58 protein-coding genes and 1 pseudogene (2 of these 59 only partly in view) are annotated in these 55,079 nt (G+C 56.6%); 28 read left to right on the top strand and 31 right to left on the bottom strand.

From position 1 onward, the window contains the following. The 6 genes from hemA to GHN86_RS08190 form a co-directional block, all read left to right on the top strand. Positions 1-761, top strand: partial view of a glutamyl-tRNA reductase gene (hemA, locus tag GHN86_RS08215; protein ID WP_153378482.1) — the 3' portion only. It extends 523 nt beyond the left edge of the window; only the last 761 of its 1,284 coding nucleotides appear in the window; the start codon falls outside the window, past its left edge; the stop codon is at positions 759-761. Between the two features lie 2 nt (positions 762-763). Then, entirely contained in the window at positions 764-1,846 is a 1,083-nt protein-coding gene (gene prfA, locus GHN86_RS08210; protein ID WP_153378483.1) for a peptide chain release factor 1, read from the top strand. Continuing rightward, positions 1,847-2,677, top strand: coding sequence for a peptide chain release factor N(5)-glutamine methyltransferase (prmC, locus tag GHN86_RS08205; RefSeq protein WP_153378484.1), 831 nt, complete (start codon positions 1,847-1,849; stop codon positions 2,675-2,677). It begins immediately after the preceding gene. Continuing rightward, positions 2,671-3,420 carry a molybdopterin-synthase adenylyltransferase MoeB gene (locus tag GHN86_RS08200; protein WP_323369961.1) on the top strand — a complete coding sequence of 250 codons (750 nt, stop codon included), beginning with the start codon at positions 2,671-2,673 and terminating at the stop codon, positions 3,418-3,420. Before prmC ends, GHN86_RS08200 begins: the two co-directional genes overlap by 7 nt. Next, positions 3,413-4,204, top strand: a complete 792-nt coding sequence (murI, locus tag GHN86_RS08195) for a glutamate racemase (protein WP_153378485.1) — start codon at positions 3,413-3,415, stop codon at positions 4,202-4,204. The genes GHN86_RS08200 and murI overlap by 8 nt, the downstream gene beginning before the upstream one ends. A gap of 115 nt (positions 4,205-4,319) precedes the next feature. Further along, positions 4,320-4,838, top strand: a complete 519-nt coding sequence (locus GHN86_RS08190; RefSeq protein WP_153378486.1) for an acyloxyacyl hydrolase — start codon at positions 4,320-4,322, stop codon at positions 4,836-4,838. Here the strand turns inward: GHN86_RS08190 and GHN86_RS08185 are convergent. The 12 genes and pseudogenes from GHN86_RS08185 to GHN86_RS08130 form a co-directional block, all read right to left on the bottom strand. Further along, entirely contained in the window at positions 4,835-5,140 is a 306-nt protein-coding gene (locus tag GHN86_RS08185) for a YkgJ family cysteine cluster protein (RefSeq protein WP_153386388.1), read from the bottom strand. The genes GHN86_RS08190 and GHN86_RS08185 overlap by 4 nt on opposite strands. 76 nt (positions 5,141-5,216) lie before the next feature. After that, the gene (locus GHN86_RS08180) at positions 5,217-6,380 is read right to left on the bottom strand and encodes an MFS transporter (RefSeq protein WP_153386386.1); all 1,164 of its coding nucleotides are present in this window, start codon (positions 6,378-6,380) and stop codon (positions 5,217-5,219) included. Positions 6,381-6,485: 105 nt separating this feature from the next. Next, complete coding sequence (locus GHN86_RS08175) at positions 6,486-7,007, bottom strand: DUF2878 domain-containing protein (protein WP_153386384.1); 522 nt, start codon at positions 7,005-7,007, stop codon at positions 6,486-6,488. Further along, positions 7,000-8,271, bottom strand: coding sequence for an SAM-dependent methyltransferase (locus GHN86_RS08170; RefSeq protein WP_153386382.1), 1,272 nt, complete (start codon positions 8,269-8,271; stop codon positions 7,000-7,002). Before GHN86_RS08170 ends, GHN86_RS08175 begins: the two co-directional genes overlap by 8 nt. Continuing rightward, positions 8,258-9,058 carry a DUF1365 domain-containing protein gene (locus GHN86_RS08165; RefSeq protein WP_153378491.1) on the bottom strand — a complete coding sequence of 267 codons (801 nt, stop codon included), beginning with the start codon at positions 9,056-9,058 and terminating at the stop codon, positions 8,258-8,260. Before GHN86_RS08165 ends, GHN86_RS08170 begins: the two co-directional genes overlap by 14 nt. Continuing rightward, on the bottom strand, positions 9,055-10,302 hold the full coding sequence (locus GHN86_RS08160; RefSeq protein WP_153378492.1) for an NAD(P)/FAD-dependent oxidoreductase: 1,248 nt from the start codon (positions 10,300-10,302) through the stop codon (positions 9,055-9,057). Before GHN86_RS08160 ends, GHN86_RS08165 begins: the two co-directional genes overlap by 4 nt. Then, a complete protein-coding gene (locus tag GHN86_RS08155) occupies positions 10,299-11,069 on the bottom strand; it encodes an SDR family NAD(P)-dependent oxidoreductase (RefSeq protein WP_153378493.1) in 771 nt (256 codons plus the stop codon). Before GHN86_RS08155 ends, GHN86_RS08160 begins: the two co-directional genes overlap by 4 nt. After that, a complete protein-coding gene (gene phrB, locus GHN86_RS08150; RefSeq protein WP_153386380.1) occupies positions 11,062-12,507 on the bottom strand; it encodes a deoxyribodipyrimidine photo-lyase in 1,446 nt (481 codons plus the stop codon). Before phrB ends, GHN86_RS08155 begins: the two co-directional genes overlap by 8 nt. Positions 12,508-12,520: 13 nt before the next feature. Then, a pseudogene (locus GHN86_RS08145) lies at positions 12,521-13,455 on the bottom strand (MerR family transcriptional regulator). A 2-nt stretch (positions 13,456-13,457) separates the two neighbouring features. Then, on the bottom strand, positions 13,458-14,426 hold the full coding sequence (locus tag GHN86_RS08140) for a YbgA family protein (protein ID WP_153386378.1): 969 nt from the start codon (positions 14,424-14,426) through the stop codon (positions 13,458-13,460). Positions 14,427-14,565: 139 nt separating this feature from the next. Then, positions 14,566-14,781 (bottom strand): TIGR02450 family Trp-rich protein, encoded by a 216-nt coding sequence (locus GHN86_RS08135; RefSeq protein WP_153386375.1) that lies wholly within the window; start codon positions 14,779-14,781, stop codon positions 14,566-14,568. Next, positions 14,778-15,767 carry an NAD(P)/FAD-dependent oxidoreductase gene (locus GHN86_RS08130; RefSeq protein ID WP_153386373.1) on the bottom strand — a complete coding sequence of 330 codons (990 nt, stop codon included), beginning with the start codon at positions 15,765-15,767 and terminating at the stop codon, positions 14,778-14,780. The genes GHN86_RS08135 and GHN86_RS08130 overlap by 4 nt, the downstream gene beginning before the upstream one ends. Positions 15,768-15,959: 192 nt before the next feature. Here GHN86_RS08130 and GHN86_RS08125 point away from each other — a divergent pair, with 192 nt between their 5' ends. Further along, complete coding sequence (locus GHN86_RS08125) at positions 15,960-16,862, top strand: TIGR01777 family oxidoreductase (protein WP_153386371.1); 903 nt, start codon at positions 15,960-15,962, stop codon at positions 16,860-16,862. Between the two features lie 13 nt (positions 16,863-16,875). Next, complete coding sequence (gene hemH, locus GHN86_RS08120; RefSeq protein WP_153386369.1) at positions 16,876-17,901, top strand: ferrochelatase; 1,026 nt, start codon at positions 16,876-16,878, stop codon at positions 17,899-17,901. Between the two features lie 131 nt (positions 17,902-18,032). On the opposite strand, the gene GHN86_RS08115 is transcribed toward hemH, so the two are convergent. Both GHN86_RS08115 and upp read right to left on the bottom strand, forming a co-directional pair. Next, positions 18,033-19,307: a uracil-xanthine permease family protein gene (locus GHN86_RS08115; protein ID WP_153378501.1), complete on the bottom strand. Its 1,275-nt coding sequence runs from the start codon at positions 19,305-19,307 to the stop codon at positions 18,033-18,035. Position 19,308: 1 nt separating this feature from the next. Further along, the gene (upp, locus tag GHN86_RS08110) at positions 19,309-19,947 is read right to left on the bottom strand and encodes a uracil phosphoribosyltransferase (protein ID WP_153378502.1); all 639 of its coding nucleotides are present in this window, start codon (positions 19,945-19,947) and stop codon (positions 19,309-19,311) included. 164 nt (positions 19,948-20,111) lie between these two features. Between upp and GHN86_RS08105 the strand changes: the two genes are divergently transcribed. After that, positions 20,112-20,669 (top strand): hypoxanthine-guanine phosphoribosyltransferase, encoded by a 558-nt coding sequence (locus GHN86_RS08105; protein WP_153378503.1) that lies wholly within the window; start codon positions 20,112-20,114, stop codon positions 20,667-20,669. A gap of 66 nt (positions 20,670-20,735) precedes the next feature. Then, positions 20,736-21,677, top strand: coding sequence for an AEC family transporter (locus GHN86_RS08100; RefSeq protein WP_153378505.1), 942 nt, complete (start codon positions 20,736-20,738; stop codon positions 21,675-21,677). Between the two features lie 2 nt (positions 21,678-21,679). Here the strand turns inward: GHN86_RS08100 and GHN86_RS08095 are convergent, their stop codons facing one another. The 6 genes from GHN86_RS08095 to gatC all read right to left on the bottom strand — a co-directional run bounded on the left by GHN86_RS08095 (position 21,680) and on the right by gatC (position 28,140). Next, complete coding sequence (locus tag GHN86_RS08095; RefSeq protein WP_228385403.1) at positions 21,680-23,152, bottom strand: PhoPQ-activated pathogenicity-related family protein; 1,473 nt, start codon at positions 23,150-23,152, stop codon at positions 21,680-21,682. Positions 23,153-23,290: 138 nt separating this feature from the next. Continuing rightward, a complete protein-coding gene (locus GHN86_RS08090; RefSeq protein ID WP_153386424.1) occupies positions 23,291-24,331 on the bottom strand; it encodes a calcium/sodium antiporter in 1,041 nt (346 codons plus the stop codon). A 47-nt stretch (positions 24,332-24,378) separates the two neighbouring features. Continuing rightward, positions 24,379-24,750: a septal ring lytic transglycosylase RlpA family protein gene (locus tag GHN86_RS08085; RefSeq protein WP_153386366.1), complete on the bottom strand. Its 372-nt coding sequence runs from the start codon at positions 24,748-24,750 to the stop codon at positions 24,379-24,381. A gap of 179 nt (positions 24,751-24,929) precedes the next feature. Further along, positions 24,930-26,375: an Asp-tRNA(Asn)/Glu-tRNA(Gln) amidotransferase subunit GatB gene (gatB, locus tag GHN86_RS08080; RefSeq protein ID WP_153386364.1), complete on the bottom strand. Its 1,446-nt coding sequence runs from the start codon at positions 26,373-26,375 to the stop codon at positions 24,930-24,932. 10 nt (positions 26,376-26,385) lie between these two features. Beyond that, on the bottom strand, positions 26,386-27,837 hold the full coding sequence (gatA, locus tag GHN86_RS08075) for an Asp-tRNA(Asn)/Glu-tRNA(Gln) amidotransferase subunit GatA (protein WP_153386362.1): 1,452 nt from the start codon (positions 27,835-27,837) through the stop codon (positions 26,386-26,388). Positions 27,838-27,852: 15 nt separating this feature from the next. Next, positions 27,853-28,140, bottom strand: coding sequence for an Asp-tRNA(Asn)/Glu-tRNA(Gln) amidotransferase subunit GatC (gatC, locus tag GHN86_RS08070; protein ID WP_153378510.1), 288 nt, complete (start codon positions 28,138-28,140; stop codon positions 27,853-27,855). 210 nt (positions 28,141-28,350) lie between these two features. Between gatC and mreB the strand changes: the two genes are divergently transcribed. The 8 genes from mreB (at position 28,351) to tldD (ending at position 39,591) form a co-directional block, all read left to right on the top strand. After that, positions 28,351-29,388, top strand: a complete 1,038-nt coding sequence (gene mreB / locus GHN86_RS08065) for a rod shape-determining protein MreB (protein ID WP_002555108.1) — start codon at positions 28,351-28,353, stop codon at positions 29,386-29,388. Positions 29,389-29,532: 144 nt separating this feature from the next. Continuing rightward, positions 29,533-30,627, top strand: coding sequence for a rod shape-determining protein MreC (mreC, locus tag GHN86_RS08060; RefSeq protein WP_323369262.1), 1,095 nt, complete (start codon positions 29,533-29,535; stop codon positions 30,625-30,627). Continuing rightward, positions 30,627-31,115 carry a rod shape-determining protein MreD gene (gene mreD / locus GHN86_RS08055; protein ID WP_153378512.1) on the top strand — a complete coding sequence of 163 codons (489 nt, stop codon included), beginning with the start codon at positions 30,627-30,629 and terminating at the stop codon, positions 31,113-31,115. The genes mreC and mreD overlap by 1 nt, the downstream gene beginning before the upstream one ends. Positions 31,116-31,167: 52 nt before the next feature. Continuing rightward, on the top strand, positions 31,168-31,773 hold the full coding sequence (locus GHN86_RS08050) for a Maf family protein (protein WP_153378513.1): 606 nt from the start codon (positions 31,168-31,170) through the stop codon (positions 31,771-31,773). A 56-nt stretch (positions 31,774-31,829) separates the two neighbouring features. Further along, a complete protein-coding gene (gene rng, locus GHN86_RS08045; RefSeq protein WP_153378514.1) occupies positions 31,830-33,287 on the top strand; it encodes a ribonuclease G in 1,458 nt (485 codons plus the stop codon). Between the two features lie 77 nt (positions 33,288-33,364). Then, positions 33,365-37,177 (top strand): YhdP family protein, encoded by a 3,813-nt coding sequence (locus tag GHN86_RS08040; RefSeq protein WP_153386361.1) that lies wholly within the window; start codon positions 33,365-33,367, stop codon positions 37,175-37,177. Between the two features lie 61 nt (positions 37,178-37,238). Beyond that, entirely contained in the window at positions 37,239-38,087 is an 849-nt protein-coding gene (locus GHN86_RS08035; protein WP_153378516.1) for a carbon-nitrogen hydrolase family protein, read from the top strand. A 61-nt stretch (positions 38,088-38,148) separates the two neighbouring features. Continuing rightward, a complete protein-coding gene (tldD, locus tag GHN86_RS08030; protein ID WP_153378517.1) occupies positions 38,149-39,591 on the top strand; it encodes a metalloprotease TldD in 1,443 nt (480 codons plus the stop codon). A gap of 44 nt (positions 39,592-39,635) precedes the next feature. Here the strand turns inward: tldD and yjgA are convergent, their stop codons facing one another. Next, positions 39,636-40,157, bottom strand: a complete 522-nt coding sequence (yjgA, locus tag GHN86_RS08025) for a ribosome biogenesis factor YjgA (protein WP_122786385.1) — start codon at positions 40,155-40,157, stop codon at positions 39,636-39,638. A gap of 107 nt (positions 40,158-40,264) precedes the next feature. Between yjgA and pmbA the strand changes: the two genes are divergently transcribed. From pmbA to GHN86_RS07995, 6 genes are all read left to right on the top strand, one after another. Further along, on the top strand, positions 40,265-41,611 hold the full coding sequence (pmbA, locus tag GHN86_RS08020; protein WP_153386359.1) for a metalloprotease PmbA: 1,347 nt from the start codon (positions 40,265-40,267) through the stop codon (positions 41,609-41,611). Positions 41,612-41,769: 158 nt separating this feature from the next. Continuing rightward, on the top strand, positions 41,770-42,165 hold the full coding sequence (locus GHN86_RS08015) for a FagA protein (protein ID WP_153378519.1): 396 nt from the start codon (positions 41,770-41,772) through the stop codon (positions 42,163-42,165). Then, positions 42,158-43,534 (top strand): class II fumarate hydratase, encoded by a 1,377-nt coding sequence (locus GHN86_RS08010; protein WP_153386357.1) that lies wholly within the window; start codon positions 42,158-42,160, stop codon positions 43,532-43,534. The genes GHN86_RS08015 and GHN86_RS08010 overlap by 8 nt, the downstream gene beginning before the upstream one ends. 29 nt (positions 43,535-43,563) lie before the next feature. After that, entirely contained in the window at positions 43,564-44,013 is a 450-nt protein-coding gene (locus tag GHN86_RS08005) for a hypothetical protein (protein ID WP_153378521.1), read from the top strand. Position 44,014: 1 nt separating this feature from the next. After that, the gene (locus GHN86_RS08000; RefSeq protein ID WP_153386355.1) at positions 44,015-44,626 is read left to right on the top strand and encodes a superoxide dismutase; all 612 of its coding nucleotides are present in this window, start codon (positions 44,015-44,017) and stop codon (positions 44,624-44,626) included. A gap of 22 nt (positions 44,627-44,648) precedes the next feature. Beyond that, entirely contained in the window at positions 44,649-45,542 is an 894-nt protein-coding gene (locus tag GHN86_RS07995; protein WP_153378525.1) for a ZIP family metal transporter, read from the top strand. Between the two features lie 7 nt (positions 45,543-45,549). Here the strand turns inward: GHN86_RS07995 and GHN86_RS07990 are convergent, their stop codons facing one another. The 10 genes from GHN86_RS07990 to GHN86_RS07945 all read right to left on the bottom strand — a co-directional run bounded on the left by GHN86_RS07990 (position 45,550) and on the right by GHN86_RS07945 (position 52,638). Next, on the bottom strand, positions 45,550-45,822 hold the full coding sequence (locus tag GHN86_RS07990; protein WP_153378527.1) for an HPr family phosphocarrier protein: 273 nt from the start codon (positions 45,820-45,822) through the stop codon (positions 45,550-45,552). A 16-nt stretch (positions 45,823-45,838) separates the two neighbouring features. After that, positions 45,839-46,696, bottom strand: a complete 858-nt coding sequence (rapZ, locus tag GHN86_RS07985; protein WP_122786394.1) for an RNase adapter RapZ — start codon at positions 46,694-46,696, stop codon at positions 45,839-45,841. Positions 46,697-46,698: 2 nt separating this feature from the next. Then, the gene (gene ptsN, locus GHN86_RS07980) at positions 46,699-47,163 is read right to left on the bottom strand and encodes a PTS IIA-like nitrogen regulatory protein PtsN (RefSeq protein ID WP_153378529.1); all 465 of its coding nucleotides are present in this window, start codon (positions 47,161-47,163) and stop codon (positions 46,699-46,701) included. Between the two features lie 12 nt (positions 47,164-47,175). Beyond that, positions 47,176-47,490, bottom strand: a complete 315-nt coding sequence (gene hpf, locus GHN86_RS07975; protein WP_153378531.1) for a ribosome hibernation-promoting factor, HPF/YfiA family — start codon at positions 47,488-47,490, stop codon at positions 47,176-47,178. A 76-nt stretch (positions 47,491-47,566) separates the two neighbouring features. After that, positions 47,567-49,060, bottom strand: a complete 1,494-nt coding sequence (locus tag GHN86_RS07970; RefSeq protein ID WP_153386353.1) for an RNA polymerase factor sigma-54 — start codon at positions 49,058-49,060, stop codon at positions 47,567-47,569. Between the two features lie 241 nt (positions 49,061-49,301). Further along, complete coding sequence (gene lptB / locus GHN86_RS07965) at positions 49,302-50,027, bottom strand: LPS export ABC transporter ATP-binding protein (protein WP_153378535.1); 726 nt, start codon at positions 50,025-50,027, stop codon at positions 49,302-49,304. After that, on the bottom strand, positions 50,027-50,572 hold the full coding sequence (gene lptA / locus GHN86_RS07960) for a lipopolysaccharide transport periplasmic protein LptA (RefSeq protein WP_153378536.1): 546 nt from the start codon (positions 50,570-50,572) through the stop codon (positions 50,027-50,029). Before lptA ends, lptB begins: the two co-directional genes overlap by 1 nt. Beyond that, on the bottom strand, positions 50,559-51,131 hold the full coding sequence (gene lptC, locus GHN86_RS07955; protein WP_153378538.1) for an LPS export ABC transporter periplasmic protein LptC: 573 nt from the start codon (positions 51,129-51,131) through the stop codon (positions 50,559-50,561). Before lptC ends, lptA begins: the two co-directional genes overlap by 14 nt. Before the next feature lie 8 nt (positions 51,132-51,139). Then, positions 51,140-51,664, bottom strand: coding sequence for a KdsC family phosphatase (locus GHN86_RS07950; RefSeq protein WP_153378539.1), 525 nt, complete (start codon positions 51,662-51,664; stop codon positions 51,140-51,142). Continuing rightward, positions 51,664-52,638: a KpsF/GutQ family sugar-phosphate isomerase gene (locus GHN86_RS07945; protein WP_122786402.1), complete on the bottom strand. Its 975-nt coding sequence runs from the start codon at positions 52,636-52,638 to the stop codon at positions 51,664-51,666. Before GHN86_RS07945 ends, GHN86_RS07950 begins: the two co-directional genes overlap by 1 nt. Before the next feature lie 295 nt (positions 52,639-52,933). Between GHN86_RS07945 and GHN86_RS07940 the strand changes: the two genes are divergently transcribed. The 4 genes in view from GHN86_RS07940 to GHN86_RS07925 are tightly spaced (at most 11 nt apart) and all read left to right on the top strand, a layout consistent with a single transcriptional unit that may run on beyond the window. Next, entirely contained in the window at positions 52,934-53,743 is an 810-nt protein-coding gene (locus GHN86_RS07940; protein ID WP_153386351.1) for an ATP-binding cassette domain-containing protein, read from the top strand. Continuing rightward, positions 53,743-54,540, top strand: a complete 798-nt coding sequence (gene mlaE / locus GHN86_RS07935) for a lipid asymmetry maintenance ABC transporter permease subunit MlaE (RefSeq protein ID WP_122786404.1) — start codon at positions 53,743-53,745, stop codon at positions 54,538-54,540. Before GHN86_RS07940 ends, mlaE begins: the two co-directional genes overlap by 1 nt. Beyond that, the gene (mlaD, locus tag GHN86_RS07930) at positions 54,540-55,007 is read left to right on the top strand and encodes an outer membrane lipid asymmetry maintenance protein MlaD (protein WP_153378541.1); all 468 of its coding nucleotides are present in this window, start codon (positions 54,540-54,542) and stop codon (positions 55,005-55,007) included. Before mlaE ends, mlaD begins: the two co-directional genes overlap by 1 nt. Positions 55,008-55,018: 11 nt before the next feature. Further along, positions 55,019-55,079: the beginning of an MlaC/ttg2D family ABC transporter substrate-binding protein gene (locus tag GHN86_RS07925; protein WP_153378542.1), read on the top strand. Its footprint extends 587 nt past the window's final position; only the first 61 of its 648 coding nucleotides appear in the window; the start codon lies at positions 55,019-55,021; the stop codon falls past the right edge of the window.

Raw genomic sequence — 55,079 nt, 5'->3', positions numbered from 1 at the left:
TCAGCGATTTGCAGCGCAGTCAGGCGCTGCTGATCGGTGCGGGTGAGACCATCACCCTGGTCGCTCGCCATCTACATGATCTGGGTGTTAAACGTATTGTGGTGGCTAACCGAACCCTGGAGCGCGCGAGCATTCTGGCTGAAGAGTTCGGCGCCCACGCGGTGCTGTTGTCCGATATTCCTCAAGAGTTGGTGCACAGCGATATTGTGATCAGCTCCACGGCCAGCCAACTGCCGATTCTGGGCAAGGGCGCGGTTGAAAGCGCCCTCAAGTTGCGCAAGCACAAACCTATTTTTATGGTCGATATTGCCGTTCCACGGGATATCGAACCGGAAGTCGGCGAGCTGGACGACGTTTACCTTTATACCGTCGATGATTTACATGAGGTTGTCGCCGAAAACCTCAAAAGTCGTCAGGGCGCGGCCCAGGCGGCGGAAGAACTGGTCAGCATGGGCGCTGACGACTTTATGGTGCGCTTGCGTGAACTGGCGGCGGTGGATGTGCTCAAGGCCTATCGTCAGCAAAGCGAGCGCCTGCGTGATGAAGAGTTGCAAAAGGCCCAACGGCTGCTCGCCAACGGTGCCAACCCGGAAGACGTGCTGGCCCAACTGGCACGTGGCCTGACCAATAAATTACTGCACGCTCCCAGCGTGCAGTTGAAAAAGCTTTCCGCCGAAGGCCGCCTCGATGCGCTGGCCATGGCCCAAGAACTTTTTGCCCTCGGTGAGGGCTCATCGGATAGCTCTGCGGATAAAAAATAGTAATGAAAGCGTCACTGCTTAATAAACTGGACATCCTCCAGGACCGTTTTGAAGAACTGACCGCGTTGCTTGGCGATGGTGAAGTCATTTCGGATCAGACCAAATTTCGCGCCTATTCCAAGGAATACGCCGAAGTTGAGCCTATTGCTGCGACCTATTCGTTGTGGCTCAAGGTGCAGGCAGACCTTGAAGGTGCGCAGGCCTTGCTCAAGGATAACGACCCTGACATGCGGGAAATGGCCGTTGAGGAAGTGCGCGAAGCCAAAGAACGGCTGGTCGAGCTGGAAAAAGACCTGCAGCGCATGTTGCTGCCAAAAGACCCGAATGACGGTCGCAACGTGTTCCTCGAAATCCGCGCGGGCACCGGCGGTGATGAGGCGGCAATTTTTGCCGGTGACCTGTTTCGCATGTATTCGCGCTACGCGGAGCGTCGTGGCTGGAGACTCGAAATACTGTCGGAAAACCCGGGTGAACATGGTGGCTATAAAGAAGTCATTGCTCGGGTCGAAGGTGAGAATGTATACGGCAAGTTGAAATTCGAATCCGGTGTGCACCGCGTGCAGCGTGTACCCGCGACCGAATCCCAGGGCCGTATTCACACGTCAGCCTGCACCGTGGCCGTGCTGCCTGAGCCGGACGAGCAAGAGGTCATCGAGATCAACCCGTCGGACTTGCGCGTCGACACCTATCGCTCCTCGGGCGCAGGCGGTCAGCACGTTAACAAGACCGACTCGGCGATCCGTATTACTCACTTGCCTTCAGGCATTGTGGTCGAGTGTCAGGAAGAGCGTTCCCAACATAAAAACCGGGCGCGGGCGATGTCCTGGCTTTCGGCTAAATTGAACGATCAACAAACCAGCGCCGCGGCCAGTGCCATTGCCAGCGAGCGTAAGTTGCTGGTGGGCTCAGGCGACCGCTCCGAGCGCATCCGCACATACAACTTTGCACAAGGACGCGTGACAGATCATCGAGTCAACCTGACCTTGTATTCTCTGGATGACGTTCTGGCTGGCGGTGTAGAGGCCGTTATTGAGCCATTACTCGCGGAATTCCAGGCGGACCAACTGACAGCGCTGGGTGAATAAATGACCATTATTGCCAGTTTGTTACGTGCCGCAGAGCTGCCGGACTCGCCGACAGCCCGTCTTGATGCGGAGCTGTTGCTGGCGGCTGCATTGGGCAAGTCGCGCAGTTATCTGCACACATGGCCGGAAAAAATTGTCAGCAGCGAAGCGGCGTTGACCTTTGCCGAGTACCTGATGCGTCGGCGTGCGGGTGAGCCGGTGGCCTACATTCTAGGGCAGCAGGGTTTCTGGAACCTTGATCTGGAAGTGGCACCGCACACGCTGATCCCGCGCCCGGACACTGAGTTATTGGTTGAAACGGCATTGGCGCTTTTGCCTGCGACCCCGGCTCGCGTGCTGGATCTGGGCACCGGCAGTGGCGCCATCGCCCTGGCGCTGGCCAGTGAACGTCCGGCCTGGAAGGTCACAGCGGTTGATCGCGTGCTCGAAGCCGTGGCGCTGGCCGAACGCAATCGTCAGCGCTTGCAGCTCGAAAACGTCAGTGTATTCACCAGCCACTGGTTCAGCGCGCTGGCCGATCAACGTTTTGATTTAATCATCAGCAACCCGCCTTATATAGCCGCAGGCGATGTTCATCTGGCCGAGGGCGATGTGCGCTTCGAGCCTGAAAGCGCGTTGGTGGCCGGTGCCGATGGCCTTGACGACCTGCGCGAAATCGTTGCGCAAGCCCCGCATCACCTCAATGCAGGTGGCTGGTTGATGCTTGAGCACGGCTACGATCAAGCGCCAGCCGTGCGAGATTTGTTGCTCACGGCAGGCTTTGAACAGATCGAAAGTCGCAAGGACTTGGGCGCCCATGAGCGCATCACCTTGGGCCGCCTACCGTGCTGAGTGATCAGGAGCTGTTGCGCTATAGCCGACAGATCCTGTTGCAACAGGTCGATATCGACGGTCAGCTCAAGCTGAAAAACAGCCGCGTGTTGATCGTCGGTGTGGGTGGGCTGGGTTCGCCAGTGGCCCTTTATCTGGCGGCGGCGGGAGTGGGTGAACTGCATCTGGCTGACTTCGACCGCGTTGACCTGACCAACCTGCAACGCCAGGTTATTCATGACACCGCCAGTGTCGGTGAAAGCAAAGTCGATTCGGCGTTGCGCCGTCTCAACGCAATCAATCCTGAAATCAAATTGGTCGCCCATCGCTCGGCGCTGGACGCTGATTCATTGGCGGACGCCGTGGCCGCTGTTGATCTGGTGCTCGATTGCTGTGACAACTTCAGTACCCGCGAGGCGGTCAACGTCGCCTGTGTGGCTGCCCGCAAGCCGCTGGTCAGCGGTGCCGCAATCCGCCTGGAAGGGCAGTTGTCGGTGTTTGACTCCCGTCAGGCGACCAGCCCTTGCTACCACTGTTTATACGGGCATGGCAGCGAAGAAGAATTGACCTGTAGCGAAGCCGGGGTCATTGGTCCGCTGGTTGGGCTGGTGGGCAGTTTGCAAGCCCTCGAAGCCCTTAAAGTACTGGCTGGTTTTGGCGAGCCATTAGTGGGCCGCCTGTTGCTGATTGATGCCCTGAGCACGCGTTTTCGCGAGTTGCGGGTCAAGCGCGACCCGGCGTGCAGCGTGTGCGGCCATGCGTGAAGCACCCATAGGGGTGTTCGACTCCGGCGTCGGTGGCTTGTCGGTGCTCAAGGAAATTCATCAACGATTGCCCAACGAGTCGCTGCTGTATGTGGCGGATTGCGGGCACATTCCTTATGGCGAAAAAAGCCCGGAGTTTATCCGCCAGCGCTGCGCGGTGATGGCCGACTTTTTTCAACAGCAAGGTGCCAAAGCGTTGGTGCTGGCCTGCAATACCGCCACCGTGGCGGCTGTAGCCGACTTGCGGCAACGTTACCCGGCGTGGCCCATTGTGGGGATGGAACCCGCGGTCAAGCCGGCTGCCGCAGCGACGCGCAGTGGCGTGGTGGGTGTACTCGCCACCACCGGCACTTTGCAAAGCGCCAAGTTCGCCGCCTTGCTGGATCGCTTCGCCAGTGATGTGCGAGTCATCACCCAGCCTTGTCCGGGCCTGGTGGAGTTGATAGAAACCGGCGACCTGCATAGCGAAGCACTGAACAGTCTGTTACGCAGTTATATAGAACCTCTACTGGCGGCCGGGTGCGACACCATCATTCTGGGCTGCACGCATTACCCCTTTCTCAAACCTCTGCTCGCTCAGATGCTCCCGTCATCCATCATCCTCATCGACACCGGTGCCGCCGTAGCTCGTCAGCTGCAACGTTTATTGGCTGATCGCGACTTGCTGGCAGTCGGCCACGCTGCAGATACACATTTCTGGACCAGCGGTTCTCCTGAGCATTTAGGAAAAATCCTACCTGTCTTGTGGAATAAATCTGGCGTTGTGCGAAGCTTCGCTCTGTAAAAAACCGTTAAAACCGGTTAAATAGAGTAAATATTCAAACAGGCCTAATCCTCAGCGCCTTGATCTGAATACAACTAAAAAAATGTGTATCGACATATAGAAATGGGATTTTCTTATGAAGCGTTTGTTTGGCTTGGCAGTACTGGCAACGGCTGCACTGGGGTACAGCTTTACGGCACAAGCAGCAGGCATCGAATTTGCGGTGGGGCACACCAGCCAATCGAGCATGACCTACCGCTTGGGCTTGAAGTCTGATTGGGATAAAAGCTGGATGCAAAGCAGTGTCGGTCGGCTGACGGGCTACTGGGATGGGGCTTATACATTTTGGGATGCCCAAGACTCGTCCAGCGTCAGCAGCGTGTCGTTTTCGCCGGTATTTGTGTACGAGTTTGCCGGTGAAACGGTCAATCCATACATCGAGGCGGGTATTGGTGTGTCGTTGTTTTCGAAAACCCAGGTTGATGACAACAAATTGGGATCAGCCTTCCAGTTTGAAGACCGACTGGGTTTTGGCCTGCGCTTTGCGGGCGGGCATGAGGTGGGCATCCGCGCGACGCATTATTCCAATGCCGGCATCGCCAGCCACAATGACGGCGTAGAAAGCTACGCGCTGCATTACACGATGCCGCTCTAGCGATAAGCAGTCGTGATGCCTTGACGTTCGTTGAGGCATTCGACTTCCCCCATCTCGAACTCGCGGCAAATCAGCGGGCGCACTTCATAAATGGTGCACATCATGGTGTTGCGATCCAGCGCTGCACACCAGCCATCATCCAGACGCAGCATCACCTCGCCGCCCCAATCATCGTTGTCAATAAAGCGCTCGGGCACGCCCGTGTCGGTGATCAGCATCACTTCCAGTTGGCAGCAGCATGCTGCGCACGTCGCACAGGTGACGGCGGGTTCGGTAATTTCAGTCAGGGGGATGGTGGTCATAGGCGCGCAGTGTAAGGCAGAGCTGAGTTTATGTGTGAATCGCCAGACAAACTGAGCGAACTGTTCGCTAAGCGCGTCATGTCCTTGACTGCATGATCTTCACACCCACCACCATGATGACCAATAACAAACAGACACCAGCCAGCGCCTCAGGCTGTTGCGCGGCCAGCACACTGACTGCCGCGCCAATCAACGCGGCCAGCACCTGGTGGATAAACCCGCACAGCGCCATTGCGTAAGGGCCGCCAACCGGCGAATGCTCACTGGCTTGAGACAGGCTGATGGGGTAAATGATCGCTTGCCCGCAGATGAGTAAACAATACGGCAACCAAACCAACAGGGCGGTCGTGGAGCTGACCCACACACCGGCCATCATCACCGCACTTGCGGCCAACATCACCCAGATTGCCACGCAACTCATGGTCGATTGGCCCAAACCGGTGACATATCGATTAACACTTAGCGACCCCAGTAGATAAGCGAGGCTCATTGCCCAGCCCAACTGCCCGTAGTCATAGGCTGACCACTGATATGAGTTTTGGAAGATTGAAGGTGCTGCGGTGTTGAATCCAATAATAATCCCGTATCCCAAGCCGCCCATCAGTGCCGGGAGCAAGAAAGGCCGGTGCCGCACCAGCGTCAGATAATGGCGCCAGCAAACGGGGGTATGACTGACTTGTGGTGAGTCAGGTAAACAGGCGTACACCCCGATCATCACAATGAGGGCTGCCGCTCCCAGCCCCCAAAATATGACAGGCCAGCCAAAGGCACTCATTAACACCGCCCCCGCGTATTGACCAATGCCCAGCGAAATCACAAAGGCGATAGACAGCCACGACAGCGCCTTGGCCAACTCATTGCTTTTAAAGTGTTGTGCGATTAATGAGCGCGCCATGACCGAAAGGCCGCTGGCGCCCACACCTTGGACAAACCGCAGTGAAATAAAGGTTTCAACCTGAGAACACAGACTCAACAGGGCGCTGCTGACGCTGAACAGTAAAAGCGAGAGCATCATGATTTTCTTGATGCCCAGTGCTGCTCCCCATTTGCCCCACAGCAACATGGGCAGCGCCATGCCCGCCAGATAAACAGGCAGCGCCAAAGAGGTCAGGTGTTGAGTGGTGTTCAGTGCTTGCGCGATAGCAGGCAGCGCTGGCAAGTACATCATCATGCCCAGTTGCGACAAGAATACGGCCAGGCAGGACATGCTGATCAATAAGGCGGGGTTTGGGCGAGGCATCCGTTTTGTTCTGCACCGGGTCGATGAAGTTACGCGGGTTTGTCGCTGACGAAGAACGAGGGCAGCGAAAGGCCTCGATGCGGTCGTATATGAAGATATAAGCGTTTATCTGTCTGCCGGACGGCTCTGTATTTCATGTGAGGATATTCTGTCCGCCAACCTTTGCAATACCACAAATAACCCCGCCCAAATGACGGATAACACTGCCAGCATCGGCCACACACCCAATCCGAACGCCACGGCCCCCATCCGTTGGCCCGCGTAATAAGACAATGGCCCGCCAATAGCTCCCAGTAATGCTGCTCGCCAGACAGGTTTGGCTGTCCATGCCAGGCAATGTCTTAATGTGGTTGCCAATAAGGCCCAGAGCACGATCAGCCAGAGTGGAATCAATACGCCTGCGTGCTTGAACTCAAATACACCGGCGTTGAGCAACGCACTGTCCACCAGTGTGCCGAGCGCACACACGGCCACGATCAAACGAACTTCGCTCCACGAGCGGCTTATCCACAGAAGGTGAATCGCTAATGCCGCAAAGGCCAGTAATAGCCACGGGCTGTTGCCACCCAGCACACAGGCAAACCAGCCGAGCTGAAAAAGCCCGGCATTAATCAGGTTTTTAAGCATTAAGGCGCCCAAGCACGGGTTGTGGCATGGCGGCAGGTTTTGCCAGTAACAATTGCGCGGTGCCGATGCTGCGCTCCAGGAACCCGCCTTCGCAGTAGCACAAGTAAAACTCCCACAAGCGCAGAAAGTATTCGTCGTAGCCCAGCTCGGTCAGGCGGCCATGGGCATGACGGAAGTTTTCGTGCCACAAACGCAGGGTTTTGGCGTAGTGCAGCCCAAAGTCTTCCATGTGCATCAGGTTCATGTCGGTTTCGCGGGTGACGATTTCGAGCATTTTTTGCACGCTGGGCAGGGCGCCGCCCGGGAAGATATAGCGCTGGATAAAGTCCACGCTGTTTTTGGCCTGTTCATAACGCTGGTCACGAATGGTGATGGCTTGCAGCAACATTAATCCGTTGCTTTTGAGCAGGCGCGAGCACTGTTTGAAGTAGACCGGTAAAAACCGATGGCCAACGGCTTCAATCATTTCTATGGAGACCAGCTTGTCGTATTGCCCGGTGAGGTCGCGGTAGTCCTCCAGCAGCAATGTCACTCGATGCTGCAAGCCCAGCGCAACGATTCGCGCTTGGGTGTAATCGAATTGTTCCTTGGATAGCGTGGTTGTTGTGACCTTGCACCCGTAGTGTTTCGCCGCATAGATCGCCATGCTGCCCCAGCCCGTGCCGATTTCGAGCAAATGGTCCTGAGGCTTGAGGTCGAGCTTTTGGCAAATACGTTGCAGTTTATTGAGTTGGGCCTGCTCCAGGGTGTCGTCAGGGCTGAGGAATTGAGCCGCTGAATACATCATGGTCGGGTCAAGGAATTGCTCGAACATCTCGTTGCCAAGGTCGTAATGGGCGGCAATGTTTTTTTGCGAGCCTTTGCGGGTATTGCGATTAACCCAATGCAATGCGCCGATAAAAGGGCGGCCCAAGCGTGCCAGGCCGCCCTCCATGGCATCGAGCACGTCCATATTGCTGACCAGCACACGAATGACCCGAGTCAGGTCGGGAGAGCTCCAGTAGCCGTGAATGAACGCCTCGCCGGCACCAATCGAGCCTTTGCTGGCGATCATGCCCCACACACTCGGATCATGAATTTGTACTTCGCCGACCAATGTTGAGGTGTTGTCGCCGAATGTCTGGCGCACGCCGTTTTCAAAGATCACCAGTAGACCTTTGTGCAGTTGGCTGAGCTGGCGCATCACGCCTGCGCGCAGCAGCCCGCTGGTCAGGGTGAAGGTACTCAAACGAGAAATTTTGCTCACCAGGCTAGGGCTTTTCATGACGTTTATTCTCTGGTTGCTGGGCGGCAATACGTGAAACGCCGTCGGCGGCCCGGTGGGAAAAAATCGGTGTGCGCTTGATAAAAAGGCGTAAGGCTTGCCAGTAAATGGCCAGACAGGTCTTGGCTGTCATCCATGGGAATTGGCGCAGGTAGCGATGCAATCCGGCGCGGTCAAGCGTGCTGCGTTGCAGATTCAAGGTGGCATCAAACAGTTTCAGCTCGCCTTGCCAGTCAGCCATGTGTACGCCAAGTCGTGTATCGGGCGGGCTGAAGCTCATGCGGTATTGCAGGTCGCGCGGCAGGAACGGTGACACATGAAAGGCCTTGGCCACGGCAACGTGCTGGTGACCTTCACCGACTGCCGGGAGCACGTAGTGATAGCGCTCGCGCCAAGGTGTATTACTCACTTCGCACAAAATGGCGGCCAGTTTTCCGTCACTTTCAAAGCAATAAAAGAAGCTCACCGGGTTAAACGAAAGTCCCCAGCTGCGGGCTTGTGTCAGCAGGCGAATCGCGCCCTGCGGTGTATGCCCCAGGGCATCGCCGATGAGCTGGCGAACCGCATCAATCAGGCGCATGCCGGACTGGGTGTACGTCTTCAGGTAGTCAGTTTCCCGGAATGAAAAGGGTGAAAAACGGCTTTTCCCCGCCAGTGGTGACAGCCCGAATACAGCGTCTTGCTCATCCAGATCCAGGTAAAGCAAGCCAATCTGATAACGGAACCCATGAGTGGTAGGCGCAAAGCGCCGATGGGCGATCCAGCCGCTGTACAGGGCACTGTTCATAGCCGTTGGCCGAAAGCTTGGGCGACGCGCAACGCGCTGACCACGCCATCTTCGTGAAAGCCATTGGCCCAGTAAGCCCCGCAGTAATAGCTGTGTTGCGCGCCCAGCAGTTCTTGCCAGCGGCCTTGAGCGGCCACGGCGTTCAGGCTGTATTGCGGATGGGCGTAGGTGTAGCTGGCCAGCACTTTGTGCGGGTCTATGGCTGCGCGCTGGTTCAGGCTGACGCAGAACGTAGTGTCGCTCTGTATCCCTTGCAGGATGTTCATGTCGTAGGTGACGGCGGCAAGGCGTTGTCCCGCATCGCTTAGTCGATAATTCCAGCTGGCCCATGCCAGTTGTCTATCGGGCAACAGTCGCGTGTCGGTGTGTAGCACAACATCGTTATCAGCGTAGGGCAGGGCGCCGAGGATCTGCTGCTCCGCGGTGCTGGGTTCGGCCAGCAGCCTGAGTGCCTGATCGCTGTGGCAGGCAAAAATCACCTTGTCATAGCGTTCGCTTCCGTGGGTGCTGTGCACCGTGACGCCTTGGTCATCGCGTTCGACTCGGGTGACCGGACAGTTAAGGCGGATCTTTTCGGCAAAGCCTGCACTCAGTGGTTTTACGTAGGCGCTGGAGCCGCCTTCGATCACCCGCCATTGGGGGCGATGGGTGACACTTAACAAACCGTGATTTTTAAAAAAGCGTACAAAAAATTGCAGAGGGAAACCCAGCATGTCGTTCAGTGACATGGACCAGATAGCTGCGCCCATGGGCACTATGTAGTGCTCGATAAACCGTTGGCCGTACCCGCGTTGTTGCAGGTAGTCGCCCAGCCGCGTGTCAACGGCAATGCGCTGTTCTTGCAAGTCGCGCACGGCTTCACGGTTGAATCGCAGAATGTCGCGCAACATGCCCCAGAAACCGGGTGATAACAGGTTGCTGCGCTGGGCAAATAAGCTGTTCAGGGTGTTGCCGTTGTATTCGAAGTTGTTGCTCGGGTCGCGCACTGAAAAGCTCATTTCAGTGGCTTTGGAAGTCACGCCCAATTGGTCCAGCAGTTTGATGAAGTTGGGGTACGTCCAGTCGTTGAACACGATAAATCCGGTGTCGATGGCATACCGTTGCCCTTTCACGCTGACGTCAACGGTATGGGTGTGTCCGCCCACCCAATCACTGGCCTCAAACACGCTAATGTCGTGTTCTTTATGCAGCAGATAGCCACAGGTCAACCCTGAGATGCCGCTGCCAATGATGGCGATTTTCATGAGGACTTCTCGTCTGAGTTTCTTGCCAGGCGTTTGCCCATCGCCAATTGCAGGCGCTTGGGCAGGCTCGACAGCAGTTTCAGAATGGCGATAAACAACGTAGGAAAAGCGATTTCCAGCGGCCGTTTGTCCAGACGCTGGCAGATATGCTGTGCGGCCTTTGGCGCCGACCAGCGCATGGGCATCGGGAAGTCATTTTTTTCAGTCAGCGGCGTGTCGACGAAACCGGGGCTGACCAGCGTGACGTCGATGTGTTCATGGGCCAGATCTACGCGCAGCGACTCCAGCAGATAGCGCAGCCCGGCTTTAGACGCGCCATAGGCCTCGGCGCGTGGTAGCGGCCAGAAGGTGACGGAGCTGACGACGCCGACCAGATGCGGGCGCAGGCCTGCCCGTAACAAGGGCAGGGCCGTTTCCAGGCAGTAGCTGTTGGCCAAAAGGTTGGTGCGTACGACGCGTTCGATCAAGGCGGCATCAAAATGGCGAACATCGACATATTCACAGGTGCCGGCGTTGAGAATCACCGTATCCACCGCCCCCCAGGCGTGAGCTATTTGCTGACCGATTTCGCGCACCTGTGCAGGGTCGGTCAAGTCCCCCGGCACCAGCAGGACTTGGCCGGGAAAACGCTCGGCCAACACTTGCAACGGTGCAAGAGTGCGGGCAGTTAGCGCCAACTGTGCGCCGCTTTTCAGCAGCTCTTCGGCCATGTGTGCGCCCATGCCGCTGCTGGCGCCCGTCAACCAGATACGCCGAGGTTTATTCATAGCCACTTACTGCCAGTGCCCGCGACGGCAGATTTTTAAAGGCGGTGAGCGCGCGCTCGCGACTTTTTTTCAGGTCGACCATCGGCCGTGGGTAAGCTGCCACGCCAAACAGCCCACCGGCAATGGAAGGGTTATGGATCTCCTTTTTGCTCAGGTCGGCCAGTTCCGGCAGCCAGTGTTTGATGAAGCGGCCTTCGGGGTCGAAGCGCTCTGACTGACTGAGCGGGTTGAAAATCCTGAAATACGGTACTGAGTCAGTTCCGGTCGAGGAACTCCACTGCCAGCCGCCATTATTGGCCGCCAGATCGCCATCAATTAAATGCTGCATGAAAAAGCGCTCACCTTCGCGCCAATCAATCAGCAGGTTTTTGGTGAGGAACATGGCCACGACCATTCGTAGACGGTTGTGCATCCAGCCGGTGTCCAGCAATTGGCGCATGGCTGCGTCGATGATCGGAATGCCGGTACGGCCTTCTTTCCACGCCGCCAGTTCTTCGGGGGCGTCACGCCACGGCAGGAATTCGGTTTCAAGGCGAAAAGCGCGATGACGCGATACCCGTGGGTAGCCCACCAGTATGTGTTTGTAGAACTCACGCCATAGCAGCTCAGTGATCCATGTGAATACGCCCGGGCTGCCGCTTTCGAACTCGCCATGGTTGCTTTGCAATGCCGCGTGTAAGCATTGCCGAGGGGAAATCACTCCGGCTGCAAGGTAGGCCGAAATCTGGCTGGTGCCGGGTTTGGCGGGCAGATCGCGTTCATCCTGGTAGTAATGAATTTGCTCATCAGCAAAGTGCGCCAACCGTTGCTGGGCATGACGTTCGCCAGCAGGCCACAGCGCGCGCAATGATTCGGTGGGCGGGGTAAAACCGTCGACCGATTGTGGAATGGCATCGCGTTCGATAGATACGGCTGTTTGTGCCTGGGGCGACTCGACGATTGCCGGAAGTGCGCGGTGCAGGTGGTTGTAGCAGATTCTGCGGAACTGGCTGAAGACCTGAAAATATGAACCCGACTGCGTGAGCACAGAACCCGGCTGAAACAGGAGTTGGTCCAGGTAGCTGTGGAACCCTATGCCTTGGGCTTGCAGAGCCTGAGTGGTGGCTTCATCGCGACGGGTTTCATTGATGCCGTACTCCTGATTGGCATGTACCGCTTCAACCCCAAGTTGCTGGCACAACTCAAGAAGCACGGCAGGGGCTTGATCCCATGTATCAGCCGTTCTAATCAGCAAGGGAATGTTCAAGGCGTGCAAGCTGTCGCTCAAGGTGGCTAGATTGCGTAGCCAAAAATCCACTTTGCACGGCGCATCGTCGTGGGCCAGCCATTGTTGTGGGCTGATCAGGTACACGGCCACAGTGGGACCGCGTTGGACGGCGGCGCTCAGCGCGGTGTTGTCAGATAGGCGCAAGTCGTTGCGTAGCCAGATAAGTTGCATGTCAATTCCTTGCTTATATAAGACCGAGCTGGTCGAGTTGCTGGTGGGCTTCAAGCGGATCGTTGGCAAGCGTCAATCCGGCAATCTCGGTGGCAGTGATGACCAGTTCCGTGCTGTGGATACAGACACAGGTTCCGGCTATCACAATCGGGCAATTGATCCCGGCCAATAGCTTGGGCAACAGTTGGGTATTCAAGGCTTGGCTCGAATAGAGCACCACGGCGCGGGCTTTCAGGCGTTCGACAGCCAACCCAAGTTCTCCAGCGGGAACAGGTGTATCGAACACTTCAACCGGGCAATGGCTGCTGCTGACCAGTAGGGCGGTCAGCCATAACCCCCTTCAAAGGGTTGGGACGACTGGTTGATCAGCAGAACGGGAGCGCCGCTGACTGAGCGATTATTGTGGTAAATACGCGCCCCCAATTTGCTGCGTAACCAGGAGTTAAAGAAGGCGCGCTCCAGCTGCATGCCGAACTGGCCTTGCCAGCGTTGTTCCAGATCGCTGATCAGCGGGATTAATAGCTGTTTGCAGAGCGTGCGTGCGGGGTACAGCGACATCACCTGATTCACATTGTCATCAAGCTTACGCTCAGACAGTTCGCTGATTGCCCGCGTCAGGGCCTGCCGCCACGCCTGCCAGTCATTATCGACAGGCTCGTGGTAGGCGGGCGCAGAGTCCAGTAGCGGTTTCACCTGACTCACTGATACCCCGCGATTAAGCCAGGTCAAGATGTGCTTGATGCGCAGAATCTGGTCGGGTGAATACAGGCGGTGACCTTTGGCCGTGCGGTGCGGAACGATCAAGCTATAGCGGCGCTCCCACGCGCGCAGCGTGACGGCATTCACGCCGGTAATGCGGGCCACTTCGCGGATCGGCCGCCAGCCTTCAGCCAGTGCCTGGCTGTAGTCGGTGTCTGGGTTATTAGTCATGGATCGGTCATCAGTCATGGTCAGATCGCATTGCGCAGGCTGAGGTTTTCAGGGTGCGGTTGCAGATACACCTGACGCGCGATATAGGGATCCGGGTGCAGGCGAAAGTGATGTTTGAGCAGCGTAAGCGGCACCACCAACGGCACAACACCGTGCAGGTATTGCCCGATCAATTGCTGCATTTCTTGCTTGTCTTCACGGCTGATGGATTGCTTGAGGTAGCCGCTGATGTGTTGCAGCACATTGGTATGCGTGCGTCGGGTGGCGCATTTTTTCAGCGCTTTCATCAATTCGCTGAAGTACTGGGCGGCAATGGCTTGAGGGGGATTTTTCCCTAGGCTGCCCAGCAGATTGCCCAATGTTTTGTATTGCACAGGGTGATGGGCCATCAGCAGGTATTTGTAGCGCGCATGAAACTCGGTCAGCGAGCGGCGGGTGAGGCCCGCTTTGAGTAAGTCTTGCCACGCGCTGTAGGCGTAAACCCGGGTCAGGAAGTTTTCACGCAGGACGGGGTCGTTCAAGCGGCCGTCTTCTTCGGCAGGTAAATCGGGATGCGCGGCGCAAAAGGCATTCGCATAAATACCTCGCCCGCTCAACTCGGCCGGACGGCCGCCATCCTGATACACCTTGACCCGCTCAAGCCCACAGGAAGGCGACTTTTGCATAAAGATGTAGCCGCAAATGTCAGTGTGCGTTGCTGCCATGCTTGCGCCGTAGTCATGCAGTGCGTGGGTCACATCCAGCGTGCTGTCGACGCTACCTACCGCCTGGGGCTTGGCCGAGTCGCCGACAAGACGGATGGGTTGGCGCGGAATCCCCAGGCCAATGGCGACTTCAGGACACAAGGGCACAAAGTCGAAATGCTCACTCAAGGCCTGACTGCACAGCCGCGATTCTTTGTGGCCGCCGTTAAAGCGAACTTCGGCGCCCAGCAAGCAGGCGCTGATGGCGATTTTGGGCTTGCAATGGGTTGAGGTGTCGTTGGCCATGTGATGAACCTCCAAGAATTTCTTGTACATCTTTTGTAAGATGTACAACTTGAGTTCATCATAGGCTTGGTGTTGTACAAGTCAAATTACTTGTACAACTATTTATGGGGTTTGAAGGTTCGCAGCGCAGGGTCGGTTGTTATTTCCAGCCAATTGCCCAGGTATGCATGTCTTTCAGGCATTGCCAAGGCATGCGCTGAGTACGTTGAGTCAGCACCGCTTGTAGCTCGATATCGAGCACGGTGCCTTCCTCATCGCAAAACAGTTGAGTGACCAGGAAGTGCTTTTCACGGTGTTCAGGCGTGGCTGCGGTCCACTTGGACAGCAGCAGTTTGCGTGGGTTGATGCGGTTCATTGCAAATGCTCAATGACCCGGCGGGCCGCTTCCTGTCCGCTCAGCCATGCGCCTTCGACCCGGCCTGACAGGCACCAGTCGCCGCAGGCATAGAGGCCCAGGTCGGAGTCTGCCAGAACACCCCACTCATGGGCGCCGGCAGGGCGTGCATACAGCCAGCGGTGCGCCAGGGTGAAGGTGGGTGCTGGGACGGTGATGTGCATCAGTTCAGCAAATGCGCCATGCAAATGCTCGATAACGGCTTCTTTGGGCATATCGATGTGTTCTTTGCTCCACGCGCTGGTTGCGTGCAAAACCCATGTGTCCGGCTTGCTGCCGCGCCCTGGTTTGCTGCTGTTGCGGGCCACCCAGTCGATTGGGCTGTCTTGTACAAAGCAGCCATCGATAGCCGTATTCAGAGCGGTTTCAAAGGCGAGAACCACAGCCCAGGTAGGGTCCATCTTTACTCCGGCGGCCGCACTGGCAAGCTTCGGTGCAGTGGCGAGCAGGGCGGTAGCCTGCGGTGCCGGGGTCGCCACGATCACATGGCTGAACGGGCCGTGGTCATTGCCTTCGGCATCTTGCAGGTGCCAGTGCTGTTCACCGCGAATCAGTTCGGTAATTCGGCACATGAAACTCGCGGTCAAATGGCCTAGCAAGCCCCGAGTAATTGCACTCATGCGCGGGTCACCCACCCAACGTGTTTGCTCGTCGGGCGAAGGCGTCAGCTGACCATCCGTGTGGTTGTTGTACAGATGAGGTTTCCACTCGCTGGCCCAGCCTTCGGTGTGCCAACGATGAACTTCTGCGGCAAAGCGCGGGTTGCGGGCCGTGAAATATTGAGCGCCCAAGTCCAGCGAACCGGCGTCGCTGCGCTTGCTGGACATGCGTCCACCGCTGCCTCGACTTTTATCGAACACATGCACTCTGTGCCCGGCGTCGTGAAGTTTGCGTGCTGCTGAAAGTCCGGCAATGCCGGCCCCGATAATTGCGATTGGTACAGTCATGGCGGCCTCGATCCAGTTTGCACAGACTACTGCGTCGTTAATTCCTGTACAAATTATTTTATTAGTATAGGTTTTAGTGCGCCTGTCGGGTCAGTCTGGCCTATTCTTCTGTCAGGTCAGAAGCTCTGAAAAATAGGCCTCCTTTAAAAATAGACCAGTGAATCCGATAAAACTTACAGCGAGGATCACCTCATGCACATTTTGCTGACCGGCGGTACAGGCTTGATCGGTCGCCAACTTTGCCGGCATTGGTTGGCCAAAGGTTATCGCCTGAGTGTGTTGAGTCGGCGCCCTGAGCGAGTGAGGGAATTGTGTGGTGAGGGGGTCAGAGCCGTTGCCGTTCTTGAAGAGCTGGGTCAGGAGCCGATCGATGCGGTGATTAACCTGGCCGGTGCGCCGATAGCGGATCGGCCGTGGACTCGCAAGCGTAAGGCCGTGCTGTGGAGCAGCCGAATAACCTTGACTGAAACACTCGTGGCCTGGCTTGAAAGCCGCGAGCAAAGGCCTTCGGTATTGGTTTCCGGTTCGGCGGTGGGCTGGTACGGCGATGGTGGCGAGCGCGAATTGACGGAGGAGTCGCCGCCGGTCAATGACGACTTCGCCAGCCATCTGTGCATCGCGTGGGAAGAGACAGCGCAGCGTGCTCAGGCCTTGGGTATTCGTGTGGTGTTGGTGCGCACGGGCTTGGTGCTGGCGGCTGAAGGCGGCTTTTTGTCGCGTTTGTTGTTGCCTTTCAAGATGGCGCTAGGTGGGCCGATAGGCAATGGTCGGCAATGGATGCCGTGGATTCATATCAAAGACCAAATCGCCCTGATTGATTTTCTTGTGCATCAGAATGCCACGAGCGGCCCTTATAATGCTTGCGCGCCGCATCCTGTACGTAATGCCGAATTCGCAAAAACTTTGGGTCAAGTGTTGCATCGCCCGGCATTTTTACCGTTGCCCGCCTTTGTACTGCGGGTTGGGTTGGGCGAGTTGTCACTGTTATTGCTGGGTGGTCAGCGGGCGACACCGGCCCGATTGCTGGCCGCCGGGTTCACTTTTCAGTTCACTGATTTACGTGCGGCGCTGGATGATTTGTCCGCCCGCCTCTGAAATAGGATGTTGCATGACCGAGCACGCGCTTTTGCTGGTTAACCTGGGTTCTCCGGCTTCTACTTCGGTAGCGGATGTACGCAGCTATTTGAACCAGTTTTTGATGGACCCGTACGTGATTGACGTGCCGTGGCCCTTGAGGCGTTTGATCGTGTCGCTGATTCTGATCAAGCGTCCCGAGCAGTCAGCCCATGCCTATGCGTCTATCTGGTGGGACGAGGGGTCACCGCTTGTAGTTCTTAGTCGCCGCTTGCAGCAGGCCATGACCAAGGAGTGGAAACAGGGACCGGTGGAACTGGCCATGCGCTATGGCGAGCCGTCCATTGATACGGTGTTGACCCGTTTGGCAGCTCAAGGGATTAAAAAGGTCACGCTGGCGCCGCTTTACCCGCAGTTCGCCGACAGTACGGTGACGACGGTGATTGAAGAAGCCAAACGTGTGGTCAAAGCCAGGAAACTGGCGGTTCAGTTTTCAATTCTGCAACCGTTTTATGACCAGCCTGAATACCTTGATGCGTTGGTGGAGAGTGCCAGGCCGCATCTTGAGCAGGATTATGATCATCTGCTGCTGAGCTTTCATGGTTTGCCCGAGCGGCATTTACATAAGCTCGATCCCACCGGCAATCACTGTTTGAAGAGTGAGGACTGCTGCCAGTATGCGTCGCCGTCGGTCATGGCTACGTGCTACAGGGCGCAGTGCCTGCGAACGGCGCAGACTTTTGCGCAGCGCATGGGGTTGGCAGAAGGGCAATGGTCAGTCGCGTTCCAGTCCCGTTTGGGACGGGCGAAGTGGATCGAACCTTACACCGAGGTATGTCTGGATGCGTTGGCCAAGCAAGGGGTGAAGAAGATATTGGTGATGTGCCCGGCGTTTGTGGCCGATTGCATTGAAACCCTGGAAGAGATTGGCGATCGTGGGCGCGAGCAGTTTATTGAGGCTGGGGGCGAGGAGTTGGTGTTGGTGCCGTGTCTCAATGACAACCCTGAGTGGGCTAAAGCGCTGAATGCGTTGTGTGAGCGGGCGCCGATGGCGCTTTGAAGGTCAAAAGCCCCTCACCCTAACCCTCTCCCGGAAGGAGAGGGGACTAAAAGCCAAATCAAATGTGTGCAGTGTCATCGATCAAGCCCCCTCTCCCTTTGGGAGAGGGTTGGGGTGAGGGTCAAGCCGATTTAGATAATCGGCTCATCACCTTTCTTCTTTTTCCAGCTGTCATTACCCGGCAGTATCAGATTCAGCGCAATCGCCACAATGGCGCACAGCGCGATGCCTTTAAGGCCGAAGTCTTCCGGCCCCATCCCGGTGCCGATCAGCACGCCGCCAATACCAAATACCAGAGTGACCGACACAATCACCAGATTGCGCGCTTCACTGAGGTCGACTTGATGGCGAATCAGGGTGTTCATGCCCACCGCTGCGATCGAACCGAACAACAGGCACAGAATCCCGCCCATCACCGGCACCGGTATGCTTTGCAGCAATGCGCCGAACTTGCCGATAAAGGCCAGGCTGATGGCGAAGATCGCTGCCCAGGTCATGATTTTCGGGTTGTAGTTCTTGGTCAGCATCACCGCGCCCGTCACTTCGGCGTAGGTGGTGTTGGGTGGGCCGCCCAGCAAACCCGCTGCGGTGGTGGCAATGCCGTCACCGAACAGCGTGCGATGCAGACCCGGGTTTTTCAAGTAGTTGCGGCCAGTTACGCTACCCACGGCTATCACGCCACCAATGTGTTCAATGGCCGGGGCCAACGCCACGGGGACGATAAACAGAATCGCCTGCCAGTTGAACTCGGGGGCTGTGAAGTGCGGTAAGGCGAACCACGGCGCAGCGGCGATCTTGGCGGTGTCGACGACACCGAAGTAGAACGCCATGCCAAAACCTACCAGCACGCCCGCAATGATGGGTACCAGACGGAAAATCCCTTTACCGAATACCGCCACGATCAATGTGGTCAGTAGGGCTGGCATCGAGATCAGCATGGCGGTTTGGTAGTGGATCAGTTCGGTGCCATCTTCCGCACGGCCCATGGCCATGTGTGCAGCAATCGGGGCCATCGCCAGGCCGATCGAGATGATGACCGGGCCAATCACTACGGGTGGCAGCAGGCGGTCAATAAAACCGGTGCCTTTGATCTTCACGGCAAACCCGAGAAAGGTGTACACGAAACCGGCTGCCATGACGCCGCCCATCGTCGCAGCCAGGCCAAATTGGCCTTTAGCGAGAATGATCGGGGTGATAAACGCAAAACTCGACGCCAGAAAGACCGGCACCTGGCGCCGGGTCACGATCTGGAACAGCAGAGTCCCGAGACCCGCCGTGAACAGCGCAACATTGGGGTCGAGGCCTGTAATCAGAGGCATCAACACCAACGCGCCAAAGGCCACGAAGAGCATCTGCGCACCAGAAATGATCTGGCGCCAGAGCGGGTCGTTGAACTCGTCCTGCATGTTATACGTCCTTTTGTTTGGTGCCGAAGATCTTGTCGCCGGCATCGCCCAGGCCCGGAATGATGTAGCCGTGATCGTCCAGGCGTTCATCAATGGAGGCGGTGTAGATGGTCACGTCCGGGTGTGCTGCTTCAACTGCTGCAATACCTTCAGGCGCGGCAACCAGCACCATGGCGCGGATTTCTTTGCAGCCGGCTTTTTTCAGCAGGTCGATGGTGGCAACCATTGACGAGCCGGTGGCCAGCATCGGGTCGATGATCATCGCCAAACGCTCGTCGATTTCCGGTACCAGTTTTTCCAGATACGTATGGGCTTGCAGGGTTTCTTCGTTGCGGGCAATGCCTACAGCACTGACTTTGGCGCCCGGGATCAGGCTCAGAACGCCTTCCAGCATGCCGATACCGGCGCGCAGAATAGGCACAACGGTAATTTTCTTACCGGCAATTTTTTCAACCAGAACTTTGCCGCTCCATCCTGCAATTTCGTAGGATTCGAGCGTCAGGTCTTTGGTGGCTTCGTAGGTCAGCAGCGCGCCAACTTCCTGAGCGAGCTCGCGGAAGTTCTTCGTGCTAATGTCAGCGCGGCGCATCAAACCGAGTTTGTGACGGATCAGCGGATGGCGGATCTCAAGAGTGGGCATAGGGAAAGACTCCGGGGGCAGGCAAAAAAACCGGCCTAGATTAATCTAATCCGAGGTTATGTCCTACAGACATTAGTGCACGTTAGTCCATAAACGCTTGATCTGAGCCATGCGGATGCGTACCTTTGCCCGCTTTTCTTGCACAACCCCCCCTGGAGAGCGTCATGTCTGCTGATCTCGAGCATATCCGTCAAGTCATGCGAGAGGCTGACTGCCTGTACACCGAAGCTGAAGTCGAGGCGTCTATCGCCCGTGTCGGCGCGCAAATCACAGCCGAAATGGCTGAGACCAATCCAGTGGTGTTCTGTGTGATGAACGGCGGCCTGATTTTTGCTGGCAAGCTGCTCACCCACCTGAAATTCCCGCTCGAAGCGTCTTACCTGCACGCCACGCGCTACCGCAACCAAACCAGCGGCGGTGACTTGTTCTGGAAAGCCAAGCCGGAAGTGTCTTTCATGGACCGTCACGTGCTGATTATTGATGACATTCTCGACGAGGGTCACACCCTTAGCGCGATTGTGGATTTCTGCAAGCACGCGGGTGCGCGTCAGGTTCATACTGCGGTGCTGATCGATAAAGAGCACGACCGCAAAGCAAGCCCTGGCCTGAAAGCCGATTATGCAGGGCTGCCGTGCATTGACCGTTACATCTTTGGATACGGCATGGATTACAAAGGTTACTGGCGTAACGCTGCTGGTATTTATGCGGTCAAAGGTCTGTAACGTCGAATTCAGCACGTTCCTTACGTGTAGAAAGTAGCCCCTTACCGATCCTGAGAGCGTGCTGACATGCTGGCCATTTTCCTTCAGACGCTCTCCATCACGGCCCCTGTGTTTGCCATGTTGTTTCTGGGCGTGGCGCTCAAGCGTGTGGGCTGGATCAATGACAACTTTATCCATACGGCGTCGGCACTGGTGTTTAACGTCACCATGCCGGCGTTGTTGTTTCTGGGTATTTTGCACGCTGATCTCAGGGCCGCCATGCAGCCCAAAGTACTCGGTTACTTCACCCTCGCGACGCTGGTCAGCTTTGCGCTGGCGTGGGGCTGGGCGATTTGGCGGTGCCCGCGTGAAGACCGGGGCATCTACACCCAAGGCGCGTTTCGCGGTAATAACGGGGTTATCGGTCTGGCTCTGGCGGCCAGCATGTACGGTGACTACGGCATTTCGCTGGGAGCGGTGCTCGCCGGTCTGGTGATTTTGCTCTTCAATACCTTGTCGACCATTGTGCTGGCGGTCTACAGCCCGGTGATCAAGTCCGACCCGTGGAGCATTTGCAAAAGTGTGGTCAAAAACCCGCTGATCATCAGCGTGTTGGCGGCGGTACCCTTTGCGGCGTTCAAAATTGGCCTGCCCGGCTGGTTGCAGGCCTCTGGCGAATACCTGGCAGCAATGACCTTGCCGCTGGCGCTGATCTGCATTGGCGGCACGCTGTCGCTGGCCAGCTTGCGCAAAAGCGGCAAAGTGGCGGTGAGTGCCAGTCTGGTCAAAATGGTCAGCTTGCCCGTGCTGGCCACGTTGGGCGCCTGGCTCTGCGGTTTTCGCGGGGCTGAACTGGGCACGCTGTTCTTATACTTCGCCAGCCCGACAGCCGCCGCCAGTTACGTCATGGCACGGGCGGCCAATGGCAATCATGAATTGGCCGCTGCGATTATTGTGATCACCACCTTAATGGCGGCGATCACCACTAACATCGGGATATTTGTGTTGCAGTGGGGCGGCTGGATTTGACATCAAGTCGGATCTGACAGGTTTTTACACGCTGGTTCTATTTGAGTGGGTGTCCAGTTCGGATACGTATCGGGCAAAACCACAACCGGTGTAGTAATGACCAAGCCGTCGGCCATAGTGGCTTCAATGTATGTAGCGCTCCAGCCTTGGGCGGGTGTGCTTAGCTCAACGGTTAGCGTGTCGATATCCGACGAGGCTATTGGTGTGGCCTCATATTTAACACGGCAGGCCAGACGGAAATCACGGTCGTTAAGATTGTGCGCGCGCCATTGAACCAGTTTGACGGGGCGCTCCGAGAAGCTCAGGTCAAGTTTCGTGCTGGTCTGCTGATTGTTTGTGATGACATTCAACGTGGGTAACGGGCGCTGTTGTTGCAGGCGATTGGTGAAGCCAATCAGAGACTGTTCGACGAATGCTTGAATTCCGTAGTGGTCGGAGTTGGGTGCGACTCGCAGCATTTTTTCACCGGGTAGTGCATCGTAGAAATAGGCTGAGTTGTCCGGTAGAAAAAAATCATCGCTGCTGGCGTTCACGATGTACTTGGGGATTGTGAGCCTGTCGCCTGCTGTTTCCATGTAGAGCAGAGGATCTTCTATCTGCATCAGCTTTTCGAAATCAGGCGTGTCCAGCTGTTGCGTGATGCCCTCGCGGTAATAGGCATTGAATGCTATAGGCCAGCTTTTGCCATAAGCATTGAATGTGTGTTTCAGGACGGCTTTGGTGTTAAGGATGTCGATAACAAAAGGGGCTATAGCGCTCACTCGTGTATCTGTCAGCGCCGTCATCCATGCCGCCCAGCCTCGTTTGGAGGCTCCCGAGGCAATAAAACGTTCTATTTTCCAGGGCTTGAGTTCTTGTTGCGCAAGATCCATTGCCTTAACCAGAGAGAGCATCATAGGGATGTGCAATGAAAGAAACGGCCGGCTCTCGGGCTGCTTGAGAAATAGAGCCCAGCTATGTGCCACGCTGTCGTCTTCGCGCCGAGGTAAATCGTCGTCACTATAGGTCAGGTACTGATTCGGGATATTGCTGACGGATATCAAAATAGTGTGGGTTTGACGGGCAATGTTGAGTGCCATTTCTTCGGTAAAATCTGTTGGTGTTTGTAGGGGACGACCAGCTGCAGGGATATTAATACCGTTGTTGGCGATTAGTAGCGCTTGGCCATTTAAGGCGGCTTCTGGAATATAGATATCAATCGTATGAGTCCACTCGGCCGGGCTTACAAATCCGTGCCCGTCCCAACGTTGGGACTTAAGTTCGAAGCTACGCTTTTCTACGCCGGGAAACTTTTTCAAGTCCGTGGCTGTGTAATTCAGACTTTCTTCGGTATGGGCCTGTTTGTAACAACTCAGTATTTTATTGAAGTTTTGACCGCTGTTAATGAAGCAGTCCATCGCGGCATCGGATGCGAAACTGTTACCGCTTGTGAGCAGGACAATAAGAAGTAGAACGGAAGCGAAGGATGAGTGCATGGCGATCTCGTAATTCCTGGAGCGCATTTATCGCGCGTCACCCCGCAGGTTTACGTGTTTCATCGAAGCATGTCAGTCAGATAGATCTGCCGTTTATGTAGGTCTTGATACTGCATTGGAATCGATGGCGTACCTGCCTCAATGCTGCCTACGCCATGCCCGCACGACGCTCAACAGCACAAATACCAGCAATGCCGGCAGGACATAAATCAACATCAGGTGTTCGAGCTTGCTTGCCAGCGGCATACCGGTGGTGAATGACACCACGTGCAGCCCATACGCCAGATACAACCCCAGAAACAGCAATCCCTCTACCCGTGTGATGCGGTAGCCGCTATAGAACACTGGCAAACACAGTGCCGCGACCCCGAGCATGACGGGCAGGTCGAAGGCCAGTGCATTGGGCGAAACCGATAACGGTGCCGGTGCCAGCAGGGCGGTGAGCCCCAATACGCCCAGCAGGTTGAACACGTTGCTGCCAATCACGTTGCCGACGGCAATTTCACGTTGGCCGCGAAACGCTGCGATCAGGGAGGTCGCCAATTCGGGCAGGGAGGTGCAGACCGCGACAATGGTCAGGCCGATGACGCGTTCGGACAAGCCAAGTTCTGAGGCCACCTCCAGAGCGGCGCCCAACAGCAGGTGACCGGCAACCCCCAGGAGCAGTAGCGCGCAGCCCATCAGTATGAGCGTGCGTAGCCATGACGTCGGTGTGCGGTCGTGATGGGGATGATGATGGCCGCTGTGACGTGATTGGTGCAGCAGCAGGAGCAGGTAGATCAGCAGGCCGCCCAATAGCAAGACGCCGTCCTGACGGTCCAGTTGATGGTTCAGAGCCAGTGTGAAGACCATTGCGCTGGCGAAGATCATCAAGGGGATGTCCAGCCGCACCAGTTGCCGCGAAACCCGCAGCGGAATGATCAGCGCCGAAAGGCCGAGGGTCACGAGGATGTTGAACGTGTTACTGCCAATGACACTGCCGACGGCAATGTCCGCCGTGTCATTGAATGCTGCTTGCAGGCTGACCGTCATTTGCGGTGCGCTGCTGCCCATTGCGACTACGGTCAGGCCTATGAGAAGTGGGCGAACCTTCAATTTAGCGGCGATGTGCTCGGCGCAGCGCACCAGCAACTGCGCGCCTGCGACCAGCAGCACAAGGCCGCCGAGCAATTGCAGCAAACTCCACGCGGATAATGCGTTCAACCCGAAAATACCCACCCCCTCGATTAATCGCTCAAGCCCTGCACGTGGACTTTAGCAGTGCCGCTGCGCAGCTTATCCAACTGTTGAGCGGCCTGACGAGACAGATCAATGATTCGTCCTCGAGTATGGGGGCCGCGATCATTGATGCGGACCACGACCGACTTGTCGTTACTGAGATTGGTCACCAGTACCCGGCTGCCAAATTGCAGGCTGGGGTGGGCGGCGGTGAGCCCGTGCTGGTTGAAGGGTTCGCCACTGGCAGTGCGTTTGCCGTGATGGCGTGCGCCGTAATAGGAGGCCATGCCTGTTTTGTCATAGCCGCGAGGGTCGATGTCATGGCTGGCACAGCCGGCGAGCAAGCTGAGCAGGGCGCAAGCGCCGAGTAGCTGCTTCATGGGGAATCCTTATATTGCTATGAAAAACAGCACCCGTAGCAGCTGCCGCAGGCTGCGACCGGCGGCGAAGCCGTCGTAATCCAGAGATTTCGATTCAAAATTTGAACCGCGGTTCCTGATTTACGATCGCTTCGCAATCGAACGCAGCCTGCGGCAGCTGCTACGGGTATCGCATTGCTTTAGCCTTCGAGTTTGCTTTTCAGCAGTTCGTTGACCTGTTGCGGGTTGGCTTTGCCTTTGGACGCTTTCATGGCCTGACCGACGAAGAAACCGAACATCTTGCCGCGCTTGGCTTCGTCTGCCGCACGGTATTGCTCGACTTGTTCCGCGTTGGCCGCCAGCACTTCATCCAGCACTTTTTCAATCGCGCCGCTGTCAGTCACTTGCTTGAGACCGCGCTTTTCGATGATCTCGTCAGCGCTGCCTTCGCCGTTAGCCATGGCTTCAAGCACCACTTTGGCAATCTTGCCGGAGATGGTGTTGTCCTTGATGCGTTGCAGCATGCCGCCCAACTGCTCGGCGGTGACTGGCGATTGGTCGATGTCCAGGCCTTGCTTGTTAAGCAGGCTGCCCAACTCAACCATGACCCAGTTGGCCGCCAGTTTGGCGTCGCCGCTGATGCTGACGACTTTTTCAAAGTAGTCCGCTTGTTCGCGGCTCGATGCCAGAACGCTTGCATCATAAGCCGACAAACCAAATTGCGACTGGAAGCGCTCGCGCTTTTGCGGTGGCAATTCCGGCAGTGTCGCGCGCACGTCTTCGATAAACGAGTCTTCGATCACCACCGGCAGCAGGTCAGGATCGGGGAAGTAACGGTAGTCGTTAGCTTCTTCCTTGCTGCGCATGGCGCGGGTTTCATCTTTGTTCGGGTCATACAGGCGGGTTTGCTGGATGACCTTGCCACCGTCTTCGATCAGTTCGATCTGGCGCTGAACTTCGCTATTGATGGCTTTTTCGATGAAGCGGAACGAGTTGACGTTCTTGATCTCGCAGCGGGTGCCGAACTCTGCCTGGCCCACAGGGCGAATCGATACGTTGCAGTCGCAGCGCAGCGAGCCTTCGGCCATGTTGCCATCGCAGATGCCCAGGTAGCGAACGAGCGCGTGCATGGCTTTAACGTAAGCCACGGCCTCTTTAGCACTGCGCATGTCCGGTTCGGACACGATTTCAAGCAAAGGCGTGCCAGCCCGGTTCAGGTCGATGCCAGTGGCGCCGCTGAAGTCTTCATGCAAGCTTTTACCTGCATCTTCTTCCAGATGGGCACGGGTGATGCCGACACGTTTAACGGTGCCGTCTTCCAGTGTGATGTCCAGATGGCCTTTGCCGACGATGGGCAGTTCCATCTGACTGATCTGGTAGCCCTTGGGCAAATCCGGGTAGAAGTAATTCTTGCGGGCAAACACGCTGTGCTGACCGATTTCAGCATCAACCGCCAGGCCAAACATCACGGCCATGCGCACGGCTTCTTCGTTGAGCACCGGTAAAACGCCCGGCATGCCCAAGTCAACCAGGCTCGCCTGGGTGTTGGGCTCAGAACCGAACGTGGTGGCACTACCGGAGAAAATCTTCGATTGGGTGGCGAGCTGGGAGTGAATTTCCAGCCCGATCACAACTTCCCATTGCATATGTTTCTCCTCAGAAGCCGGCAGGTGAGCGCGTGTGCCAGTCAGTGTGTAACTGATACTGGTGGGCGACATTGAGCAGGCGACCTTCCTGGAAATAGGGGGCCAGCAACTGCACGCCGACGGGCAAACCGTCAACAAAACCGGCCGGCATCGACAGGCCCGGCAGGCCCGCGAGGTTGGCGGTGATGGTGTACACGTCTTCCAGATAGGCAGAAACCGGGTCGCTGTTTTTAGCGCCGATTTTCCAGGCCGGGTTAGGCGTGGTTGGGCCGAGGATGATGTCGACTTCGTTAAACGCGGTCATGAAGTCGTTTTTGATCAGGCGGCGGATTTTTTGTGCTTGCAGGTAATAAGCGTCGTAGTAACCCGCCGACAGGGCGTAGGCACCTACCAGAATCCGGCGCTGAACTTCCGGGCCGAAGCCTTCGGCGCGCGAACGCTTGTAGAGGTCGGTCAGGTCTTTTGGGTCTTCGCAGCGATGGCCGAAGCGCACGCCGTCAAAACGCGACAGGTTGGAGGATGCTTCAGCCGGAGCGATCACGTAGTACGCAGGGATAGCGTGCTGCATGTTTGGCAGGCTGATGGTTTTGATCACGGCACCGAGCTTTTCAAGTTCTTTGACGCTGGTGTGGATCAGCTCGGCAATGCGAGGGTCCAGACCTTCGCTGAAGTACTCTTTAGGCACGCCGATGCGCAGGCCTTGCAGCGAACCGTTGAGGGAGGCGCTGTAATCCGGCACAGGCTCATCGATGCTGGTGGAGTCTTGTGGATCGAAGCCAGCCATGCCTTGTAACAAAATAGCGCAATCTTCAGCAGTGCGGGCCAATGGGCCGCCCTGATCAAGGCTGGACGCGTAGGCAATCATGCCCCAGCGTGAAACGCGACCGTAGGTCGGTTTCAGGCCGGTGAGGTTGGTTAGCGCCGCCGGCTGTCGGATAGAACCACCGGTATCGGTGCCGGTTGCCGCAGGCAATAGGCGCGCAGCAACAGCCGCTGCCGAGCCACCCGACGAACCACCGGGCACGTGCTCAAGGTTCCACGGGTTTTTGACCGCACCGTAGTAGCTCGACTCGTTGGCCGAACCCATGGCGAATTCGTCCATGTTGGTCTTGCCAAGGGTCACAGCACCGGCAGCTGCCAGCTTGGACACCACGGTGGCGTCGTACGGGGCTTTGAAGTTGTCGAGCATCTTCGAGCCACAGCTGGTGCGCACACCCAGAGTGCAGAAGAGGTCTTTATGACCGATGGGCGCGCCCAGCAGAGCGCCGGTTTCACCGTTGGCGCGACGTGCGTCGGCGGCCTTGGCCTGCTGTAGCGCGAGGTCTTCGGTGAGGGTGATAAAGCTGTTGAGCTGTGGATCAAGCTGGGCGATACGCGCCAGCAGGGTCTTGGTCAGCTCTTCGGAAGAAAACTTTTTATCGGCGAGTCCGCGAGCGATCTCGGCCAGAGTCAATTGATGCATGCAGGCTCTTTCCTTTTACTCGATGACTTTAGGAACCAGGTAGAGGCCGTCTTCGACCGCCGGTGCGATGGACTGGTAAGCCTCGCGATGATTGGTCTCAGTCACGACGTCTGCACGCAGGCGCTGGCTGGCTTCCAGGGGGTGAGCCAGAGGCTCGATACCGGTGGTATCGACAGCCTGCATCTGGTCAATCAGCCCCAAAATGCTGTTAAGAGCTTCGGTGGTGCGTGGAATATCGGCATCATTGAGACCCAGACGGGCCAAATGAGCGATTTTTTCCACGTCGGAGCGTTCAAGCGCCATGGGATTCTCCAGTGGAAAACAAGACGGATGCTATCCGTGTGTTAGATTGTCGGAACACTACCGCATTTCTACGGTCTAATGGCCGCGATTGTGGGGGCTGGTGCTCTGAAAAGCTGCCAATTTAACATATTGGCGCCTTGCCCAAAATCCCTGTCGTTGTTAGAGTTTGCCGCACTTTTTTACCCACGCGTTGCCTAGGGTCCCTTTCCCATGTTCAAGAAACTGCGTGGCATGTTTTCCAGCGATCTTTCCATCGACCTGGGCACTGCCAACACCCTTATTTACGTGCGTGAGCGCGGTATTGTCCTGAATGAGCCATCGGTTGTGGCTATTCGGACGCACGGTAATCAGAAAAGTGTCGTTGCCGTTGGCACCGAGGCTAAGCGCATGCTTGGCCGTACACCGGGCAACATTGCTGCCATTCGTCCGATGAAGGACGGCGTGATCGCTGATTTCAGCGTTTGCGAAAAGATGCTGCAGTATTTCATCAATAAAGTGCACGAAAACAGTTTTCTGCAACCGAGCCCTCGGGTTCTGATTTGCGTGCCTTGCAAATCGACTCAGGTCGAACGTCGCGCCATTCGTGAATCGGCACTGGGTGCCGGTGCCCGCGAAGTGTTTCTGATCGAAGAGCCGATGGCGGCCGCCATCGGTGCCGGCTTGCCGGTTGAAGAAGCGCGCGGCTCGATGGTTGTCGATATCGGTGGCGGGACCACTGAAATCGCACTGATCTCCCTGAACGGTGTGGTTTACGCCGAGTCCGTACGGGTTGGCGGCGACCGCTTCGACGAAGCGATCATTACCTATGTGCGCCGTAACTACGGCAGCCTGATCGGTGAGTCGACCGCTGAGCGTATCAAGCAGGAAATCGGTACCGCTTATCCGGGCGGTGAAGTCCGTGAAGTCGACGTACGCGGCCGTAACCTGGCAGAAGGCGTGCCCCGCGCGTTCACCCTGAACTCCAACGAAGTGCTTGAGGCTCTGCAAGAGTCACTGGCAACCATCGTTCAGGCCGTGAAAAGCGCTCTGGAACAATCGCCGCCAGAGTTGGCTTCGGACATCGCCGAGCGTGGCCTGGTACTGACCGGTGGCGGCGCCCTGTTGCGTGACCTCGACAAGTTGCTGGCCCAGGAAACCGGTCTGCCGGTGATCGTCGCCGAAGACCCGCTGACCTGCGTTGCTCGTGGTGGTGGCCGTGCGCTGGAAATGATGGACAAACACACGATGGACCTGCTTTCCAGCGAATAAGATCGCCTGGTGCAGTTCTACGGTTATCACCAAAAGGTAGCACTTTGCAGTGCTGCCTTTTGGCGTTTACCTTCTGTCAATCTTCATCCAGGCCGCTTTGAAGCCGTATGAATACATTGAACACTTGCTCGGGAGGAGCGGCCTATTAAACCGCTCTTCACCAAAGGCCCCTCCTTGGGTGTACGCCTGTTAGTGCTGGTCGTCCTGTCGGTCGCGCTGATGGTGGTTGATGCTCGTTTCACGGTGCTAAAGCCCGTGCGCAGCCAAATGTCGCTGGTGCTGATGCAGTCCTACTGGATCACTGACTTGCCACAGCGCTTGTTTCAGGGCGTTGCCAGTCAGTTTGGCAGCCGTACTGAGTTGGTGGCAGAGAACGAGAAACTCAAAACCGAAAACATTCTGCTGCAAGGCCGCATGCAAAAACTGGCTGCCTTGACTGAGCAGAACGTTCGTTTGCGCGAGTTGCTGAACTCTTCGGCGCTGGTCAACGAAAAGGTTGAAGTCGCCGAGTTGATCGGGATGGACCCAAACCCCTTTACCCATCGCATCATCATCAACAAGGGTGAGCGGGACGGTGTCGTGCTGGGCCAGCCAGTGCTCGATGCTCGCGGCTTGATGGGGCAAGTGGTTGAGTTGATGCCCTACACCTCTCGTGTCTTGTTGCTGACGGATACAACTCACAGCATTCCGGTACAGGTCAACCGTAACGGCTTGCGTGCGATTGCCAGCGGCACGGGGAATCCCGAGCGTCTGGAATTGCGGCATGTGGCAGACACCGCAGACATCAAAGAAGGCGATTTACTGGTCAGCTCAGGGCTGGGGCAGCGCTTTCCTGCGGGTTATCCGGTTGCGACGGTCAAAGAAGTGATTCACGACTCCGGTCAACCCTTTGCCATTGTGCGCGCCGTACCGACAGCGGCCTTGAACCGCAGCCGCTACTTGCTGCTGGTATTCAGTGACAGCCGCACGCCGGAAGAACGTGCCAATGAGGCGGCCCAAGCTCAGGACGCAGAGCAAGGTGCTGCTGGCTCGGCCATTATCCCGGCCACTGTACCCAAGCCAGCTGCCGCTACACCGGCTGCTGCTGCGCCGGTTCCAGCCGCAGCACCTGCTCCAGCCGTGGCACCTGACGCTCGCGCAGCAGTGCCCGCAGCGGTGAAAAAACCGGCTCCCACGCCAACCCCCGCCGCACCCACTCCGCCCGCCGCTGCGCCGGCCACGACTCGGGAGAGGCAATAATGGCGAATACCCGTTCACGTAATGGCTGGATCATCTGGCTGACATTCGCCATTGGCCTGCTGCTCAGCATTTCACCCATGCCGCAATTCATGGAGGTGTTTCGTCCTTTGTGGCTGGCGTTGTTGTTGACCTTCTGGGCGCTGTACCTGCCACATAAAGTCGGCATGGTCACTGCGTGGTGTCTGGGCTTGGCCGAAGATGTGCTGTATGGCACCTTGTTGGGCCAGAACGCACTCATTCTGACGCTTATCACTTTTCTGGTTCTGACGCTTCAACAACGTTTGCGGATGTTCCCGATGTGGCAGCAAAGTCTGGTGCTGCTGGTCATTTTCGGGCTGGCTCAGTTAGCTCAACTATGGCTAAGTGCCTTGACAGGGAACCGTCAGCCGACCCTTGCACTGGTTTTGCCAGCGCTAGTCAGCGCGCTACTTTGGCCGTGGGTCAGCTATGGTCTGCGCGGCTTGCGCCGACGTTTCAAAATCAATTAACAGGAGCGCGAGCCATTTCCGGGTTTGTGCACTTTGACAAGGAGATGTCTCGATGCTTTCGCTTTATCTGGCTTCCGGGTCACCGCGCAGACGCGAGTTGTTGACTCAAATCGATGTGCCGTTCAATACGATCATTGCCGCCATTGACGAAACCCCTCTCGTCAACGAATCCCCTGAATCCTATGTCGAACGCCTGGCGTGCGAGAAAGCTCAGGCTGGGCGAGATGTTTTGCTGAAGTCGATCCATCCTGACCTGTTCTGCGTGCTGGGGGCCGACACGGCCGTGGTGCTGGAGGGCCGAATTCTCGGTAAACCGGTCGATCAGGCCGATGCCTTGACTATGCTCAAGGCGCTTTCAGGGCGTGAACATGACGTGTTAACGGCCATTGCAGTCATTGATAGCCAGCTCTGCGAGACCCGAGTGGTGCGCAGTCGTGTGAAATTTCGAGACATCAGTAAACAAGAAGCGAGCCTTTATTGGGCCAGCGGAGAACCGCAGGACAAAGCTGGCGGATACGCCATTCAAGGCTTGGGTGCGGTGTTTGTGGCGGGCCTCAATGGCAGTTATTCCGGTGTCGTGGGCTTGCCCATATGCGAAACCGCAGAACTGTTGGGGCATTTCGGCATACCCTGTTGGCAAAACCTTACCGTGCGCTGAATACCGCACCTACGAGACGTGGCACTACTGTGATGACGCCTGAACGAGACCCAGCCATGAGTGAAGAGATCCTGATCAACATCACGCCGATGGAATCGCGCGTGGCGGTGGTAGAGAACGGTGTTCTACAAGAGGTGCACGTCGAAAGGACTCAGCGCCGTGGCATTGTTGGCAATATCTACAAAGGCAAAATAGTCAGGGTCTTGCCCGGCATGCAGGCCGCTTTTGTCGATATCGGTCTGGACCGTGCGGCATTTATCCACGCTTCCGAAATTTCCCTGCGCGAAGGTCAGGCCGTTGAAAGCATCAGCGCGCTGGTGCATGAAGGTCAGAGTCTGGTGGTGCAAGTGACCAAAGACCCGATTGCTTCAAAAGGCGCGCGCCTGACTACGCAACTGTCCATACCCTCGCGCTATTTGGTGTACATGCCGCGCACCGCTCATGTCGGCATTTCGTTGAAAATTGAAGATGAAGCCGAGCGTGAACGCCTGAAACAGGTGGTCAGTGATTGCGTGGCTCAGGAAGGTATCAAGGAAGCGGGTGGCTTTATCCTGCGCACAGCGGCCGAAGGCGCCGGGGCAGATGAGATTCTGATGGACATCCGCTACCTGCGGCGTTTGTGGGATCAGATCGGCTTGCAGATAAAAACCGCTGGCGCACCGAGTGTGATCTATGAAGATCTGGGCCTGGCGCTGCGTACGCTGCGTGATCTGGTCAGCCCCAAAATCGAGAAAATCCGCATCGATTCGCGAGAGACTTTTCAGAAGACCACGCAGTTTGTGGCTGAGCTTATGCCTGAAATCGCTGATCGCCTTGAGCATTATCCGGGCGAGCGGCCCATTTTCGATCTATATGGCGTTGAAGATGAAATCCAGAAAGCGCTGGATCGCAAGGTGCCACTCAAGTCCGGTGGTTACCTGGTAGTCGACCCCGCTGAAGCCATGACCACGATTGACGTCAACACCGGCGCTTTTGTCGGCCACCGCAATCTTGAAGAAACCATTTTCAAAACCAACCTGGAAGCGGCTACCGCCATTGCCCGGCAATTGCGCCTGCGTAATCTGGGCGGGATCATCATCATCGACTTCATCGACATGGAAGATGAAGAACACCAGCGTCAGGTCTTGCGCACCCTCGAAAAACAGCTCGAACGGGATCACGCCAAGACCAATATCATCGGTATTACCGAGTTGGGTTTGGTGCAGATGACCCGCAAACGTACACGCGAGAGCCTGGAGCAGGTGCTCTGCGAGCCGTGCCTGTGCTGTCAGGGACGTGGCAAACTGAAAACTCCGGAAACCATCTGCTACGAGATTTTCCGTGAAATTCTGCGAGAGGCCCGTGCTTATCAGGCGGTTGGCTATCGTGTACTGGCCAACCAGAAGGTGGTCGACCGTTTGCTCGACGAAGAGTCAGGTAACGTCGCGGAGCTTGAAGGATTCATCGGCCGTACGATACGTTTTCAGGTAGAAACCATGTACTCCCAGGAACAATACGATGTGGTGCTGCTCTGAACAGCCGCGGGCCATGCAGGGTAAAAACAGCGGGCCGGTTCGGCCCCTGCGATCAATGACAAAAGGGGCCACATGACATGGAGCGTCTGACACGCTTTTTTGCCGCGCTGACCCGTTGGGGGCTGGGTATAAGTGCTGTGGTTCTTGTGGTCACGGCGCTGTATGTCAGTGTGGGGCGTGAGCTCACGCCGCTGATTGCCGAGTACCGCGTAGAACTTCAAAACAAGGCACGCGAGGCCTTGGGCATGCCGCTGACCATTGGCAGCCTCGAAGGTAGCTGGAGTGGAATGGCGCCGGTGCTGATGGCCCATGACGTAATGGTCGGCGAGGGCAATCATGCCCTGCGTCTTGACCAGGTGCAGGTAGTGCCCGATGTCTGGTCCAGCCTGTTGCATCGCGATATTCGCATTGCCCATTTGCAGCTCAACGGGTTGCAGTTGAGCGCGCGTCAGGATCAGGACGGTCACTGGGCCCTTGAAGGCCTGCCGGTGCAGGACGACCAGCCCCTCGACCCGGAACAGTTTCTTAATCAGTTGCAGCGCGTAGCGCGCCTGTCGGTGCTTGACAGTCAAGTGACCCTTGAACCTTTCAAACAAGCGCCATTGACCCTGACCTACGTCGGCCTGACGTTGGATGCAGGCGCTTCCGATCAGCGGCTCGATGCGCGCTTAACCTTGCCCGACGGCCAGCCTGTGGCCTTGAGTGTCAAAACCCAAATTGAGGCCAGTCACTGGCGCGATGCAGCGGCTCAAGCCTATGTGAGCCTGCCTCAAAGTGATTGGGCCAAATGGCTGCCGGCTTCGCTGATCAATCCGTGGAAAGTGTCAGAACTCAAAGCCGGTGGCGAGTTGTGGTTTGACTGGAGCAAAGGGTCGGTACAGAGCGCAGTCGTGCGTCTGAATGCGCCCACCTTGCGTGGCGCTTATGCCGAGCGCAAAGCCCAAACCTTCGATAATCTGGCCTTGCGTGCCTGGGTTGAACGCGGCGAGCAGGGGTTCAAGGTAGTCCTTGATTCGCTGGCGATGAACCTTGGCGATAAACGCTGGGAAACCCGCATGCAATTGCAGCAGTTTGCCGCCAATGATCCCGCGCAGGAGCGCTGGCATCTGCAGGCCGATCACATTGACCTGACGCCTCTCACTAAACTGATGGATTCGCTGGCACCTGTGCCGCAGGCCGCCGCTGAAGTGATTGATCAGCTCAACGTCACCGGCACCCTGCGCAATGTATTGGTCGACTACCGGCCCCATGCCCCGGATGATCAGAAACTCGGTTTTGCTGCCAACTTGCAGCAGGTGGGCTTCGATGCCACTCACGGCGCTCCGGCGGCACGCAATGTCAGCGGCTTGATCAGTGGTGATTTGGGCAAGGGTGAGTTGCGGCTCGACAGCAAAGATTTTTCGCTGCACCTGGACCCGATCTTCGCCAAGCCCTGGCAGTACCTTCAAGCCAATGCCTTGCTCAAATGGACGTTGGACAAAAACGCCTTCACGCTCATTGCACCCTATATCAAAGTGCTGGGCGAAGAGGGCAAGATTGCGGCTGACTTCTTGATCCGCATTCATCTGGATCATTCATCAGAGGACTACATGGATCTGCGGGTGGGGCTGACCGATGGTGATGGTCGCTTCACGCCCAAGTACCTGCCCGAAGTCTTGAGCCCGGCCCTCACTGAATGGCTGAGCACGGCCATTATCAAAGGTGCGGTTGAAGAGGGCTTCTTCCAGTACCAAGGTTCGCTCAGCCACGATGCCGTCGCGGCCGCGCGCAATATAAGCCTGTTCTTCAAAGTTCACGGGGTAGAACTGGCCTTTCAGCCTGGCTGGCCTCACGTGCGAGATGTTGCGGGCGATGTATTTATCGAAGACAGCGGCGTGCGCATCATGGCCAGCAAAGGCCTGTTGCTCGGCACCAAAGTGCGCAATGTTGCGGTCAGCATCCCTCATGTTCCCACCGGAAAAGTCAGCCATTTATTGTTGGACGGCGATTTTGATGGAGGCTTGGGCGATGGGCTGAAAATTCTTCAGGAGGCCCCCATCGGCACCGCTGAAACCTTTGCCGGGTGGCAGGGCGAAGGCTCACTCAAAGGTCGAGTCGACCTCGATATCCCTCTTGAGAAAAGTGTAGAGCCGAAAATTCTGGTCGACTTCAACACTGACAAGGCACGTTTGAAAATCAGTGAACCCGAATTTGAGTTGACGCAACTCAAGGGTGCCTTCCGGTTTGACAGTGATAAAGGTTTGAGTGGTAAAGGCATCAGCGCACGAGCGTTCGATCGCCCAGTCACGGCGCAGATTTATGCCGATGGCAAAGCCGGCAGGCTGAACACGCGTGTTGTGGCAAATGGTCAGGTCGGGGTTAAACAGCTGACCGATTGGCTCAAGTTCAATCAGTCCATTCCCGTGACGGGTGTCTTGCCCTATCAGTTGCAACTCACGCTGGACGGCGCTGACAGTCAATTGCGGGTCAATTCCAACCTGCGCGGAGCGGTCATAGACTTGCCTGCACCTTTCGGCCTGGCTGCCAATGAGACCCGTGACACGGTATTTCGTATGACCTTGCAAGGGGCAGAGCGTCGCTACTGGTTTGATTATGGCGCTCTGGCCAACCTGACGTTTGCCGCTCCCAACGGCAAGTTTGAAGACGGGCGGGGCGAGTTGTTTTTGGGCAATGGCACCCCCGTTCTGCCAACCACCAAAGGTTTGCGCATTCGCGGCGTGCTGTCGGAACTGGATATTGCACCCTGGCAGGCTCTGGTCGAACGCTATGCAGGCAAGGATCCCGGAGGCAATGCCAAGCAAATGCTCAGCAGCGCGGATTTTAAAGTGGGCAAGTTGACCGGATTTGGCACCCAGCTTGATCAAGTCAGTTTGAACCTGAAGCGCACGGGCTCGGCGTGGGGGTTGCAAATCGACAGCAAACAGGCGGTGGGATCGGTGCGACTGCCGGACTCCAGCAGCGCACCCATCGTGGTCACGATGCAGACCATCCGTTTGCCCGCACCGGACCCCAAGGCGGTGACTGACGAAAATGCCCCGGATCCACTGGCTTCAGTCGACCCACGGAAAATTCCGGCGCTGGACATCATTATTCGCCAGCTCTATCAAGGGCCGGATCTGCTGGGGGCCTGGTCGCTGAATATTCGCCCGACCAGCCGTGGCATCAAACTGAACTCGCTCAACCTTGGGCTCAAAGGCTTGCTGCTTGACGGTTCCGGTGGCTGGGAAGGCGTTGCCGGTGCCAGTAATAGTTGGTATCAGGGTCGTCTTGGCGGTCGCAATCTGGCCGATGTTCTCAAGAATTGGGGGTTTGCGCCGAGCGTGACCAGCGAAAATTTCCATGTTGACGTGGATGGTCGCTGGCCGGGTTCGCCGGCCTGGATCGGGCTTAAGCGCTTCTCGGGCACACTGGATGCATCGTTGAATAAAGGTCAGTTTGTCGAGGTGGATGGCAGCGCTCAGGTGTTGCGCATTTTTGGCCTGTTGAACTTCAATGCCATAGGTCGCCGCTTGCGCCTGGACTTCTCCGACCTGTTTGGCAAAGGCTTGAGTTATGACCGGGTCAAGGGTGTGTTGAACGCCACCAATGGCGTGTACAGCACCAGCAAACCGATTTTGATGACCGGGCCGTCCACTAATCTGGAGCTCAATGGCACGCTGAACATGGTGACTGATCAGGTCAACGCAAAACTTCTGGTCACATTGCCGGTCACTAACAACCTGCCGCTTGCTGCGCTGTTGGTCGGCGGCCCGGCGGCAGGCGGGGCAATGTTTTTGCTGAATAAGTTGATCGGTGATCAGGTGTCGCGTTTTGCCAGCGTGCAATACAGCATTAAAGGCCCATGGACGGATCCGAAGATCACCTTCGACAAACCTTTTGAGAAAAACTAGGAGTAGCATGGTGCGGGTTTAGCGCTAAACGCTTCTACACGATGCTTATCAGGAAAACGCCATGTCGCTTGCAGTGATTCAAATGGTCAGTCAGAGCGACGTGCTGGCTAATCTGGACCAGGCCCGGCGCCTGCTTGAGCAAGCGGCCGAGGGCGGCGCGCAACTGGCCGTGCTGCCCGAGAATTTCGCTGCAATGGGCCGGCGCGACATCGCTGAACTAGGTCGCGCCGAGGCACGAGGTCAAGGTCCGATCCTACCTTGGTTGAAACAGACCACCCGCGACCTCAACTTATGGATAGTGGCTGGCACATTACCTCTACCGCCTGCCAATCAGCCCGATGCCAAGGTCAATGCCTGTTCACTGCTCATCAGCGCAGACGGCGAGCAAGTGGCCCGTTACGACAAGCTGCACTTGTTCGACGTTGACGTGTCTGACAGCCGTGGTCGTTACCGTGAGTCCGATGATTATTCCCCCGGTGAGCGCGTGGTGGTCACCGAAACCCCGGTTGGCAAGCTGGGCCTGACGGTTTGTTACGACTTGCGTTTTCCCGAGTTATACAGTGAGTTGAGAGCGGCAGGTGCTGAACTGATCACCGCGCCTTCGGCTTTTACGGCCGTGACCGGGCAAGCCCATTGGGAAGTGCTGATTCGCGCCCGGGCCATCGAAACCCAGTGCTATATCCTTGCGGCCGCGCAGGGCGGTGTTCATCCCGGCCCGCGCGAAACCTGGGGGCATGCCGCAATTATCGACCCGTGGGGGCGTGTGCTGGCACAACAGGCGCAAGGCGAAGGCGTATTGCTGGCCGAGCGCGACAGCGCAGAGCAGGCGTCAATCAGGGCGCGTATGCCGGTGGTCAACCATCGGCGATTTTTTTCGCAGGGCGCACAGCGACCTGCAACGCATGACTAATTTTCAGGCCCGTGGGTTCAGCACTCAAAGATGCTGAAGCAGGGGTCAAGACGGAGTGAATATGAGCGAGTTGTTGACCTCAGTCAGCGAACACCTGTTGGCACCGGGCGGTGTCACCATCGAAAGTCTGCAAAGTGTGCTGGGCGATCTGGCCGGGCCGGGTATTGATGCGGCAGATTTATATTTTCAGGGGCAGATTTCCGAATCCTGGGCATTGGAAGACGGCATCGTCAAAGAAGGCAGTTTCAACCTCGATCAGGGTGTAGGTGTGCGCGCCCAATCGGGTGAGAAGACCGGCTTTGCCTACAGCAACGCCATTACCCTCGAGGCATTGGGGTTGGCAGCCCGAGCTGCGCGCTCAATCTCCCGCGCCGGACAGAACGGCACCGTTCAGGCGTTTACGGCGCAAGACGTGGCCCAATTGTATGCCCCGGATAACCCGCTGGAAGTCATCAGCCGCGCTGAAAAGGTTGAGCTGCTCAAGCGCGTCGACGCCGCCACCCGCGCACTGGATCCGCGTATTCAGCAAGTGACCGTCAGCATGGCCGGTGTCTGGGAACGTATTTTGGTGGCGTCTACCGACGGTGGTCTGGCTGCCGATGTGCGTCCATTGGTGCGCTTTAACGTCAGCGTGATCGTTGAGCAAAATGGTCGCCGTGAACGCGGCGGTCATGGCGGCGGCGGGCGTACGGATTATCGCTACTTCCTGACTGACGATCGTGCCATGGGTTATGCCCGTGAAGCGCTGCGTCAGGCACTGGTCAACCTTGAAGCGGTGCCTGCGCCTGCTGGCACCATGCCGGTCGTGCTGGGCTCCGGGTGGTCTGGCGTGTTGTTGCACGAAGCGGTCGGGCATGGTCTGGAAGGTGACTTTAACCGCAAGGGCAGCTCGGCCTACAGCGGCCGTATGGGCGAAATGGTTGCTTCCAAGCTCTGCACCATTGTCGATGACGGCACCTTGGCGGGCCGTCGTGGATCGCTAAGCGTCGATGACGAGGGCACTCCGACCCAATGCACGACGTTGATCGAAAACGGCGTGCTCAAGGGCTACATGCAGGACAAGTTGAATGCCCGCCTGATGGGCGTAGCGCGTACGGGCAATGGTCGTCGTGAGTCATACGCGCATTTGCCAATGCCGCGCATGACCAACACCTACATGCTGGGCGGCGAAAGTGATCCGGCAGAAATCATTGCGTCGGTGAAAAAAGGTATCTACTGCGCGAATCTGGGCGGCGGCCAGGTGGACATCACCAGCGGCAAGTTTGTGTTCTCCACAAGTGAGGCCTACTTGATCGAAGACGGCAAAATCACTCGCCCAGTCAAAGGCGCGACCCTGATTGGCAACGGGCCGGAAGCGATGAGCAAGGTGTCAATGGTCGGTAACGATCTGGCGCTGGACAGCGGTGTGGGCACGTGCGGGAAGGATGGACAGTCGGTGCCGGTAGGCGTCGGTCAGCCAACCTTGAAAATTGATGCAATTACGGTTGGCGGTACAGGCGGTTGAAGGGCAGCAAGCGGGTTGCAGGGCAACCCGCTCGCGTTCGAGATTTAACGCAGACCGCGTTGAGTCTCGTCCAACCCACGAATGTACTTGAACAATTTACGGCTGGAAGCCGGTGCCTTGTTTTGAGCCAGTTCGTGTTTGGCCTGGCGGATGATCGAGCGCATTTGCTGGCGATCAGCCTCAGGAAATTCGGCGACAAACTTTTCCAATACCGCGTCATCGCCTTCAATCAAGCGGTCACGCCAGCGTTCCAGGCCGTGAAAACGCTCATTGTATTGGCGCGAAGAGGCATCGACTTGATCGATCAGCGCAAGAATTTCATCCAGCGGTTGATCGCGCATCAGCTTGCCGATGAACATCATATGACGCTTGCGCGCAATGTTGGCCGTGTGTTTTGAAGCATCTGCCAAGGCCCGGCGCAGTGCGTCGGTCAAAGGCATTTTGTTGAGCAAGTCCGGCTTGAGTGTCGTGAGACGCTCGCCCAGTTCAACCAGAGCGTGAAGCTCGCGTTTGACCTGTGATTTGCTTTTTTCGCCGTCGAAGGCGTCGTCGTAAGAATCAACCATGGTGGCAGTCCGCAAAGAAACGCCGCCATGATAACCAGTCGGGGGCCGCTTGTCCGGCCCGGTCGCTCGGCGGCCCTACCGAAAACAGAATTTGAGTGGAGAAAACCATGAGTGCAGTACAAAGCGTTGGCCCGCAGGCCCTGCCGGCACTGCAAGAGCAGGTCGAGCAAATCATCGCTGAAGCCAAGCGCCAAGGCGCCAGTGCCTGTGAAGTTGCGGTATCGCTTGAGCAGGGACTGTCGACGACTGTACGTCAACGCGAAGTCGAAACCGTTGAGTTCAACCGCGATCAGGGCTTTGGCATTACGCTCTACGTGGGGCAGCGTAAAGGTTCGGCCAGCACTTCGGCCACAGGGCCTGAAGCGATTCGCGAAACCGTAGCGGCCGCGTTGGCGATTGCCAAGCACACCTCCGAAGACGAAAGCTCGGGCTTGGCCGATGCCAGCCTGATGGCGCGCGACCTGAAAGATTTTGATGTGTTCCACACGTGGGACATCACCCCGGAACAAGCCATTGAAAAAGCACTGGCCTGCGAGGCTGCGGCGTTCGAAGCAGACAGCCGCATCAAAAACGCTGACGGCACCAGCCTGAGCACGCATCAGGGTTGCCGAGTGTACGGCAACAGCAACGGCTTTATCGGCGGTTCGGCATCGACCCGTCATAGCCTGAGCTGCGTCATGATCGCCGAAGGCGATGGTCAGATGCAGCGCGACTACTGGTATGACGTTAACTGTCAGGGTGAGTTACTGACAGATGCAGCGATCATCGGCAAACGTGCAGCGGAGCGGGCGGCTCGCCGGTTGGGCGCACGGCCGGTGCCGACGTGCGAAGTGCCGGTGTTGTTTTCAGCTGAATTGGCCGGTGGTTTGTTCGGCAGCTTTTTGGGGGCGATTTCGGGCGGCAACCTGTACCGCAAATCTTCCTTCCTGCTGGATGCGATGGGTCAGCAAATTTTCCCTGAATGGCTGACGCTGGACGAACGCCCGCACCTGATGCGTGCGATGGGCAGTTCCTCGTTTGATAACGACGGTCTGGCGACTTACGCCAAGCCGTTTATCAAGGACGGCGAGCTGGTTTCGTACATTCTCAGCACTTATTCGGGCCGCAAGTTGGGCATGCCGAGTACCGCCAACGCAGGCGGCGTGCACAACCTGTTCGTGACCCACGGTGATGAAGACCAAGCCGCATTGATTCGCAAAATGGGCCGTGGCCTGTTTGTTACCGAGTTGATGGGCAGTGGTTTGAACATGGTGACAGGGGATTACTCCCGTGGTGCCGCGGGTTTCTGGGTCGAAAATGGCGAAATCCAGTTCCCGGTGCAGGAAGTGACCATCGCCGGCAACATGCGCGATATGTTCAAGCAAATTGTCGCGGTAGGTAATGATCTTGAATTGCGCAGCAATATCCGCACCGGCTCGGTGCTGATCGAACGCATGACGGTGGCGGGCAGCTAACGCTGTTCCGTTTCACTCCAAGGCGTATCACTTAATCGGTGATACGCCTTTTTTATGGGCGATTGATGGCGTCTATAGCCCATATCAATCTTTAGCAGGGTTGTTTTGATAATCAATATCGCTTAATAATGAATCTCATTATCGAGTGAGCCTGGGTCATGAGTTCAGCCTTGCATGAAGGGCCTTATCTGGAAAGCTGGCGCTGGATGAGCCGCCAGATCCGTTGTGGGTTGGCGCCCGACGAGCCGCGCCTGATTGAGCATTATCTGGCCGAAGGCCGTTACCTTGCCGCCTGTACGGCCACGTCCCCTTGGCAGATTGCTGTCACCACGTTTCGACTTTTGCTCGACACGGCGGGCGACACGGCACTGCCGTGGCATTGGCGCACCATGTGCCTGGACAACGCGTGGCGTCCGCTTCGCGACCTCGAAACTCAAGCCCTGTGTGCGTGCCGACTCAAGCGCTGGCAAAGCTTTGCCTGGCAATTGGCAACCTGCGAGCTCGAGCCATCGATTTCTTTAACTGAACTGCTGCAAGGATTTCACGATGAGTAATACGCGTATCGAACGTGACAGCATGGGTGAATTACATGTGCCTGAAGAGGCTTTGTACGGCGCTCAAACCCAGCGTGCGGTGAACAACTTTCCCATCAGTCATCAGCGAATGCCCGCACAGTTCATTCGGGCACTGATCCTCGCCAAGGCCGCAGCAGCCAAGGCCAATATTGAGCTCAAGCAAATCACCGAGGGGCAGGGCAAGGCCATTGTAGAGGCCACGCAAATCCTGCTGTCCGGCGATTACATGGAGCATTTCCCGGTGGACATTTTCCAGACCGGGTCGGGCACCAGTTCCAACATGAACGCCAACGAAGTCATTGTCACGTTGGCGACGCGGGTACTGGGTGAGCCGGTCAATCCCAACGATCACGTTAACTGCGGGCAAAGCAGTAACGACATCATTCCTACCGCCATTCATGTCAGCGCGGCTCTGGGCCTTCATGAAGAATTGCTGCCCGCGCTGACTCATTTGGTACACGTGATCGAGCACAAGGCTGAGCAGGTTCATGTTTACGTCAAAACCGGACGCACGCATCTGATGGACGCCATGCCCGTGCGCATGAGTCAGGTGCTCAATGGCTGGGCGCAACAGCTCAAAGCCAATATCGAGCATTTACGCGACTTGCAGCCCGCGTTGCAATCGCTGGCACAAGGCGGCACTGCGGTGGGCACGGGCATCAATGCGCACCCGCAATTTGCGGCCTTGTTCAGCCAGCAACTCAGTGCTTTGACCCATGTTCAGTTCACGCCGGGCAAAGACCTGTTCGCCTTGATCGGCTCACAGGACACCGCTGTTTCGGTCTCTGGCCAGCTCAAGGCTACGGCCGTGTCGTTGATGAAAATCGCCAATGACCTGCGCTGGATGAACTCTGGCCCATTGGCCGGTTTGGGGGAAATCGAGTTGCAAGCCTTGCAGCCGGGTTCCTCGATCATGCCGGGCAAGGTCAACCCGGTGATCCCTGAAGCTACGGCCATGGTGGCCGCTCAGGTCATCGGTAACGACACGGTGATCACCATCGCCGGTCAATCCGGCAACTTCGAACTCAATGTCATGTTGCCGGTGATTGCCCAGAACCTGCTGAGCAGCATCGAGTTACTGGCCAATTCGAGCCGCCTGCTGGCTGACAAAGCCATTGCCAGCTTCAAAGTCAATGAAGCCAAGCTCAAGGAAGCGCTGTCGCGCAACCCGATTCTGGTGACTGCGCTGAACCCGATCATTGGTTATCAAAAGGCCGCAGAAATCGCCAAGACCGCTTACCAGCAAGGTCGTCCGGTGATTGATGTTGCGCTTGAGTACACCGACCTGCCACGCAGCCAGCTTGAAGTCCTGCTCGACCCCGAGAAACTCACCGCCGGCGGTGTCTAACCCCACCGACCCTGCTTTGGAGGTTTCACATGGAGCACTGGAAACGCACGATCGAAAGAGCCAACCGCTGTTTCGCTGCGGGCGAACTGGTTGATGCCCGAGAGCATTACTTGCAGGCCCTTGCCTTGGCACAGGTTCTGTTTGAGCGCTGGAGTGATGCCGACGAAGCAGTGGCTGCGTGTGTGATCTCGCACCACAACCTGGCGGATTTGCATTTGCGCCTCAACCAGCCAGAAGAAAGCGTTGAGTACCTCTGTGCGATTCATCAACGATTACTGCACACCCTGCAGAACGACCGTTTGGTGCCAGCGTTACGCGAGGCTGCGCTGCGTCATAGCAGCAAGACCTATGTAGAGCTGCTGAATTTCATTAGCGAACACGGCGAATACCCGCGTTCCAACTTGTTGCTCAAAAACAACGTGGCTCAAACCACCCTGGAACGTTCAGTACACAGCGGCCATCACTCAGGAGCACATTGATATGACTTATACATTGCCTGCCTTACCTTATGGCTATGACGCCCTTGAGCCGCATATTGATGCTCAAACCATGGAAATTCACCACACCAAACACCACCAGACCTATATCAATAATCTCAATGCGGCTGTGCAGGGCACCGAGTGGGAGGAGTGGCCCGTGGAAAAGCTGGTTGCCAGCGTTCAGCAACTGCCCGAGAAGCTCCGACCTGCGGTGATCAATCATGGCGGTGGACATGCCAACCACTCGCTATTCTGGAAAGTGATGAGTCCTAAAGGGGGAGGCATCCCGGAAGGCGCATTGGCCAAGGCGATTGATGAGCAGTTGGGAGGGCTTGATGCGTTCAAAGAGGCCTTTACCAAAGCCGCATTAACCCGTTTTGGCAGTGGCTGGGCGTGGTTGAGCGTAACCCCGCAAAAAACACTGGTGGTTGAAAGTAGCGGAAATCAGGACAGTCCGCTGATGAATGGCAATACGCCGATTCTGGGGCTGGATGTGTGGGAGCACGCGTACTACCTGCGCTATCAAAACCGTCGCCCGGAATACATCAGTGCGTTCTATAACGTTATTAACTGGCCAGAAGTGGCGCGTCGTTATCAGGCCGCTATTGGCTGACTCAACAAGGTTCAGGCAGATTATGGGCACGCAAATATTAGCGGTCGGGGGCGTGCGAATGTTTCGCTATGCTCTTGGCACGCTCTTGCTGTTGGCGGGCACGGCCTTGCTGGTAGCCAAGGGATTGGTCTGGCTGGATCTGGAGCCCCGGCTGCTACGGGCACTGCAAGGCGGAGCGCTCTGCGCGTTGGGCACGGCGCTGGGAGCAGTGCCGGTGCTGGTAATTCGCAAGATGCCAGTAGCGGTCAGCGATACCTTATTGGGCTTTGGCGCCGGAGTGATGTTGGCGGCTACGGCGTTCTCACTGATTGTTCCCGGTATAGCCGCCGCTGAAAACCTTGGTTTGTCGCCGTGGGCGGCTAGCGGCCTGATCAGTGCGGGTATCTTGCTGGGCGCTTTTTTTCTGTTTCTGGTCGACCGCAAGGTGGCAGGCGGCGGGCCCGAAATATTGGTCAGTCGCCCCGGCGAGCCAGTGATTGCACCGCGTATCTGGTTGTTTGTGATTGCGATCGTGGCGCACAACATCCCCGAGGGCATGGCAGTCGGGGTGTCGGCAGGAGGCGGGATGCCAGACGCCGATAGCCTGGCAATGGGCATCGCGCTTCAGGATGTTCCGGAGGGGCTGGTGATTGCATTGGTGTTGGCCGGCGCAGGCATGTCGCGGGTCAAGGCATTCTTGATTGGTGCGGCCTCAGGTCTTGTTGAACCGGTCTTTGCGTTGCTCTGCGCCTGGTTGGTCAATCTGGCCGAAATGTTGTTGCCTTTGGGGTTGGCATTGGCGGCGGGGGCCATGTTGCTGGTGGTCACCCAAGAAGTCATTCCTGAGTCGCGACGCAATGGTCACGAGAAACTTGCCAGCCTGGGATTGTGTGTCGGGTTCTGCTTGATGATGGTGATGGACACGGCGTTGGGCTGAGCGTGGCTTACTCACCCTCATCAAAGTAGTTGTTGATGAGGGTCGCCAGTGCATCCAGCGCCTCCTGCTCTTTCTCGCCTTCGGTCTTGAGGTGGATAGTTGTGCCTTTGCCAGCGGCAAGCATCATCATGGCCATGATGCTTTTGCCATCCACCATCGAGTCAGGGGTGCGTCCCGCTCTGACCTGACATGGAAACTGTCCTGCGATACCCACGAACTTGGCGGATGCCCGGGCATGCAGGCCCAGCTTGTTGATGATTTCAATTTCCAGTGCAGGCATCGCGGGAGTGATCCTTTCAGGTAAGGTCGCGGTGGCGAACCTGGACGTTCTTCAGGGTTTCTTGCAGGCATTTACCGAGGCGCTCAGTAAGGTAGACCGAGCGATGATGTCCGCCTGTGCAACCAATACCAATGGTGACATACGCCCGATTGCTGGCAGCGAAGCGGGGCAGCCATTTAAGCAGGTAGCTGGAGATGTCCTGGAACATCTCTTCAACATCCGGCTGTGCTGCCAGGTAGTCCGCAACAGGCTTGTCCAGGCCCGACTGTTCGCGTAGCTCTGGCTTCCAATAGGGGTTAGGCAGGCAGCGCACATCGAAAACCAGGTCGGCATCCACCGGCATGCCACGCTTGAAACCAAAGGACTCAACCAGAAATGCAGTTCCGGCCTCAGGTTTGTTTAGCAGGCGCAGCTTGATGGTATCGCGCAACTGATACAGGTTCAGGTTGGTGGTATTGATCGTCAGGTCAGCCAGGTCGGCAATTGGCCCCAGCAAGAGGTTCTCGTCACGTATGGCTTCGGCCAGAGAGCGGCTGGCGCTGCTCAGTGGGTGACGCCGGCGTGTTTCCGAGAAACGTTTGAGCAAGGTTTCTTCGTCGGCATCCAGAAACAGCACATCGCACTGAATGTGCCGGTTGCGCACTTCTTCAAGCAGTTGCGGAAAGCGCGACAAATGGCTGGGCAAATTGCGCGCGTCAATGGACACGGCAACCAGCGGCTGTGCCAGTTCGGTGTGAATCAGCGCACGTTCTGCCAGTTCCGGTAACAGCCCGGCCGGCAGATTGTCGATGCAATAGAAACCGTTGTCCTCGAGGACAGCCAGTGCAGTGCTTTTTCCGGAGCCGGAGCGTCCGCTAACGATAACTAAGCGCATGATTAATGACCGTTCTGTACGTCCAGAACAACCTGATACAGCGCTTCGTTGCTGCTGGCTGCGCGCAGTTTTTCGCGCACGTCTTTGCGGTCGAGCATGCTGGCGATCTGCCTGAGCAGTTCCAGATGTGCATCAGTGGCCGCTTCAGGCACGAGCAAAACGAATAGCAGGTCGACCGGCGCGCCATCAATGGCGTCGAAATCTATGGGCGCATCAAGGTGCAACAAGGCGCTGACAGGCGACTCGCAACCCTTGAGGCGGCAATGGGGTATGGCGATGCCGTTACCAAAACCGGTGGAACCCAGTTTTTCACGGGCAAGCAAACTCTCGTAAACATCCTGCATGGCCAGATCAGGCACCTGATCGTGAATCAGCTTGGCAGTTTGTTCGAGTACGCGCTTTTTACTGCCGCCCGGCACGTTCACAAGGGAACGGCCGGGGGTCAGGATATTTTCAAGTCGAATCATGGGTATGGAGTATTAACGCCCCGTTGCGCCTTGAAGCAGGCTTTGGGACTTTTCCTTATGTTTTTTCAATTGGCGATCGAGCTTGTCAGCGAGCAGGTCGATTGCAGCATACATATCGTTATGCTCTGCGTTCGCAACGACTTCCTTTGGACCTTTGGGTATATGCAGGGTGGCTTCAATCTTCTGCTGAAGTTTTTCGACTTTCATGATGACCTGTGCGTTGGTGATCTTGTCGAAATGGTTCTCCAGGCGTTTGAATTTTTCGCCTATGTAAGCGCGTAACGCGTCGGTGACTTCCAGATGCTGTCCACTGATGTTGATTTGCATGCAGTTTCTCCTTCGGTTGCCATTGCATAGAGTGGCAGGCCGAACAGCCTGCCACTGAAACGCGGTGGCCCGTGGCTTACATCAACCTCTTGCGCTCGCTGGAAGGCGCTATCCCGAGGGATTCGCGGTACTTGGCGACGGTGCGACGGGCCACTTGAATACCTTGTGCCTCCAGTAAACCAGCGATCTTGCTGTCACTCAACGGCTTTTTCTGATTTTCAGCCGCCACCAGTTTTTTAATGATGGCGCGGATCGCTGTGGACGAGCATTCCCCCCCTTCAGAAGTGCTGACGTGGCTGGAAAAAAAGTACTTCAACTCATAAATGCCGCGGGGGGTGTGCATGAACTTTTGCGTAGTCACCCGGGAAATGGTCGATTCGTGCATGCCTACTGCTTCGGCGATGTCATGCAGCACCAAAGGCTTCATGGCTTCATCGCCATATTCCAGAAAGCCGCGCTGGTGCTCGACGATTTGCGTCGCCACTTTCATCAGCGTTTCATTGCGGCTTTGCAGGCTTTTGATAAACCAGCGGGCTTCTTGCAACTGATTGCGCATGAACGAGTTGTCGGCGCTGGTATCAGCGCGGCGCACAAAACCGGCGTATTGAGGGTTTACTCGCAAGCGCGGCATGGACTCCTGATTGAGCTCTACCAACCAGCGTTCATTGTCCTTGCGCACAATCACGTCGGGTACCACGTATTCGGCCTCGCTGGACTCGATTTGCGAGCCGGGGCGCGGGTTGAGGCTTTGTATCAGTTCAATGACCTGGCGCAGCTCATCTTCCTTGAGCTTCATGCGGCGCATTAGCTGACTGTAATCGCGGGCACCCAAGAGGTCGATGTAATCAGTCACCAGGCGCTTGGCTTCATTGAGCCAGAGGGTTTTGGCCGGGAGCTGGCGCAACTGAAGAAGCAAGCACTCGCTGAGGTTGCGTGCGCCAATGCCGGCCGGTTCGAATTGCTGGATGCGGTGCAGAACGGCTTCGATCTCATCAAGTTCGATGTCGAGTTCCGGGTCGAATGCCTCAAGGATTTCGTCAAGTGTCTCGTCGAGATACCCCTGATTGTTGATGCAGTCGATGAGCGTTACACCGATCAGCCGGTCAGTGTCTGACATGGGGGCCAGATTCAATTGCCACAGCAGGTGGCTTTGCAGGCTTTCGCCGGCCGAGGTGCGGGTGGTGAAGTCCCACTCGTCATCATCGTTGCTTGGCAGGCTGCTGGCGCTGGTTTGGTAGACGTCTTCCCAGGCGGTATCGACAGGCAGCTCATTGGGAATACGTTCGTTCCATTCGCCTTCTTCCAGGTTGTCCACCGTGGGTGTGGATTCCTGATAGGAAGGTTCCTGAATGTCGTTATTGGGTTTTTGCTCGATGTTATCGGCCAGCGGATCTGAATTGTCGAAGTCGTCGCCTTCTTCCTGGCGTTCGAGCATTGGATTGGATTCCAGAGCCTCCTGGATTTCCTGTTGCAGATCCAGGGTAGACAATTGGAGCAGACGGATGGCCTGTTGCAGCTGAGGTGTCATCGTCAGCTGCTGGCCCATTCTCAGGACTAGCGATGGTTTCATGGCTGGGGCTAAAGACCTTATTCGCCGGCGCGCATGGCGCCATCCACTACCAAGGCGCGTGAGCGCCAAACATAAGCAAATTATATGCCTGAACCCGGTGCGTTTGACTAGGGGGCGTGTCGAATTAGTTTAAGTTGTTTTCAGAAGCGGCCTGCAGGCTGGCCTCTATATGCGAAAAAACCTTGACCGTCATATTGAAGTTCAAGGTTTATCGCTGCAAGGGGCCATTCACGATGAGGGTTTACAAGCGGAATTCATGCCCCAGATACACTTCGCGAACCAGTTTGTTGGCAAGAATGGTTTCAGCATCGCCTTCTGCGATCAGTTGCCCGTCATTGACGATATAGGCGGTTTCGCAGATATCGAGGGTCTCACGCACGTTGTGATCAGTGATCAGCACGCCAATGCCTTTGGCTTTGAGGTGGTAAATGATCTGTTTGATATCACCCACGGAAATCGGGTCAACGCCGGCAAAAGGTTCGTCGAGCAGGATGAACTTGGGTGCAGTGGCCAGAGCGCGGGCAATTTCAACCCGGCGCCGCTCACCACCTGACAAGCTCATGCCCAGACTGTCGCGGATATGATTGATATGGAATTCCTGCAACAGGCTTTCCAACTCTTTACGGCGACCGGCCTTGTCGAGCTCCTTGCGCGTTTCGAGAATCGCCATGATGTTGTCGGCAACCGACAGCTTGCGGAAGATTGACGCTTCCTGTGGCAAGTAACCGATACCGGCACGTGCGCGGCCGTGCATGGGTTGATGACTGACATCCAGATCATCGATCAGCACGCGGCCTTGATCGGCCTGAACCAGGCCGACAATCATGTAAAAGCACGTGGTCTTGCCTGCGCCGTTAGGGCCCAGCAAGCCTACGATTTGTCCGCTGTCGATTGACAGGCTGACATCGCGTACCACTTGGCGACTCTTGTAGCTTTTAGCCAAATGCTGGGCTTTCAGAGTAGCCATTACTGGGCCTTCTGCTGGTCGTTTTTCTTCTTCGGCTGGATAACCATGTCGATACGTGGACGCGGCGCAGTCACGCTGGCGCCATTGGCGCGACCAGCATTGGCGACTTGTTTGACCGTGTCGTAGACGATTTTCTCGCCTTCAGTGGTATTACCGTCGTTGATCACCTTGGCCTTGTCGATCAGTACGATGCGGTTTTGTGGCGCATGGTATTGGATCGTTACGGCATAGGCCTGAACCGGCTTGGGATCAGTGGCTTTTTGCAGTTGCTCGAAGTAAGCCAGGTTGCCTACCGACGTCACAACATCAATTTCGCCCGCAGCGTTACGGGTGATGGTTACCGTGTTGCCGGTAATTTTCATCGAGCCTTGGGTGATGATGACGTCGCCCTTGTAAGTAGCGACCCCTTTTTTATCATCCAACTGCGCTTCATTAGCCTGAATACGAATAGGCTGTTCATTGTCGTTCGGCAGAGCCCAGGCGCTCGCGCTTCCCAGTGCTGCGCTCAGGCTGAGCAATAATGGGAGGGTTTTAACGAGACTCATACTGTCCTCTTACGTTGGACAGCAGGTCCATCCTGCCGTCTTTCAAATATGCTTTCATTCCCTTGCCAGTCGTTACACCGCCAGCGCCGTCGATTCTAACGTCTCGCTCGGTCTGCGCATATTGCTTCTGCGGGAAAACAGTCATGCGGGTGCTGGTAATAATCGTGGTGCGATCTTTTTCGTCGGTGCGAGCTACACGTACCGAGTCGATCAGCTCGACTTCACTGCCGTCTGGATTCACTTCGCCGCGCTCGCTTTGCACGTGCCACGGATAAGCCGTACCCCGGTACATTTGCAGATCAGGCGTGGTCAGCAAGGTGACTTCGGATGCCTTCAAGTGCTCAACTTTGTCGGCTGTCATTTCGTACTGCAACTTACCGTCCGGTAGATATTGAAGGCTGCGCGTATTCAAGGCGTAGTAGTCAATGGCGCCGTCATCCACAGCCACGGGTGGACTGTCGAGAAAGCGCTCCGGGCTGATATTCCAGTAACCCACAGCGGCAAACAGCGCGGCGATGACTGTGAATAGCAGAATATTGCGAATCTTTTTGCTCAGCATATAAAGCTCTATAGGTAGGCGGCGAGGGCAGCATCAAGGCGGCCTTGGGCACGCAGAATCAGCTCGCAAAATTCGCGTGCAGCACCTTCGCCACCTCGCGCCTGAGTGACGCCATGGGCGTGCTGGCGAACAAAACTTGCTGCATTGGCGACCGCCATGCCCAAACCTACGCGGCGGATAACCGGCAGGTCAGGGAGGTCATCGCCCAAATAAGCAACCTGTTCATAGCTTAGGTTGAGTTGGCCGAGAAGCTCGTCCAAAACCACTAATTTGTCTTCGCGGCCCTGATACAGATGAGGAATGCCCAGGTTTTGCGCACGACGCTCAACTGCAGGGGTCTTGCGACCGCTGATAATTGCTGTTTGTACGCCCGCCGCCATCAGCATTTTAATGCCCTGGCCATCAAGGGTGCTGAAAGACTTGAATTCGCTGCCGTCTTCAAGGAAGTACAGTCGCCCATCCGTCAGCACGCCATCGACGTCGAAGACGGCAAGCTTGATATCTTTGCCGCGTTTAAGCAGTTCCTGGGTCATTACATCACTCCTGCGCGCAGCAAGTCGTGCATGTTCAAGGCGCCTACCGGGCGGTCTTCCTTGTCGACAACCACCAGCGCGCTGATTTTATGGTCTTCCATGATCTTCAGGGCTTCAGCGGCGAGCATGTCGGCTCGTGCCGTTTTGCCATGTGGGGTCATGACCGTGTCGATAATGGCATTGCGAATATCGATTTCCCGATCCAGCGTGCGGCGCAAGTCACCGTCGGTGAAGATCCCGGCCAGGCGGCCATCTTCTTCTATTACCACGGTCATGCCGAGGCCTTTATGGGTCATTTCCATCAACGCATCTTTGAGCAGAGTGCCGCGTACCACATGCGGCAATTCATCACCCGAGTGCATTACGTTCTCGACTTTCAGCAGCAAACGCCGACCCAGAGCGCCGCCAGGATGTGAAAAAGCAAAGTCTTCGGCGGTGAAACCGCGAGCTTCAAGCAATGCTATGGCCAATGCGTCGCCCAGCACCAATGCCGCAGTGGTCGAGGAGGTGGGCGCCAGATTGAGTGGGCAAGCCTCCTGTGCCACGCGGGCATCCAGACTGACGTCGGCAGCTTTGGCCAATGGCGACTCGGGATTGCCGGTCATGCTGATCAATTTAATGCCCAGGCGCTTGATCAGGGGCAGCAAGGTCACGATTTCAGCGGTCGATCCGGAATTGGACAGCGCGAGGATAATGTCGTCGCGGGTAATCATGCCCATGTCGCCATGACTGGCCTCAGCCGGATGGACAAAAAAAGCCGTGGTGCCGGTACTGGCCAGGGTCGCGGCAATTTTATTGCCGATGTGCCCGGATTTGCCCATGCCGACAACAACTACACGGCCTTTACTTGCAAGAATCATCTCGCAAGCGCTTACGAAATCAGCGTCGATGTGGGTCAGCAAGCCTTCTACAGCTTCCAGCTCGAGGCGGATGGTGCGTTGGGCAGATTGAATCAGGTCGCTGGATTGGCTCATGTTTGAAGTCGGGTAGCCTGAGAAAAGGCAAAGATTATAGCGGTTATGTGCTGATCACTCACGCGCGATCGTCGTAGTTTGTAGTCTGCGCTTGTAAAGAGGTAAAGGTCTGGCTGCTCTAGCGGATTAATTTCGCTGTCTGGATGCTTACAGGGCACTCCTTCGGCCTTGGGCGGTCAGTAAGAGCAGTGGTATAGTTCGCCGCCAGTTCGGCCCGCTCAGGGAGCACGCTTCTTTTTACTTAAGGAGCCGGGTGTCCGAGTGAGAGGCAGAGGCTGCATCGCAAGGAGTTTAGATGAGCGCTGATAACGCCTACGCGGTCGAGCTGAAGGGAGTGTCCTTCAAGCGCGGCACGCGCAGCATCTTCAATAATGTCGATATTTTGATCCCGCGTGGCAAGGTCACGGGGATCATGGGGCCTTCGGGCTGTGGCAAGACTACCCTTTTGCGTTTGATGGGGATGCAACTGCGTCCCAGCAGCGGCGAAGTGTGGGTCAATTGTCAGAATCTGCCGACGCTGTCGCGCAGTGATCTGTTTGATGCGCGAAAGCACATGGGCGTTTTGTTCCAAAGCGGTGCGTTGTTCACCGATCTCGACGTCTTTGAAAACGTGGCCTTTCCGCTACGTGTTCATACCCATTTGCCTGAAGAAATGATTCGCGACATCGTGCTGCTCAAGTTGCAGGCCGTGGGGCTGCGTGGCGCCATCAATTTGATGCCGGACGAGTTGTCTGGCGGAATGAAGCGCCGGGTTGCCCTGGCGAGGGCCATTGCCCTTGACCCGCAAATCCTGATGTATGACGAACCGTTTGTCGGGCAGGATCCCATCGCAATGGGTGTTCTGGTCCGGCTGATACGCTTGCTCAATGATGCGCTAGGTATCACCAGTATTGTTGTTTCGCACGATTTGGCTGAAACCGCGAGTATTGCTGACTATCTCTATGTGGTGGGCGATGGTCAGGTACTGGGGCAGGGCACGCCAGAAGAACTGATGAATGCCGATAATCCGCGTATTCGTCAATTTATGAACGGCGACCCGGACGGTCCTGTTCCGTTTCACTTTCCGGCGTCGGACTACCGAACCGATTTACTGGGGAAGCGATGATGCGCAAGCATTCAATAATGGACCGCATCGCATTATTTGGCCGGGCCGGGATCGATATGGTCTCAGTCCTGGGGCGTTCGGTGATATTTCTGTTTCATGCCTTGCTGGGACGTGGTGGCATCGGTGGCATGTTTGGGCTATTGCTCAAGCAACTGCACTCTGTTGGCGTCATGTCGCTGGTCATTATCGTCGTGTCCGGGGTGTTCATCGGCATGGTGTTGGCCCTGCAAGGTTTCAGCATTTTGTCCAGCTATGGCTCCGAGCAGGCTGTCGGGCAAATGGTTGCCCTGACCCTTTTGCGTGAGCTGGGGCCGGTGGTGACTGCGCTGTTGTTTGCTGGGCGGGCGGGTTCAGCCCTGACCGCTGAAATCGGCAACATGAAATCCAGCGAGCAACTGTCCAGCCTCGAAATGATCGGTGTGGACCCGCTCAAGTACATCATTGCGCCTCGCTTGTGGGCCGGTTTTATTTCTCTGCCGCTGCTGGCAATGATTTTCAGCGTGGTCGGGATCTGGGGCGGTTCGTGGGTGGCGGTCGACTGGTTGGGCGTTTATGACGGCTCCTACTGGGCAAACATGCAAAACAGCGTGACCTTCAGTGGTGACGTGCTTAACGGGATCATCAAAAGCATCGTGTTTGCTTTTGTGGTGACCTGGATTGCTGTGTTCCAAGGTTATGACTGTGAGCCCACCTCAGAGGGGATCAGCCGTGCCACTACCAAGACCGTGGTGTATGCCTCGCTGGCAGTCCTCGGGCTGGACTTTATTTTGACTGCCTTGATGTTTGGAGACTTCTGATGCAAAACCGCACCATGGAAATCGGTGTCGGCCTGTTTTTGCTGGCTGGCATCCTGGCTTTATTGTTGCTTGCCCTGCGGGTCAGTGGACTGTCTCCGACGGCCAGCACCGACACCTACAAGCTCTACGCTTACTTTGACAACATCGCCGGTCTGACCGTGCGCGCCAAGGTCACTATGGCCGGCGTGACCATCGGTAAGGTCACTGCGATCGACCTGGACCGTGACAACTTCACGGCCCGCGTGACCTTACAAATCGACAAGAGCGTCGATAACCTGCCGACCGACTCGACAGCGTCTATTCTCACGGCGGGTCTGCTGGGCGAGAAATACATCGGGATCAGCGTCGGTGGCGATGACACCCTGCTAAAAAATGGCGGCACCATTCATGACACCCAGTCGTCGTTGGTGCTCGAAGATCTGATCGGCAAATTCCTGATGAATACCGTTAGCAAAGAAGCCAAATAAGGAGCTTTTAGATGATCTCTCTCTTGCGCCGTGGCCTGCTGGTCATTCTGGCAGCCGCTCTGCCGATGATGG

The organism is Pseudomonas helleri (assembly GCF_009600315.1).
In the GTDB taxonomy this organism is placed as follows: domain Bacteria; phylum Pseudomonadota; class Gammaproteobacteria; order Pseudomonadales; family Pseudomonadaceae; genus Aquipseudomonas; species Aquipseudomonas helleri_A.
The sequence above is the reverse complement of the archived record's forward strand: the minus strand, read 5'-3'. Positions and strand labels throughout refer to the sequence as shown.

Bases quoted from the DNA above. Each gene is read 5' to 3' on its own strand.
- prfA (WP_153378483.1), top strand. From the start codon at position 764: ATGAAAGCGTCACTGCTTAATAAACTGGACATCCTCCAGGACCGTTTT.
- prmC (WP_153378484.1), top strand. From the start codon at position 1,847: ATGACCATTATTGCCAGTTTGTTACGTGCCGCAGAGCTGCCGGACTCG.
- murI (WP_153378485.1), top strand. From the start codon at position 3,413: ATGCGTGAAGCACCCATAGGGGTGTTCGACTCCGGCGTCGGTGGCTTG.
- GHN86_RS08190 (WP_153378486.1), top strand. From the start codon at position 4,320: ATGAAGCGTTTGTTTGGCTTGGCAGTACTGGCAACGGCTGCACTGGGG.
- GHN86_RS08185 (WP_153386388.1), bottom strand. From the start codon at position 5,140: ATGACCACCATCCCCCTGACTGAAATTACCGAACCCGCCGTCACCTGT.
- GHN86_RS08180 (WP_153386386.1), bottom strand. From the start codon at position 6,380: ATGCCTCGCCCAAACCCCGCCTTATTGATCAGCATGTCCTGCCTGGCC.
- GHN86_RS08175 (WP_153386384.1), bottom strand. From the start codon at position 7,007: ATGCTTAAAAACCTGATTAATGCCGGGCTTTTTCAGCTCGGCTGGTTT.
- GHN86_RS08170 (WP_153386382.1), bottom strand. From the start codon at position 8,271: ATGAAAAGCCCTAGCCTGGTGAGCAAAATTTCTCGTTTGAGTACCTTC.
- GHN86_RS08165 (WP_153378491.1), bottom strand. From the start codon at position 9,058: ATGAACAGTGCCCTGTACAGCGGCTGGATCGCCCATCGGCGCTTTGCG.
- GHN86_RS08160 (WP_153378492.1), bottom strand. From the start codon at position 10,302: ATGAAAATCGCCATCATTGGCAGCGGCATCTCAGGGTTGACCTGTGGC.
- GHN86_RS08155 (WP_153378493.1), bottom strand. From the start codon at position 11,069: ATGAATAAACCTCGGCGTATCTGGTTGACGGGCGCCAGCAGCGGCATG.
- phrB (WP_153386380.1), bottom strand. From the start codon at position 12,507: ATGCAACTTATCTGGCTACGCAACGACTTGCGCCTATCTGACAACACC.
- GHN86_RS08140 (WP_153386378.1), bottom strand. From the start codon at position 14,426: ATGGCCAACGACACCTCAACCCATTGCAAGCCCAAAATCGCCATCAGC.
- GHN86_RS08135 (WP_153386375.1), bottom strand. From the start codon at position 14,781: ATGAACCGCATCAACCCACGCAAACTGCTGCTGTCCAAGTGGACCGCA.
- GHN86_RS08130 (WP_153386373.1), bottom strand. From the start codon at position 15,767: ATGACTGTACCAATCGCAATTATCGGGGCCGGCATTGCCGGACTTTCA.
- GHN86_RS08125 (WP_153386371.1), top strand. From the start codon at position 15,960: ATGCACATTTTGCTGACCGGCGGTACAGGCTTGATCGGTCGCCAACTT.
- hemH (WP_153386369.1), top strand. From the start codon at position 16,876: ATGACCGAGCACGCGCTTTTGCTGGTTAACCTGGGTTCTCCGGCTTCT.
- GHN86_RS08115 (WP_153378501.1), bottom strand. From the start codon at position 19,307: ATGCAGGACGAGTTCAACGACCCGCTCTGGCGCCAGATCATTTCTGGT.
- upp (WP_153378502.1), bottom strand. From the start codon at position 19,947: ATGCCCACTCTTGAGATCCGCCATCCGCTGATCCGTCACAAACTCGGT.
- GHN86_RS08105 (WP_153378503.1), top strand. From the start codon at position 20,112: ATGTCTGCTGATCTCGAGCATATCCGTCAAGTCATGCGAGAGGCTGAC.
- GHN86_RS08100 (WP_153378505.1), top strand. From the start codon at position 20,736: ATGCTGGCCATTTTCCTTCAGACGCTCTCCATCACGGCCCCTGTGTTT.
- GHN86_RS08095 (WP_228385403.1), bottom strand. From the start codon at position 23,152: ATGCACTCATCCTTCGCTTCCGTTCTACTTCTTATTGTCCTGCTCACA.
- GHN86_RS08085 (WP_153386366.1), bottom strand. From the start codon at position 24,750: ATGAAGCAGCTACTCGGCGCTTGCGCCCTGCTCAGCTTGCTCGCCGGC.
- gatB (WP_153386364.1), bottom strand. From the start codon at position 26,375: ATGCAATGGGAAGTTGTGATCGGGCTGGAAATTCACTCCCAGCTCGCC.
- gatA (WP_153386362.1), bottom strand. From the start codon at position 27,837: ATGCATCAATTGACTCTGGCCGAGATCGCTCGCGGACTCGCCGATAAA.
- gatC (WP_153378510.1), bottom strand. From the start codon at position 28,140: ATGGCGCTTGAACGCTCCGACGTGGAAAAAATCGCTCATTTGGCCCGT.
- mreB (WP_002555108.1), top strand. From the start codon at position 28,351: ATGTTCAAGAAACTGCGTGGCATGTTTTCCAGCGATCTTTCCATCGAC.
- mreD (WP_153378512.1), top strand. From the start codon at position 30,627: ATGGCGAATACCCGTTCACGTAATGGCTGGATCATCTGGCTGACATTC.
- GHN86_RS08050 (WP_153378513.1), top strand. From the start codon at position 31,168: ATGCTTTCGCTTTATCTGGCTTCCGGGTCACCGCGCAGACGCGAGTTG.
- rng (WP_153378514.1), top strand. From the start codon at position 31,830: ATGAGTGAAGAGATCCTGATCAACATCACGCCGATGGAATCGCGCGTG.
- GHN86_RS08040 (WP_153386361.1), top strand. From the start codon at position 33,365: ATGGAGCGTCTGACACGCTTTTTTGCCGCGCTGACCCGTTGGGGGCTG.
- GHN86_RS08035 (WP_153378516.1), top strand. From the start codon at position 37,239: ATGTCGCTTGCAGTGATTCAAATGGTCAGTCAGAGCGACGTGCTGGCT.
- tldD (WP_153378517.1), top strand. From the start codon at position 38,149: ATGAGCGAGTTGTTGACCTCAGTCAGCGAACACCTGTTGGCACCGGGC.
- yjgA (WP_122786385.1), bottom strand. From the start codon at position 40,157: ATGGTTGATTCTTACGACGACGCCTTCGACGGCGAAAAAAGCAAATCA.
- pmbA (WP_153386359.1), top strand. From the start codon at position 40,265: ATGAGTGCAGTACAAAGCGTTGGCCCGCAGGCCCTGCCGGCACTGCAA.
- GHN86_RS08015 (WP_153378519.1), top strand. From the start codon at position 41,770: ATGAGTTCAGCCTTGCATGAAGGGCCTTATCTGGAAAGCTGGCGCTGG.
- GHN86_RS08010 (WP_153386357.1), top strand. From the start codon at position 42,158: ATGAGTAATACGCGTATCGAACGTGACAGCATGGGTGAATTACATGTG.
- GHN86_RS08005 (WP_153378521.1), top strand. From the start codon at position 43,564: ATGGAGCACTGGAAACGCACGATCGAAAGAGCCAACCGCTGTTTCGCT.
- GHN86_RS08000 (WP_153386355.1), top strand. From the start codon at position 44,015: ATGACTTATACATTGCCTGCCTTACCTTATGGCTATGACGCCCTTGAG.
- GHN86_RS07995 (WP_153378525.1), top strand. From the start codon at position 44,649: ATGGGCACGCAAATATTAGCGGTCGGGGGCGTGCGAATGTTTCGCTAT.
- GHN86_RS07990 (WP_153378527.1), bottom strand. From the start codon at position 45,822: ATGCCTGCACTGGAAATTGAAATCATCAACAAGCTGGGCCTGCATGCC.
- rapZ (WP_122786394.1), bottom strand. From the start codon at position 46,696: ATGCGCTTAGTTATCGTTAGCGGACGCTCCGGCTCCGGAAAAAGCACT.
- ptsN (WP_153378529.1), bottom strand. From the start codon at position 47,163: ATGATTCGACTTGAAAATATCCTGACCCCCGGCCGTTCCCTTGTGAAC.
- hpf (WP_153378531.1), bottom strand. From the start codon at position 47,490: ATGCAAATCAACATCAGTGGACAGCATCTGGAAGTCACCGACGCGTTA.
- GHN86_RS07970 (WP_153386353.1), bottom strand. From the start codon at position 49,060: ATGAAACCATCGCTAGTCCTGAGAATGGGCCAGCAGCTGACGATGACA.
- lptB (WP_153378535.1), bottom strand. From the start codon at position 50,027: ATGGCTACTCTGAAAGCCCAGCATTTGGCTAAAAGCTACAAGAGTCGC.
- lptA (WP_153378536.1), bottom strand. From the start codon at position 50,572: ATGAGTCTCGTTAAAACCCTCCCATTATTGCTCAGCCTGAGCGCAGCA.
- lptC (WP_153378538.1), bottom strand. From the start codon at position 51,131: ATGCTGAGCAAAAAGATTCGCAATATTCTGCTATTCACAGTCATCGCC.
- GHN86_RS07950 (WP_153378539.1), bottom strand. From the start codon at position 51,664: ATGACCCAGGAACTGCTTAAACGCGGCAAAGATATCAAGCTTGCCGTC.
- GHN86_RS07945 (WP_122786402.1), bottom strand. From the start codon at position 52,638: ATGAGCCAATCCAGCGACCTGATTCAATCTGCCCAACGCACCATCCGC.
- GHN86_RS07940 (WP_153386351.1), top strand. From the start codon at position 52,934: ATGAGCGCTGATAACGCCTACGCGGTCGAGCTGAAGGGAGTGTCCTTC.
- mlaE (WP_122786404.1), top strand. From the start codon at position 53,743: ATGCGCAAGCATTCAATAATGGACCGCATCGCATTATTTGGCCGGGCC.
- mlaD (WP_153378541.1), top strand. From the start codon at position 54,540: ATGCAAAACCGCACCATGGAAATCGGTGTCGGCCTGTTTTTGCTGGCT.